Raw genomic sequence first — 55,834 nt, 5'->3', positions numbered from 1 at the left:
CACTTGTCCAGATTCATCACCATCGCCAGCTGCGCCATGACTCGCATCAGTACGTCACCTCCTGCGAGCGACGTCGTACGACCGTCACTTCGTCACGTTGATTTCCGGTCGGACCGAGGTAGTTGAAAGCAAACGACGTCTGTGCGTAACCGCCGGCGAGGTGGGAAGGTTTGATCAACAGTCTGGTCAGCGAATTGTGGATTCCGCCACGCTTTCCCGTCGTTTCGGTAAGTGGCACGTCGATGGTCCGCTCCTGAGCGTGATAGACGTACACCACCCCGTCCGGCATCCGGTGCGAGACGATCGCTCGACACACGACCACACCGTTGCGATTGACCGCTTCAACCCAGTCGTTGTCCGACACCGCGATCTTGTCAGCGTCTCCTGGGCTCATCCACATTGTCGGACCGCCACGCGAGAGCGAGAGCATGAACAGGTTGTCCTGGTACTCGGAATGGATGGACCACTTCGAGTGAGGGGTCAGATACCGGACGCTCAAACCGATTCCACCGTTCCGATCACCGAGCGCAGGCTCGCCGAAGAGGCTTGCCATGTCGAGCGGTGGCCGGTAGATCGGTAGCTGCTCGCCCAACTCCTCGATCCAGTCGTGATCGAGGTAGAAATGCATTCGACCGGTCAGGGTGTGGAAGGGTTTGAGTTCTTCGATGTTGACAGTGAATGGTGCGTATCGGCGACCACCGGTTTCACTACCGGACCATTCCGGACTGGTGATGACCGGAACCGGGCGAGCTTGAGTGTCGGCGAACGTGATTCGCCGTTCCTTGCTACCGGATGCCAGGTGAGTCAGTGGTCGACCAGTTCGCTTTTCCAGCTGGGCGAACCCTTCGACGGCCAATCGTCCGTTGGAGGTGCCGGACAGCGCCAGAATTGTCTCGGCCATCTTCTCGGCAGTGTCGAGCGCCGGTCGACCGGCGGCAACACCTGAATCGAAGACCCCGTGTTTGGCCGCCAACTCTTCAACTTCGCGTGTCGGATGCGTCGTGACGCCCTTGGTGGTGAGTCCGGCCTTTTCGACGAGTGGACCCAACGCAGCCCATTGTTCGGCGACTGCTGGGTAGTCTCGCTCGACGACTACGAGCGGGCCCATGGTCTTTCCCGGGACAGGTGTCTCGCCGCGAGCGCGCCAATCGTGTTCTTTGCCTGCACGATAGGCCATTGCGCCAGGTGTGTCGTGTTGGAGTGTGCCCATCACGACATCTCGGCGCTTCCCGAGGTGCTTGCGCGCCAGGACACTGAATGTCTTGGCGATGGAGCCGAAAGCGTCGAAATCGGAACGTGTTTCCCACGGCGGGTCGATGGCGGGGGTGAAAGCATGAATGAACGGGTGCATGTCCGTGCTCGACAGGTCGGCCTTCTCGTACCAGGTCGCGGCCGGCAGAACCACATCCGACAGCAAAGTGGTGGACGTCATCCGGAAGTCGATCGACATGAGCAGATCGAGTTTGCCCTCGGGGATGTCGTCGCTCCACGTCACTTCGCTCGGGCGCAGGTCTTCCGGTGTCGGCTCCGCCTGCAGATTCGAGTCCGTGCCGAGGAGGTGACGAAGGAAGTACTCGTTGCCTTTGCTCGACGAACCCAGAAGATTTGCCCGCCACACACTCAGAACCCGGGGCCAATTCTTGGGATTGTCTGGATCAGTGACCGCGAAATTGAGCTCTCCCGAAGCTAATTGGCTTGTGACGTGTTCGACGACATCGCGATCGTGAGTGTCTGCTTCGTCGGCGAGATCGAGACTGGAGCGATCGAACTGCGGGTAGAACGGCGTCCATCCCATCGACACGGCTGAGGTCAGCACGTCCATGGTGTGACGATCACGGAAATTGCCGCGGCCGGTGGGGCTGGACAAGGCGTCGGCCTGGTAGCCGTCGTATCGCCATTGGTCGGTGTGGACGTACCAGTAGGAGGTGCCGGCCATCTGGCGAGGCGGTCGGAGCCAATCGGTGCCCATCGCGACGGCTGTCCAGCCGGTGACAGGGCGGCACTTTTCCTGCCCGACGTAGTGCGCCCAACCCCCGCCGTTCCGGCCCATCGATCCGGTGAGTATCAGCAGGCTGAGGACAGCTCGATACGTCGCGTCGCCATGGAACCACTGACAGATCCCGGCACCCATGATGATCATCGAACGGCCACCCGAGTCGACGGCATTGGTGGCGAATTCACGCGCAATTCGAATCACCTGCGACGCACTGACACCCGTGATCGATTCCTGCCAGGCGGGGGTGTACGGCGCGCTCGCGTCGTCGAAGCCGGTGGGCCAGAGGCCGGGCAAACCGTCGCGCCGCACCCCGTACTGCGCGAGCATGAGGTCGAAGACAGTGCACACCAGACGGTCTCCGATGCGGCGCACCGGCACTCCCCGAATCATGCTCTCGCCGTGACCGTCTGGGGTGTCGAAACGAGGAAGATGGATTTCGGCGGTCTCGCCTCCGTCGGCGGCGACGGTCAATGCCGGTACCACGTCACCGAGATCGAGATTCCACTTCCCGACACCTTCGTCGCCGTAACGGAAGCCGAGTGAGCCGTTCGGTACGACCACGGTGTCGGTGACGCTGTCGACGAGAACCGGTTTGAACGCGGCGTTCTCACTCGATTCGCCGAGATCTGCGGCCGTCAGATTCTTTCCCGCGACCAGGCGCCCGTCGCGTTCCTCGACGGTGACGAGGAACGGCAGGTCGGTGAACTGCCGTACGTAGTCGACGAAGAACGGTTCGCTCTTCTCGACGAAGAAGTCGGAGAGGATGACGTGTCCCATCGCCATGGCCATCGCGCCGTCGGTCCCGGCGGCGCACGGCATCCACTCGTCCGCGAACTTGGTGTTGTCGGCGTAGTCAGGGCTGATCGAAACGACTTTGGTTCCGCGGTAGCGAACTTCGGCCATCCAGTGTGCATCGGGTGTGCGAGTCACCGGGACGTTCGATCCCCACATCATCAGATAGGACGCGTCCCACCAGTCCCCGGATTCCGGCACGTCGGTCTGATCGCCGAAAACCTGAGGTGAGGCGACCGGCAAGTCCGCGTACCAGTCGTAGAAGGACGTCATCACGCCACCGAGAAGTTCGATGAACCTCGATCCGGCAGCGAACGAAACCATGGACATCGCCGGAATCGGGGAGAAACCTGCAACGCGATCGGGGCCGTATTCCTTGATGGTGTGCACGTGCGCGGCCGCGATCATTTCGGTGGCTTCCGCCCACGTCACTCGTACCAATCCGCCTTTTCCCCTGGCCTGCTGGTACTTTCGGCGACGCTGCGGATCGGCTTGAATGTCAGCCCAGGCATCCACCGGATCGCCGAGTCGCGTTCGCGCCTCGCGGTACATCTCGACGAGCACGCCGCGTGCGTACGGGTACCGGACGCGGGTGGGGGAGTAGGTGTACCAGGAAAAGGCGGCCCCGCGTGGACACCCTCGCGGTTCGTATTCGGGCCGGTCAGGTCCCACCGTCGGATAATCGGTCTCCTGGGTCTCCCAGGTGATGATGCCGTCCTTGACGTAGATCTTCCACGAACACGAACCGGTGCAATTGACTCCGTGCGTCGACCGCACAACCTTGTCGTGACTCCAGCGATCCCGGTAGAAGATGTCGCCGTCGCGTCCCCCTCGACGATTCACAGTTCTGAGGTCGGCGGAGAACTCGCCAGGAGTGAAGAAGCGGCCGCCGCGAAGGAGAGCGTCTTCGGCCCTGCTGCCGATGTGTTCGACCACTGTGGCACTTCCTTCACATCCCCACGATCACCTCGAGTGATCGAGAATCTGACGAACGAGCATGCGTGTCCATAGAACCGTAAAAACGGACTTGTCGCGACCGTTCGGGAGAAGTCCCAGGCAGGGAGGGATGGCGAAATACGAGTATCGCTTGCGATCTTGACGCGGTACTAGGAGAGGATGCGCGGTAGGGCAGGGTCGGAGTTGTCGATGACGCAGTCCGCTCGGCTCCAGGGTCGTGCGGCCGCGAAGTAGAGCCGTTGGCCACCGACATATCTGTTCATCGACGGATGTTCCGGATCTGCGTTCGTTCCGTCGCGAAGGTGCATTCGCTGCGCGGTGACCTCGAAGGGCACGTCGAGGAAAATCGAGTAGTCCCATCTTTCGGCGAGTTCGTCACGATGCAGGAACAGGCCCTCGACGAGGACTATCGCTCCATCGGCTGCATGCAGGTACGCGGCGCTGTCCCGTCGTAGCAGGTACTCGCGGGTTCCTCCCGGTGTCAGTGGGTCGAGAACATGGCGTTCGAGGGCGTCGTAGTCGTAGCTGTCGAGCCAGAAGCCTTCCGGCGATTGCCGACCTCTGCGATGACGAATCTCCGGCGGATTGAGGAAGTCGTCGACGTGAATTACGATGACGGGGCGTGCATTCTGCTGTGCTGCAAGAGTTTTCGCGAATGTCGTCTTGCCGCTCCCATCGACACCGTCGATCGCGACGAGGGGAGAGCCGCGCAAGGCGGAGATTTCGGCGGCCAGGATTTCGAAGGCCGTCGCGGTGCTCATCGAGGAGTTCTTGCCGCGCCCGTGGCGACATCGAGAGGTCCCGTGTCGTACAGGATTCGGTGGCCGTCCGCGAGAACGCGTCGAGTGCCCTCGTCGAGGGGAACGTCCGCCCAGCTTTCGGTGGCGAAGTTCAGTTCGACGAGGAGCCCGGACCGCAGGCGGAAACGCCGCTCTCGGACCGGCCCCCAGTTCGCGGCGCCGACGAACCGCGCGTTGGGACGGATTTGCATGAACCAATCCCCGTTCACAACCGCGTCTGGATCTTCGGCCAGGATCATCAGATCGACATCACTCGCCATACGCTCCGCGCCGCGCGCGTAGGACCCGACCAGGGCTACAGCTTTGACGTCATCGTGCTCGGCGGCCCATCGTTCGACGTCGACGATCAACGCGTTCACCGCTCGTCTTCGCCCCTTCAATCGTGCTGACATGCCGGGTATCTTTCCTCACCAATGGGCAATCGATCCTATTCCTGCCCATATCCTTGGGGGAGTTCCGTGACCAACCCTGGGGAGAAAATGCATATGTCCACGACGAATGAAGGCAGTCGATGAAGGCAATCATCGTGTGTACCTCTGTCTCCCACGGCAATACGCGGCGGATCGCCGACGTCATTGCAGAGGTTCTCGATGCTCGCGTGGTCGAACCGGGCGAGATCGACTCCGCGGAGCTCGCCGGCTACGACCTCGTGGGCTTCGGGTCCGGAATCTATCTGCGCTCGTACCACGAAGATCTACGCGCGTTCATCGACTCGCTCGCCGTAGAACGACGATCCAAGGCTTTTGTCTTTGCTACCAGTGGTTTTCCCGACAAGGGGATTCATCATTTCTCGCGTCCGCTGGTTCAGCTGCTCGAACAGAAGGGCTTCGATGTGGTCGCCGCCTTCTCGTCCCGTGCGTGGGATACGTATTTTCCGTTCAAGCTGTTCGGCGGAATCCGCAAGGGGCGGCCGAACGCCGACGACCTGGAATCGGCGCGCACGTTCGCCGAAGTGCTACGCGGAAGCGTTCAGGACAGCTTGCCCGGCACTGGATAGCTGCGCAGGCTCATCTCGAGCTCTCCGGCGTCGGCGAGATCGTTGATCGTCTGGCGCAGAGCACCACACGTCCGTTGAGCGTTGGCACGGCCGTTCTCGCGCCCCAGTTCCGGGCACACCTCTTGCGACTCTTCGAGCCATTGGACGCTGGTGTGCGCGTCGCTGTACTTCTCCACCAGGACACGATTTCCGCAGTTGCGGCAACTGACCTGACGCATCAGCGTGCGATCAGATCGGCCGGTGACCAGAAGGCACGCATGCTCGTGATCTTGGCGTCCGCGTCGAAAGTCATGACGTCGATCGGTTCGACCTCGTAGATCTGGTCGCCGACCGGCGTGACGACGCGGAAGTGGAAGGCCGCGCTGGATCCGCTCACCCGCAGGGTCAGCAGTTCCGTCTCTTGCGAACCGCCCTCGAGAGCGCCGTAGAACTCGGTGATCGCTGCCTTGCCGACTCGGGGTTCACTGCCGACCGGGTCTTCGAGTGTCGCGTTCTCGGCGTAGAGGGCGGCGATGTCCGCTGACGATCCGCGAGCCACGGCGTCGAGGTAGGTGGTAACCGTCGCCGTGATCGCGGCCGTGGTGTCTGGTTCGAGAGTGGTCATCGAGTTAGTCCGATCAGTCGAGAAGTTCAGGGTCTGACAACTACTTCGGACGCTATCGGTGCTGTCTCGATTCGGCGCCGGCATCTCCCACGCAGCGGGACAGCCTGAGCACTCAGGCGTCGAAGCGTCCGAACCCACCGCGGTAGAACAGAAGCGGACCGTCGTGGCGCAGCACGTTCAGATCGGTGATGCGTGCGACGACGATGGTGTGATCACCGGCGTCGTGCTCCTGCTCGACCGTTGCTTCGATGCGGGCGAGCGCGCCGCTCAGCGCCGGAGCGCCGTTGCCGGCTGCATCCCATTCGACGCCGAGGAACTTGTCCGTCCCGCCGCGTGCGAACGCCGAACACATGTCCTGCTGATCGTGTGCCAAGACGTTGATGCAGAGAGTTCCGGATTCGCGAAGCTTCGGCCAACTCGTCGACGTCTTCGCCGGGCAGAAGGAGAGCAGCGGGGGATCGAGAGATACCGAGACCAGGGACTGGCAGGTGAAGCCGAGGGGCGACTCTCCATCGTGAGCGGTGATGACGGTGACGCCGGTGCAGAAATTGCTCATCACGTTGCGAAGTGTGCGTCCGTCCAGAACTGGCGGCTCGGCGTTTTCCACGGTCATGTCGTCTCCTTGTTCAAACTCTGCAAACAGCTTCGGAAACAACGATGTGTGGCGGCGCGGCGGTAATCCAGCGGCAGTCCCACTCAATGGCAGCAATGGCTTCTCGGCACGGGTCCGGGCCGACCGAGTGCCAGGTGGAGGGGCCTCACGCAAATTTGATCCCGCTCAGCGGTCCGTTCGGATTCTACGAAACCAGCAAATCACCAGTGATTGTTAGACTTCGGGCATGTCCGAACCTGATGACGTGTCCCGAGGACTTCCCGCTACCAGCTGGGCAGTGCTCGGGATGCTGACGTTCGGGGAGGAACTGACCGGAAACGATTTGAAGAAGTGGGCCGACTGGAGTGTCGGCTTCTTCTACTGGAGCCCGTCCATCAGCCAGGTCTACGCAGAGCTGAAGAAGCTCGAAAGCATCGGATTCGTGGAGTCCCGGGTCGTCTCCGAGCCGGGGGTGCGGGGCAAGCGCCTCTACTCGATCACCCAGTCGGGAACTGACGCCGTCCGGACGTGGTCACGCGAGGCGCCGGTGGAAGTTCCGGTGCTCAAGCACGGCGTGATGTTGCGTCTGTGGATGGGACACCTCAACGAGCCTGAACGACTGAAGGCCCTGGTGGAAGCCCACATCGCCAATGTCGAAGAGCAGATTCGACGCGCGAAACTTCACGCAGATCATGCCGAGAACGAGCCGGCGTGGTCGTTCCCGGTCATGACACTGCGCTGGTCGGAACGGTACTTCCGCGCAGAGATCGAACTTGCTCGCGAACTACTCGAAGACATCGACCGTGCGTCCGCCGAGTTCGCGAACGTTGCCGAGCACGACCGACTGGGATCGCCGTTGCCCTCGACGCCCGGCAGATGGAAGAACGTCGAGGAATACGTGTTGGCACTCGAGCAGGCCGGGCTCACCGGCAACGGCTCGAATATCTGAGTCAGGCCCCGGCTGCGGTCGGCATGTTGCGCAACAGGTGACGACGCTGCAACGTCGGAGTGACACTCAGCGATCCGCCGTCGATGCCTCGCCAAATGGCAGCGGCTGCCATACGGACCGGCGCTGCGCTGACGTGGTCGAGGCGGAGCGCCTTCGACGGCGCGCAGATGGATACCGCGGCAACAGCGCGGCCGATGGGGCCGATCGGTGCCGCAAGACAGCTGAATCCCGGTAGGCCGTTTCCGGATTCGAATGCAACCCCTGACTCGCGGATTCTGGCGAGGTGGGGCAGTGCGTAACCCGAGGACTTCGGCGAACCGAACGCGAGCAGTGCCTGACCGATCGCAGTGGTCTCGGCGCGGCGTCGACCACCCACACGCGTCGGCACCGCGGCGGCGAGGCGTCCACCGATCTTCTCCATGTAGACCACGTCGGGCCCGTCGAGGATGCCGAGGTGGACCACGAAACCGGTGACGCGGTAGAGCTCGTGAAGAAGCGGCATGGCTGCAGCGTGGAGGCGGTCCTGATGAACCGCGAGCGATCCCAGTTCGACGAGGCGCATACCGAGTTCGTAGTCGCGGCCGTCACGACGCAGCCAACGCATCGAGACGAGACGTTCGAGCATGCGGTGGGCAGACGAGCGGGGAAGGCCGGTGCTCCGAACGACCTGAGCGAGCGTCAACCTGCCGGGACCGTCGAAGGCGTCGAGAACCAGCGAGACGCGATCGAGAATTGCTGTCGGGGCCGAATCTCCGCCTAAAGCATCCACAGCCTGCAGTGTCATCGTGTACCTCACTTCTCTTAGAGCTCCACAACCAGTGAACTGGCTATTTCAATTAGAAATAGTGTCATAGAGTTGCGGATTTGTGAAGTGGATCACCGGTCTGTTTTCGGGCGCGTCATGGTGGAAACGACGAAGGGGGCTTGCGCGAGCATTCGCACAAGCCCCCTTCGTCGGTTTACTACCGGGCGGGTACTACATAGCTGCCAGTGGTTCGCTTCCGGACCAGTCGTGGCCCCAGTAGCTGTCAGCGGTGATCTCCTCGGAGGAGTACGAGTCCTGATCCACCTTCGCGCCCTCGGTGCCGAACTCGATGTCCCAGCCGCCGGGTGCGCGGACGTAGAAGGAGATCATCTTGTCGTTGGTGTGACGACCCAGGGTCGACGACACGGAGAATCCGTCCTTCATCACTCGGTCGAGTGCCTGGCCGACGGCGTCGAGGGTGTCGACCTCGACCATGATGTGAATCAGGCCGGGTGCGCCGCCGTGCGGTGCCGGGCACAGGGCCAAGCTGTGGTGACGCTCGTTGACGCCCATGAAACGGATTCGCAGCGGCCCGAATTCAGGCGGTGCCGGCAGACGGAACGCGCCGCGTGGGTAGAAGCCGAGCACCTCGGTGTAGAAGTCGAAGCTCGCGGCACTGTCCATCACCGGGAGCACGACGTGGCCGAGACCCTGTGAGCCGGTGACGAATCGAGCGCCGAAGGGCGTCACCACGGGGCTGTGGTCGAGGATCGCTCCGTGGAAGACCTCGATGGCTGCTCCACCGGGATCGGTGAAGGCGATGACCTCTTCGACCCGTCGAGCATCTGCTTCGGCAAGCGAAAGCTGCTCGACCTCGGTGCCGTTCTTCTCGAGGGCCTCCTGAACGCGGCGCAGTGCGGCGTGATCGGCGACCTCCCAACCGATATTGACGATCTCGTCGCGCTCACCCTCGACGACGACGATGCGAGCAGCACGCTCGTCGAGTCGTAGGTAGAGGGCGTTCTCGTCCGGCCCACTGCCCTTGGCGAATCCGAGAACATCGAAAGCGAAAGTGCGCCAACGTGCCATGTCGTTGGTCGAGATCTTGACGTAGCCAAGTCCCTTGATGTCGGTGTGTGTCATCGTGTTCTGTTCCTGTCGATTTCTCGTGTCGAAGTCTGATCAGATCATCGCCCGCAGCGGACCCTGCGGATCTGCGCCGAGACGGCTCAGTGAGGCGGCGTGGAATACGGTGCCCGGCACGTGAATTGCGTGGTGCTGTCCCGCGTGAGCGTCGCGCCAGAATCGCTGGAGCGGCTTGTCCATCCGTAGTGCGTTGCCACCGCAACGCGGGTAGACCTGATCGATTGCATTGATTGCGCGCCAGGCGGCCTGCACCTGAGTCTGACGTCCCTCGGCGCGCTGCTCGAAGGTCACTTCCTTACCGGCGTCCACCCGATCCCACATGCGGTCGACGTTGGCAAGCAGGGTGTCGCGGGCGGCCCGGATGTCGGCAGTTGCCTGACCGATGGCAAACAAGGTGTACGGGTCGTCCTTGACAGCCGTGCCCTGCGCGTTGATGCGATCGGCCTGGTACTCGTTGGCGTGGAAGAGCATTCCCTCGCAGATCCCGATCGTGGCGGCAGTGATGCCGAGGGGGAACATGTTCGACCACGGCATCAGGTACAGCGTCTCGGTGCGCCCGTACTTGCGTACTGCCGTTCCGTCGATGACCTCGTCGCAGTCCATGACGCGGTAATCCGGGACATAGGCATCCTTGACCACCAGGTCCTTGGAACCGGTGCCGCGAAGTCCCATGACATCCCACGAGTCTTCGATGATCTCGTAGTCGGTGCGCGGAATGATCACATGGAGCATGCGCGGCGGCATCTCCATGTTGCCGTCCTTGTCGCACGCCATCGCGCCGAGGAATGCCCAGTCGCAATGGTCGGTGCCGGAGGAGAACTGCCAGCGGCCGGAGAACTTGTAGCCGCCGTCGGTCGGGATACACATTCCGCCGGGCATGTACGGCGAAGCCATCCAGGTATCGGGATCCGATCCCCAGATCTCCTGCTGCACCTTGGGATCCGCGAACGCAAGCTGCCACGGGTGAACTCCGACGATCCCGTGGACCCAGCCGGCCGAGGGATTGAGCGAAGCCATGCGCATGACGGTCTCGGCGAACTCGCGAGGGTGCGCTTCCATGCCGCCGTGTTCCTTGGGCTGCAGCATGCGGATGGAACCGATTGCCTTCATCTTCTTGGCGGTGTCGTCGGCCACCCGGCCGATCCGCTCGGCCTCGATACCTTCGGCGAAGATGTCGTCGGCCATCGCATTGATCTGTTCGAGCACTTCGTACGTCATGTTGTTCCTTGCATCCAGTCAGGTTGTTTCAGCAGTGTTTTCGACTGCGGATCAGGAGGTTGTCTCGAGCGCCTGGGCGTCACGTGCGGCAACGTTTTCGGCGACTTCCCGCTTCCAGCTCTCCACGGCGCGAGTGGTGTCGATCTCGAATTCGAAGCGCTTCGTCATGTCTTCCGTGACGTTCTCGACGTCGGTGTAGAACTGGTTGTACCAGCGCCGCAACTGGTAAACCGGGCCGTCCTCCTCGGAGAGCAGCGGGTTGTCGATCGGAGCCTTGTTCTTCCAGATCTCCACGTCCTGAAGGAATCCCATCTCGACTCCCTCGGTGAACTGCGCAGCCATCGCGGCAGTGGACTCGTCGTCCATACCGGGAAGTTTCTTGACCATCGCGCCGTACTGCAACACGAACGCATTGTTCGAGATGGGGTAGTGGCAATTGATCAAAACGGTTTCGATGATCTGCCCGTTGGCTTCGCTCTTGATCCAGTCGATCATGTACGACGGACCGAAATACGAAGCATCCGAGCGGAGCACAGCGTTGGGGTCGCCGTAGTTGGTGCCGCTGATGATGTCCTCACGTCCAACCGATTCCATGTACTGGCTCGCGACGTGACCTTCGAAGATGTTCTTGAAGTACTTGGGGAAGGAGTAGTGAACGTAGAAGAAGTGGGCCATGTCCACGACGTTGTCCACGATCTCGCGGCAATGAGAGCCTTCGATGGTGAGCGTGTTCCAGCTCCAGTCGCTCCACTCATCGCTTCCGAAGCCCTCGATGTCGGGAATCGTGACCTCGGCGGGCGGGGGATTTCCCTGGGGATCGTGCCAGACGAACAGCTGACCGTTCTTCTCGAGTGTGGTCCACGCCCGCGTCTTGGCCAGCGGCGGAACGCGTCGTGCGTAGGGGATCGCCGTACATTTTCCGTTACCGCCCCAACGCCAGTCGTGGAACGGGCAGGCGATCGAATCGCCCTTGACGGTTCCATGAGCGAGGTTGCCACCCATGTGGCGGCAGTAGGCGTCGAGAATCTTGATGTCGCCCTTGCTGTCGGCGAAGACGACAAGGCTGGTGCCGAATGCCTCGATCTGGTGGGGCTGACCGTCGCGATAGGTCTTGCTGAGTCCGAGGCAGTGCCATCCACGTGCGAACCGCGCGGGAGGCGCTGCCGCTTCGATTTCTCGAATTTCCTCGCCGGCGCCCGACTGCGTCGGGGCGTCCGTAGTGGTGAGTGGGCCGGTTCCGAGTGCCATGTCTTCCTCCGAGCCGCGTCTTGCGACGCTCCAGTGATGTGATCCGTCTCATACAACGACGAAGCGTCCGCTGGAGATACGGCAGTTCCCGCTGGATGGAACACCCACTCGGTGACCTGCAGGGATTCAGCCGGCGAGTGTCGCCGCGTTGTCGACGGCTAGAGTCGCAGCATTGTCGACGGCGAGAGTCGCCCAGGCCCGGGCAGTGACAACCCCGGTGGGATCGGTGGCGACCAGAGCTACGTCGGTGACGCTCTCGTGGTCCTTCTCGTACGTGGCGAGCACCGTCACGGAGCAGTTCAGGTCTGCTCCCGAGGAGGTCGCGGTGCACCGCCCGCGGAACCGTCGTAGCGATGCGGATCCGTAACGCCGAGCGGCGAAATCAGCAAGGGCAGCAACGGAATCGGCGCCGGCGTCAGTGGACGGGGCTTCCCGCACGAAGACCTCGGCCACCAGATGCCCGGTCTGATCGTGGTATTCGGTGATTCGCTCGAGTGTCGAACCCAGTGGCCTCACGGATCCGGTGAGCCGTGCGCCGGGGTCGGGGCGTCCGAAGAACACCACATCCTGCTCGACGACGGACCCGTCGCGTGCCGAGCGCACGGTGCCGTACAACGAGTCGAAATCGGAGAGGAGCGTGGTGGCGGTACGGGGAGCAGTTGCCGTGAAGTGGGTGGTACCGAGCTTGGTAGTCATGACACTCTCCGTTGGACGCGACCGAGACGCTGTCGTCTCGGTGGGTACATCGACGCTAACCACCGCTCTGGCGGGTGACGACGGGCTTCCCGCTGATCGGGAGCATTCTCGGATTCGATCGAAGAGGTGGAACCTGTTCCAGTTTTGTGCAATTCTGGATATCGTATCCGTGACCGGGAGCACATCTCGATGACTGCACGCGCCGAGCAGAAGGAAGACCAGATGACAGACGAGTTCGCTGACCTGCACCGACCGGTATACGGTCCGGACCTGCTCATCACCGCTCTGGAACGCAATCACGACAAGCCCGCGCTGTACCTCGGCGACGTGATCCTCACCGGCGGTCAGATGCGCGATCAGATCAGCTGCTTCGCCCAGGCGCTCGCGTCACTGGGAATCACTCAGGGCACCAGCACCGCGATGCTCTCGAAGAATCGCCCCGAGGTCCTGATCAGCATGGGCGCAACCATGATCACCGGCTGCCGGGCGAGCGCCTTGAACCCGATGGGATCGCTCGACGACCACAAGTACATCGTCGACGACGCCGAGATCGAGACCCTCATCTTCGATCCCAATGCCTTCGAAGAGCGTGCCGCCGAGTTGAAGGCGTCCTCACCCTCGTTGACCAACGTGCTCTCGATGGGTCCGTCCGAGGTGGGAATCGACATCCTCGCGCTGGCTGCCACGTTCGAGCCCGCGCCGCTGAAGGCCGCGCACGTCGACGCCGAAGACGCCAGCAGCATGGTTTACACCGGTGGAACGACCGGCAAGCCCAAAGGTGTTGTCGGATCCTTCCGTTCGGGTGCAGCGCTCAATCAGATCCAGATGTCGGAGTGGCAATGGCCCGAGGACAACCGCTTCCTCATCTGCACGCCACTCTCGCATGCCGGCGCAGCGTTCTTCATCCCGACCTTGCTGCGCGGCGGTGCGTTGATCGTCCTGCCTGCCTTCGAGCCCGGTGCTGTGCTCGAAGCGATCGAGAAGCACAAGATCACGGCAACCATGTTGGTGCCCACCATGATCTACATGCTCATGGACCACCCCGATCTGCCCAAGCGGGACGTCTCCAGTTTGCAGACGCTGTTCTACGGGGCGTCCGCGATGTCTCCTGCCAGGTTGCAGGAGGGCATCAAGAAGTTCGGTCAGATCTTCTTCCAGTTCTACGGTCAGACCGAGTGCGGCATGACAATTTCGGTGTTGCGCAAGGAAGAACACCTCGCTGACGATCCGGCCCGCCTCGCTACCTGTGGGCGCCCGGTGCCGTGGCTCGACGTCCGGTTGCTCGACGACGACCTCAACGAGGTGCCGCAGGGAGAACTCGGTGAGATCTGCGTGCGCGGCCCGCTGATCATGAAGGGCTACTGGAAGAAGCCGGCCGAAACTGCCGAGGCGTTCCGGGGCGGTTGGCTACACACCGGCGACATCGCGCGAAAGGACAAGGACGGGTTCATGTCCATCGTCGATCGCAAGAAGGACATGATCGTGACCGGTGGTTTCAACGTGTTCCCTCGCGAGATCGAAGACGTGATCTCGGCGCATCCGTCCGTCGCATCGGTGGCGGTAGTCGGTGTGCCGGACGACAAGTGGGGCGAAGCCGTCAAGGCCTGTGTCGTACTTCGAGCAGGACTGACCGTCGACACCGAGGAACTGGTCGAGAAGGTGAAGGCGGCCAAGGGTTCGGTTCACGCGCCCAAGAGCGTCGACTTCGTGGATTCCCTACCGCTGACACCACTGGGCAAGCTGGACAAGAAGGCTCTGCGCGCGCGGTACTGGGAGACCAGCGCCCGCGCAGTCTAGGAACCGGCGTCGACAGCGAAGGGTCAGCGTTTCCAGACGTATCGGCGCTCCGGGCGGCCCACCACTCCGTATTTCAGCGAGGTGGTGGACCGCCCGGTTTCGTAGAGATACTCGAGGTAGCGCCTCGCGCTTGCGCGTGAGATGCCGATCCTCTCGGAAACTTCTGTTGCCGAGGCGGGTTCGATTACCTCTCGCAGTGCTGTCTCGACCAACTGAAGGGTCTCGGGGCTGAGTCCTTTCGGTAGCCCCTTGAGGGACGACGCCCCCGCGGCGCCACCGGCCACTCCGAAAGCCTCGTCCACCGCGTCCTGTTCTGCTTCGCCGGTACTGTCGAGGTTCGCGTAGGTCGATCGGTATCGCTCGAGCCGCTCACGGAGAACCTCGAACGTGAAGGGCTTCATCAGGTAATGCACGACGCCGCTGCGCAGTGCCTTCTTGACCGAGCCCGCCTCGCGCTCACTCGTGATGACGAGAACGTCCAGCTCCGGTGCCAGCTCGCGAAACGGGGCGATCAGATCCAGTCCCGTGGTACCGGGCAGGTGCACGTCGAGTAGAACCAGGTCGGGTTGCAACTCACCGACCGCGGTCAGCGCGGCCTCGGCCGAATGGGCAACGCCGCACACTTCGAAACCGTCTATCCGCGAGACGAATCCGCTGTGCACCTTCGCCACCATGAAGTCGTCGTCGACCACCAGTACCCGGATCATGCGCCCTCTCCGTCGTGTAGGACCGCAGTGAAGACAGTCCACTCGATGTCCTCTGTCTCGATACCCGGTATCTCGATTCCTGCTGTCGAATACGTGCTCACGGTGACGTCGCCACCGCGTCGACGACACGTCAGGCGCACCAATGCCAAGCCGAAACCGTGTCCGTCACTGGACTGTCCCTTGGTGCTCCACCCTTGACCGAAGACCCTGTCGCGATTCTCCGGCGCGATACCAGGGCCGGCGTCATCGACTCGCACTTCGACGGCTGCACCGCGGTCGCGAATCGACAACCGAACCTTGCGGCGCGAGGCTTCCGGCATCTCACCGACGGCGTCGACGGCATTGTCGACGAGGTTTCCGACCACCGTCGCGAGATCTCGTCCGAGCCTGCGGTCCACCGTCTCCAGATGTGTGTCCTCGGTGAGTTCGACCGTGACCAGTCCCTGTGCAGCGGCACCGATCTTGGCGATCACGAGTGCAGCGGTACCGACGTCGGCGATCTTGTCGGTGACGGATGCACTGACCTGCGCGCGCTCCATGGTCAAGCCCTCGACGTAGCCGACCACCTCGTCGTATTCGCCGAGCTGGACGAGGCCGGAGATGGTGTGCAGTTGATTGTCGAACTCGTGGATGTGTGCGCGTAGTGCGTCGGTGCTGGTTCTGGTCACGTCGAGTTCCTCTTCCACGGAGCGCAATTCGGTGCGGTCGCGGAAAGTGGTGACCGACCCGATGGTGCGGCCTTTGGATTCGATCAAGACGGTGTTGAGGACCAGTAGTCGATCACCGACAAGAACCAACTGATCGGATTCGGTTGTGCCGGAGGTCAGTACACTCTGGAGGCGGTCGTCGAGGCCGAGGTCCCGCACAGATCTACCGGCACTCCCGCGTGGGATGTCGAGGAGTTGGTGAGCACTGTCGCTCATCAGCACCACTTTTCCCTGCGCGTCGAATGCGATGACACCTTCCTTGAGGCCACGCAACATCGCCTCTCGTTGGCGAACCAGGTCCAGGATCTCCCCGGCCTCCATGCCGAGGGTCTGCCGTTTGACCCTGCGGGCCAACAGGATCGAACCGACGCCGCCGAGGAGTGAGGCCACCGCGAGGTACACCAGGAGGTTCGGCGCCGACTGCAGCAGTCGCGCCCAGATCGAGGGATACTCGATGCCGACGATCGCGGTTCCGGTAATCGTGCCTTCGCCTCCGAGGATCGGAACGTGCGCTTCCACGGCCTTGCCGGATGGCGTGGCGACCAAGCCTGTCCACGACCGATCCTGGGTCTGACGTGCATCGATGCCGACATCACCGGGGCGCGTCGAAATGACGACAGTGCCGTCGGAGTCGGCAAGCGAGACGTAGGTGACGCCCGAGATGGCGCGCACCGAGTCGACCGAACCCTGTAGTCCGGAGCGCAGGCGGGTCTGAGCCTGGGGGAGTAGTTCGCGTACCGCGGGATTGGCTGCGAGCGATTCCGCTGCGGAGAGTGCGCGACGGCCCTCCTCGCGTTGAAAACTCGCGGACGATTGAGCGAGGGAGAGGGCAGTGACGCACACGAGAACCGCGACGACGATCAGAAGTTGCAGCTCGAGGAGTTGCGACGCCAGAGTGTGCCGGCGCGGGCGCAAGCGCGCACGCAGTGGAGACCTGCGCTCTCGCTCGGCCTGCTCGTTTCCTGAGGACACCAGCCAGACCCTAGCCTTCGGTTCGACGTCGGGAAAGCGGCCGTTCGTGAGCACAATGAGCACAAATCAATTTGCTTTCCCAATGGTGACCCCAGTCACAAAGTGCGTCAGTATGAAACCTGTTCACACAGCGGTACCAGCAGACAACCAGCAGACAAGGGCAGCGACATGAAGGCATCGAAGCGGCTGAGCAGGCATATCGCCCTGCTCGGCGCCTGCGCGATGACTCTCGTGCTCTCGACCGGATGCACTCCGGTCGAGTCCTTCTTCGCCGGTGGCCGAGCGGGTGAGAGTTCCGAAGAACTGCGAGTACTGGTGCCCTCGGTGGCCGGTGGTGGTTACGACCTGACCGCCCGGACCATGGTGCAGGCACTGGCCGACGAGGGAACCGTCGACTCCGACGTCGTTGTACTGCCCGGATCGGGCGGCATCGTCGGACTCAACCGGTTGGCTCTCGAAAGCGGGAATCCCGATCTACTCATGGTCATGGGGCTCGGTGTTCTGGGTTCGCTCGAGATTCTGCCGTCAGAGCACACTCTTGCCGACGTGACGCCGATCGCGAGACTGGTCGAAGAACCGGAAGCCCTATTGGTTCCGGCAGACTCGCCGTACAAAACTCTGACGGATCTGACGCAGGCCTGGGTGGCGGATCCGTCGTCGATCTCGATCGGTGGTGGTTCGAGCGAAGGTGGACCTGACGGGTTGTTCCGCCTTCTGTTCGCACGGGCAGTCGGGATAGATCCGTCGCTGTCTCCCTATCGCATCTTCGACGGCGGCGGAGAACTGCTCCCCGCGCTGCTCACCAGGCAGGTCGACGTCGCTGCAACTGGAATCGGTGAGTACCTGGATCAGATTGCGGCAGGCACGGTTCGGGTTCTTGCGGTCAGCTCGCCGGAGCGCACCCCGGCGGTGGATGCGCCCACCATGGCGGAGTCGGGCGTCGACGTCACGTTCACCAACTGGCGAGGGCTCATGGCGCCGCCGGGTCTGAGCGACGATCAGCGTCAGCGCTTGCAGGATTTGGTGCGGGATCTGGCGGCAAGCCCGCGGTGGAACGAGCTGTCTCGCCGAAATGGTTGGAACAGTGCGGTTCTCACCGAACCAGAGTTCTCCGCCTTCCTCGCCGATCAAGCCCAGTTCGTCGACGCGACGCTCGATCCGCCCGGCGCGAACTGAGCACAACCGAAAGTTTCGTTTCACCTCCACGAAGGTCACCGGCTCGATTTGCCGTGCCGTTTTTCTCGGCAACTCAGCACAAAAGGAGTTCATCATGCTCGTCACACTCGGCTTCCTCATGGTTGCGGTGTTCATGTTCCTGATCCTCACCAAACGCGCGACCCCGGTGGTGGGACTGACCCTGGTTCCGGTGGCCTTCGGACTACTTGCCGGGGCGGGGCTCGGAATCGGCGACATGATCACCGACGGCATCAAGTCGCTTGCACCCACCGCGGCTCTGTTGTTCTTCGCGATCATCTTCTTCGGAATCATGATCGACGTCGGACTGTTCGATCCGCTGGTCAAACTCATCTTGCGGATGGTGCGGGACGATCCGATGCGGCTCGTGGTCGGAACCGCGGTGCTCGCGATGGTGGTGTCCCTGGACGGCGACGGTTCGACGACATTCATCATCGTGACCTCCGCGCTGCTACCGCTCTACCTCAAACTCGGTGTCAGCCCCGTCGTCCTGACGGTGATCGCCGGCCTGTCCAACGCGACGATGAACATCATTCCGTGGGGCGGCCCGACCGTCCGAGCGGCGAGTGCGCTGGGACTCTCACCGTCCGACGTCTTCGTCCCGATGGTGCCGTCGTTGATCGTCGGCCTGATCATGGTGCTCGGATTCGCGATTCACCTCGGGATCATGGAACGCCGCAGGATCGGGACTTTGGTCCTGACTTCTGAGCGCATCCTCGAAAAGGTCGGAAACGGTAGAAGTTCCAGCACCGGTAGCGCCGGCACCGGCGGCTCGAACGACTCCGAAGACGACGGCGGCGATACCGGACGCTTCATCGACGGCCTCGACCCCAAGCGGGACACCTTGCGACCGAAGCTGCTCTGGTTCAACGCCGCGCTGACGACGATCCTTCTCGTGGTGCTCGTGATGGACATCCTGCCCATCCCGGTGCTGTTCATGATCGCGTCGTCGATCGCTCTCGCGGTGAATTTCCCGGCGGTCAAGGATCAGGGCGAAGCGATCGCCCGCCACTCGTCGAGCATCGTCTCGGTCGTCGCGATGGTCCTGGCAGCGGCCGTGCTGACCGGAGTCTTCCAGGGAACCGGCATGGTCGAGGCAATGGCGGAGTGGTTGTTGCAGGTCATCCCCGACGCCATGGGCCCGCACCTTGCCGTCATCACGGGTGTCCTGAGCATTCCGCTCACGTTCTTCATGACCAACGACGCGTTCTACTTCGGGGTGCTCCCGGTACTGTCCGAGACTGCAGCGCAGTACGGCATCGAGCCGGTGGAGATGGCGCGCGCGTCGATTACCGGGCAGGCCGTACACATGCAGAGTCCGCTGGTCCCGGCGATCCTGCTGCTGGTCACGCTCGCGGGTGTGTCCCTGGCGGATCACCACAAGAAGGTCCTGTGGCGAGCCGGACTGATCTCGATCACGATGCTCGTGGTCGGCGTCGGATTGGGGCAGATCCCCTTCTGAGCGCGATCAGTTGTGGAAGGGGCACCGGCCTTGGTCGGTGCCCTTCTTCTTTTTCGTGACGAAGTTGGGCCGGATGTCGAGATCTGGCTCGTCGTACAGGCGGTGGAACGTCGGTGTGAGCGAGCTGGACATGGGCGGGTTCACCCAGGACCAGTCGGTCGGGCACTTGCGCCCGGCCTTGTCCTCGCGCGCGATGTGATCGATGAATTGCTTTGCGACAGTGTGATGGTCGACCATGATGACGCCGGCCTTGCGGTAGCTGTGGATAACTGCGCGGTTCAGTTCGACCAGTGCGCGGTCCTTCCACAGCGTGCGGTCGTGGCTCATGTCGAGCTCCATCATCGCTCCGATGGTGGGCAACATGTTGTAGCGATCGGTGTCGCTGAAGTTGCGTGCGCCGACCTCGGTGCTGACGTACCAACCGCTGAACGGTGTGCAGGGATAGACGATTCCGCCGATGTCGAGATCCATGTCCGAGACCGCGGGAACGGCGTGCCATTTAAGCCCCAGATCAGCGAACCAGCTGTATTCGGGATGTTCGATCTCGACCTCGAGTACGAGGTCCGTCGGAACGTCGAAATACTGCAAGGGCTCGTCGGGAACCGAAATCAGTACGGGGAGAACGTCGAACGCCGTACCGGCGCCCTTCCATCCCATCGCGGTGACCTGAGCGGTCAGATCGACGTGCCAGGGGTCGCCCAGGATGCTGCCGTCCGGCTGACGGTAGCCGGCATAGCGGATCAGTTGCGGGCTGAGGATGCGGTACTCCTGGCCGTCCTCGCGGGGAAGAGGGCCGACCGTCACGACGGACTGCAGAGCGCCACCGTTCGTCGACAGACGCAGGTGCTCCCAGCACGCTTCTGCGAGAGCGGAAGCGGTGACGGCATCGCGGGCGTCGATGAGTTTGAGGGTCCGCCAATGGGCGCGACCGACACACCGGGCGTGGTTTCGCCAGGCGAGTTTGGCGCCGACGAGCAATTCCTCCGCTGTGTGCGTGTAGGTGCCGGTCCGATGGAGTTCACGCAAGGCCTCGCGCCGCCGAGACGTCGGGAGGTGGCCCAGTTCCGGAGAGTCGAAAAATTCGACGCACTCGAGTTCCCGACGTTGAAGCTCGGTCAGCGTCGGGGTAGTGGAGGCGATCTGGGACGTAAGCCCGCTATCGGTGGGCAATTCGTCCTGTCGAACAAAATCCACGGCACGACTCCTGTTTGGCTGGTTGAGATTTCGCTGAACGTTAGCTCGGCGATCGAGAGTGTCGAAGCTCTTGTTTATCTTGCACGCAAGAATAAGAAAGGGACGGTCACACCGCGAAATGGGGTCGCATTGTGACACTTGTCCAGAATGATTTACGAGTCAGACATTTGTGACATAAGCTGCAGACGAAATTCCGCGGCGGGTCTTGCCGCGTCTAGTCGGGACGAGGATGAGCGTGGATTCGCAAGCAATCTCTCTGGTCCGGTCGAGCTTCAAATCCGTCGCTGCGGTGGAAGATGGTCCGGAACGGCTCGCCCGTACCTTCTATTCGATCCTGTTCGCTCGATCGCCCGAAACCCGGGAGTTCTTTCCGGCAGCGATGGATGTGCAGCGGGACCGGCTTGTCGGCGCTATCGCCCACGTCGTCGAGCGCCTCGACGAGTCCGACGCGATACTCGAGTACCTCGCGCAGCTCGGCCGCGATCACCGTAAGTACGGCGTCACCGACGAGCACTACACGGCAGTCGGGAACGCGTTGATCGAAGCACTCGAAACTTTCGGTGGCGCAGAAATGTGGACCGACGAGGTGGACAGCGCGTGGCGCAACGCGCTCGCGATCATCTCGGCCGCGATGATGGATGCCGCCAACGCGGAAGACGGACCGCCCGCCTGGAGTGCCACGGTCGTCGAATGCCGTCCGGTCATCAAGGGCGTCGCCGTCGTGCGGCTCCAGCTCGACCAGACGATGGAGTACCGCGCCGGTCAGTACGTCAGCGTGCAGGTCGCCGCGAGGCCGCGGATGTGGCGCTACCTCTCGCCGGCCACGCCGTACGACGGGACCGGAATCCTCGAGTTCCACGTTCGGCAGGTCACCGGTGGGTGGGTCAGCCCGGTCATGGTGAACCAGACCGCTGTCGGTGACACCTGGGTGGTCGGTTCGCCCATCGGCGCCCTGGGGATTCCGGAGAACTCCAAGGACCTCTTGATGATCGCGTCGGGAACCGGAGTGGCTCCGCTGCGCGCTCAGATACTCGAGCTGATCCGACGCGGCAACACCCGCAAGGTCCAACTGTTCTACTCCGGACAGCATCCGTGCGATCTGTACGACCTTCCATACCTGTGGAAGTTGGCAGAGAAGCACCCGTGGCTCACGATTGTCCCGGTCTCCGAAGAAGACGAGAATCCGTGGTGGCACACCGAAGCGGAACCGCTGCCCCCGATCGGCATGGCCAGGCGCATCGTCGGCAAGGTCGGCAAGGTCGTGACCTCGTTCGGTGACTGGGCGGGCTACGACATTCAGGTCGTCGGCAGCGAATCCATGGTCAACAGCACCAAATTCAGGCTTCGCGCAGTGGGCATCGACGTCGACACCGTTCGCAATGATCCGACGTACTGACCGTCAGTAAGGATCGAACTGAATGACTTCGGCCGGCGTTCCGGCCTCGATCAATCGATCACGCGTCGATCGAACCATTGCTGCTGACCCGCACACCAAGACCTGATGTTCGGTGAACGCACCGTACGACGCGACGACGTCGGCGAGCGTTCCCTCGATGAGATGATCGTCGCCGAATCCGATGTCGACGTTCAACCGGTCGAACCATCCGTCGGGCGGGCCGCCGTCGGAGAGATCTTCGACGACAGGAATGGGCTGCAACCACGGAAACTGGTCGGCGAGTAGCCACAGCATGTCCGCTGCGTAGAGATCGCGAAGCGTTCTGCCACCGAAGAAGAGGTACACCTGCGGCGGGTTCGGGGTCTGAGCCAGATCGAGAATGATCGACCGGAGCGGAGCCAAGCCGGTTCCGCCCGCGACCATGACGACGGTGGGTCCGTTCTCGTCGACGGACAGGTTGCCGCGCGGGTCGAGGATCTGCCAGACGTCACCGGGCTGGGTGTCCTTGACTATCGAACCGCTGACCCAACCGCCGGGAACCGTCTTGACGTGAAACTCCAGCTTCCCGTCGTGTGAGGGAGGCAGGGCGGGGGAGAGCCGACGGAGCAACCGCGAATTCTGCGGGACGCTGACATCGACGTACTGGCCGGGGCGGAAGGGGACGACATCGCCGACCAGGCGGACAACCGCCAGATCCTCACGGAGACGGTGATGTTCGACGACTGTGCTCGACCAGGTTCGCTGGGCCATGAAAGTTCTCCTGTAGTCAGTAGAGCGGGTCGTGCCGGATCTGGTCGAGCGGAGTTCCGCCGGCACGCAAGGCGTAGACGGTCGTCTTGATCATCGACGGTGACCCCGAGATCTGCACCTGACGGTCGGCCCACGAGCCGAACTGCGCGACCACTTTTCCGATCGGTCCGATCAGCCGGCTGTGCATTCCGAAGGGTGGTTCGAGCACCGGTCCGTTGTGCCACCAAGGGTTTTCGGGTTCTTCGGAAACCGGTACGACGGTCAACCACGGGTTGCTGAGCGAGATGTGCCAGAGGGTTTCGAGGTCGTAGAGATCGCACGGGTAGCGGCCGCCGACGAACAGATGCACGCGCGGGTTGTTCGCGCGTTGGGACATTTCCATCACCTGGGCCCGCAGAGGGGCGATGCCGGTGCCGGACCCGATCATGAGAACGTCACGGTCGCTGGTGAAGTCGACCTCGAGACCGCCGAGGGGAGTGGACATGACCCAGCGGTCACCGACGTTGGTTTCGCTGACGATCGCGGGGCTGACCCATCCTCCCGACACCTTGCGGATGTGGAACTCGAGCTGACCGAAAGGGTTGGTCGGAATCGCCGGTGAGTAGTACCGCCACATTTTCGGGCGCTGCGGAATCTGAACGCCGACGTACTGTCCCGCCCCGTACGGAATGGGTGGGTCGGCTTCGAGGCGCACTATCGCCAGATCGTCGAGGACTCGTTCGTGGCTGACCACGGTTGCGCCCCAGAGCGCCGGGGTCGTATCGGATTCGGCGCCGTCGGCCATCGTGCTCACGACGAGGTCGGTGAACTGCGACCAGGCCTCGTCCAGTTCCGGCGTCCACTTGTAGCGGCTGTGCGCGCTCGTGCCGTACATCGACCGAACCGCGCGCTTCAGAGCGACGCCTGCGGCCTCGTAGTGCTCACGCTCGACACCGTAGCGACGGTGGTCGCGGCCGAGTTGCGTGAGGAACTTTCGGATCCGGCGGTGCTGAGGCAGATTCTTCACGACGAACTCGACGGCTCTGAAGAAACGGTGGCCCTGCGATTCCATCCCGGCGGGGAACAATGAGCGGTACAGAGGATGTTCCGCAAAGAGACCGGTGTAGAACACTGCCGAGAAGTGCGCGCGGCTCTCTTCGTCGTCGGTCAGAGAATCGAGGCTGGATTGCAGACGGGCGATCACTGTCGGATCCAATCCATCCCCCTTTCGCACCAGCTGCAACTCTCGCCACAATTCTAGTACGGCCGAAAATGTGACCTACGAAACCAACTCGGTCTGGCGAAAACAAACTTGAGCGGAATAGACTCAAGTTTGTCCGCGTTGAGCATAGTGACACAGTCGCAATACCAACCGGTCGCGGCTCTTCCCGTTCGACTTCGCCAGAAAGGTGACAAGTGGACTCGTTCACACCAACAACCAAGACCCAGGCTGCGATGACGGCTGCACTGCAGTCGGCGTCGTCGGCGGGTAATCCCGATATCCGGCCCGCCCATCTGCTGGTCGCATTGCTCGACCAGACCGACGGCATCGCTGCCCCATTACTCAAAGCCGTAGGCGTCGACCCCACGGTCGTACACCGTGAAGCTCAGGCAATCGTCGACCGCCTGCCCAAGACAACCGGCGCAAGCTCCACTCCGCAACTCGGACGCGAGGCACTCGCGGCACTGACCGCTGCTCAGCACCTCGCCACCGAGATGGACGACGAATACGTCTCCACCGAGCACGTCCTCTACGGACTGGCCGGCGGCGACTCCGACGTCGCCCAGTTGCTCGTGCGCCACGGCGCCACCCAGGACGCACTGCGTGAAGCCTTCACCACCGTCCGCGGCAGCGCTCGCGTCACCAGCCCGGAGCCGGAAGGCACCTACCAAGCGCTGGAGAAGTACTCCACCGACCTCACCGAAGCCGCGCGAAGCGGCAAGCTCGATCCGGTGATCGGTCGCGACACCGAGATTCGTCGTGTCGTGCAGGTGCTCTCGCGTCGTACAAAGAACAACCCGGTCCTCATCGGTGAGCCCGGCGTCGGTAAGACCGCGATCGTGGAGGGCCTGGCCCAACGCATCGTCGCGGGTGACGTCCCGGAATCGCTGCGAGGCAAGACCGTCGTGTCCCTGGACCTCGGGTCCATGGTCGCCGGTGCCAAGTTCCGCGGTGAATTCGAGGAACGTCTCAAGGCAGTTCTGGACGACATCAAGAACAGCGCCGGACAGGTCATCACCTTCATCGACGAGTTGCACACCATCGTCGGCGCCGGAGCCACCGGTGAATCCGCGATGGACGCAGGCAACATGATCAAGCCGATGCTCGCCCGCGGTGAGCTGCGGTTGGTCGGTGCCACCACACTCGAGGAGTACCGCAAGTACATCGAGAAGGACGCAGCACTCGAGCGTCGTTTCCAGCAGGTGCTCGTCGGTGAGCCCTCGGTCGAGGACACCATCGGCATCCTGCGCGGCCTCAAGGAGCGCTACGAAGTGCACCACGGCGTGCGCATCACCGACTCCGCGTTGGTGGCTGCTGCCGCGCTGTCGGACCGCTACATCACGTCGCGGTTCCTGCCGGACAAGGCCATCGACCTCGTGGACGAAGCCGCATCGCGACTGCGTATGGAGATCGACTCGCGGCCCGTCGAGATCGACGAGGTGGAACGCACGGTTCGCCGACTCGAAATCGAAGAAGTGGCACTCGAGAAGGAAACCGACGACGCGTCCAAGGCACGGCTCGAGAAGCTGCGTCAGGAACTCGCCGACGACCGCGAAAAGCTCAATCAGCTCAGCACCCGCTGGCAGAACGAAAAGCAGGCCATCGACTCGGTGCGCGTGCTGAAGGAACAGCTCGAAAACCTGCGAGGAGAGTCCGAACGCGCTGAGCGTGACGGCGATCTGGGCAAGGCAGCCGAGTTGCGCTACGGCCGCATCCCGGCGCTGGAGAAGGAACTGGAAGAGGCAGCAGCCGCTTCCGGAGCCGCCTCCGACGGTGACGTGATGCTCAAGGAAGAGGTCGGGCCAGACGACGTCGCAGACGTGGTCGCAGCCTGGACCGGAATCCCCGCCGGCCGGATGATGGAAGGCGAGACCGAGAAGCTGCTCCGCATGGAGTCCGAACTCGGCAAGCGGGTCGTCGGCCAGACCGACGCCGTCGTCGCCGTCTCGGATGCGGTTCGCCGCGCCCGAGCAGGTGTCGCCGACCCCAATCGGCCCACTGGTTCCTTCCTGTTCCTCGGCCCGACCGGCGTCGGTAAGACGGAGCTCGCCAAAGCCTTGGCGGACTTCCTCTTCGACGACGAGCGCGCGATGATCCGCATCGACATGAGCGAATACGGTGAGAAGCACTCGGTGGCCCGACTCGTCGGCGCCCCTCCGGGATACGTCGGCTACGAAGCCGGCGGCCAGCTCACCGAAGCTGTCCGGCGACGCCCGTACTCGGTGGTCCTCTTCGACGAGGTCGAGAAGGCACACCCCGACGTGTTCGACGTCCTGCTCGCAGTGCTCGACGAAGGCCGACTCACCGACGGTCAAGGCCGCACGGTGGACTTCCGCAACACCATCCTGATCCTGACCTCCAACCTGGGATCCGGTGGAACACGTGAGCAGGTCATGGATGCGGTACGCCACGCGTTCAAGCCGGAGTTCATCAACCGTCTCGACGACGTGGTCATCTTCGACTCGCTCTCCGAAGAGCAGCTGGAGCACATCGTGGACATCCAGCTCGAGCAGTTGCAGAAGCGTCTGGCTGCGCGTCGTCTCACCCTCGAGGTGAACGGTGCGGCTCGGATGTGGCTCGCAGTGCGCGGCTACGACCCGCTGTACGGCGCTCGGCCTCTACGTCGACTCGTTCAGCAGTCGATCGGCGACCAGCTCGCCAAGCTGCTCCTGGCAGGCAAGGTCCAGGACGGCGACACCGTGCACGTCGGTGTCAGCGAGGACGCGGATCAGTTGGTTCTCTCCTGATTCGGTAAGCGGAATGCCCCGTCGATCCACTTGGATCGGCGGGGCATTCGCATTTTGTTCTACCCTGGATGGCTGGATGCTCGAACCGGGGATGAGTGCACCCGCGCCTCTCCGAACGACTTCGACGCTCTTTCGTCCCAACCGAAGGTGAGCCAGGCATGACCGATCAGAACGATCCGCGTAACTCGGGTGGGCCGCGCCGTGAGGATCCCGAGGCCACCGAGGTGTGGGGGCGTACGCCCGACCAGCCGACGGAGCAGTACGGGACGGTGTCCGGCCAGAATCCGAACCAGCCGACGGAGTATTTCGGTCAGCAGCCGGGGGCACAGCAGTATCCCTACGGTGGCCCGGATCAGAACACGGAGTACTTGGGGCAGCAGGGGCAGCAGCCGAATCCCACTCAGGCGTTCCCTGCCTACAACCCGCAGTTCGATCCGCAGGCGCCGCCGCCCGGAGCGACGCAGGCCTATCCGCCGTACACGGCCCAGCAGTACGGGACCACGGATCAGTACGGAAATACGCAGCAGTACGGAAATACACAGCAGTATCCGGTTGCCGGTGGTGGCGGTGGTGTCCCGCCGGAACAGCCGTTCATCGAGGACGGGTCGTCGGGAGGCGGCAAGAAGCGCAAGCTCGCGACATGGGTGGCCGCCGGCGTGGTCGGGATCCTGGTCGCCGTGATCGCGATCGTCGCGTTCTCGGCGTTCGGTTCGAACGACAAGGGCACCCAGACCGCTTTCGTTCCCCCGACCACCACGACGCAGGCGCCGACCACCACACCGCCGAAGGCGAGCACCACGGCACCGACTCCGACGACGGATTCCCCGCTCAGCCAGCTTCCGGGCGGGCTCGGCGAAGTCATCGGTGACGCCGGGGGAGCCGTCGGCACCGTCAAGTCGAATGACGGCGGCACATTGGTCATCGATTCGATCGGCGGCTCGCAGGTGACGATCCTGACCACTGCGGACACCACGCTCATCGCGCTCAACCGCGCCACCATCGCCGATCTGCAACCGGGAGACAACATCGTCGTCGACGGAACGCCGGTGGAGAACGGGACGATGACCGCCAACACGATTCTGAGTACGTCGCTGCCGAAGTTCGGCAACTGAGTCGTTCACGACACATCGGGCGAGTCCACCAGGGTGTCGCGGGAGGTTGAAGCCGCGAGTCGCTACCCTGGAGGGTGATGACTGGAATGTGGTTCGGACTGGCAGCAATTGCACTCGCAGGCGCGGGTGCGCTTCTGTACGTCGACAGGACGAGGCGAGATCAATCAGGGCGAGTGCGTCAGATCTGGGCGAAGGCTCAGGGCTACACGTACACGGCTACCGACGATCAGCTGGCAGGCGAATGGCATCGCGCGGTCATGGCCAAGCAGGACTACCTCACAGCCACCGACGTCGTCCGAGGCCGTCGCCGCGGAGAGCAGTTCGTGCTGTTCGACCTGGAAGAGACCGCGACCATCGTGGCCGTTCGCCGCGAGATCGGGTCCGACGTCGACATCGATCTCCGGTTGAAGTCGACAGCTCCGCCCAAAGACGGTGACCTGAACCTGCTGGGTGCGATCGGTTCCCGGGTGGTTTTCGCAACGGACCTCGAGATTGCTCGTCGCGTCTGCGATCAGCGCATGGTGGCGTTCACCGAATCCGTTCCGCCGTCGATCAGCATGCTGTGGAGCGAAGGGCCGTGGACGCTCGGCTCGCTGCCGGTGACCAGCAACGGCCGGGATTGGGACGCAGCAATCGAGTCGGTTGCGCGGCTGTCCGGCATCTTGCACGTACTGCCCCCCGTCACCGATCCCAACGAACTCGAGGTCGATCACGATCCGAGCCGTCCGCGGCCGGGGGCCGAGAAGTCTCGCCCCGCTCAGGATCCGGTAGAGCAGCCCCGTTCGCGTCAGGAGCAGCCGCCTCGTGAAGCTGCACCTCGTGAATTTTCGCCGCGCGAGTCCGCGCCGCGTGAATCTGGATCGCGTGAATCTGGACCGCGTGAATCTGCGCCACGTCAGGACCAATCGCTGCGCAAGCCCGAGGCGGCCGACAAGCCGGCTCAGCGTCCGGCGTCGCAGCGCTCGGGCACAATTCGCCCCGTCGACTGACCTTCAGGTTCCCGTCCCGTCCCGATAACCACTAGCGTGGCCGGTATGTCGACTTCCCACTCGGATCGCCCTGTGCGTCCCGTTGCCCTGGTGACCGGACCTACCTCTGGTCTCGGCGCTGGTTTCGCCAAGAAATACGCCTCCCTTGGATACGACCTGGTTCTCGTCGCGCGTGACGAGGTCAGATTGCATGACCTCGCGTCCGAGCTGAAGACGATGTTCGGCACCGAGTCGGAGATTTTGGTTGCCGATCTCGCATCCGAGGCCGGACGCGACACGGTCGCGCTTCGATTGGAGAAGGGCGTCGAGGTGTTGGTGAACAACGCCGGATTCGGTACGTCCGGCGAGTTCTGGACCGCAGATCCGGCGCTGCTGCAGTCGCAACTCGACGTCAACGTCACCGCCGTGATGCGGCTGACCCGCGCGGCGCTGCCCAGCATGATCGCGTCGGCGCACGGAACGATCGTCAACGTCGCGAGCGTCGCGGGGCTGTTGTCCGGGCGCGGTTCGACGTACTCGGCAAGCAAGGCGTACGTGATCTCGTTCACGGAGGGACTGTCCGGCGGGTTGGCCGGAACGGGAGTGCGCGTGCAGGCGCTGTGCCCGGGCTTCATCCGCACCGAGTTCCACGAGCGTGCGGGTATCGAGATGTCCACGATCCCCAAGCCGATGTGGCTGAGCGTCGACCAGGTGGTTGCGGCGTCGATGAAGGATCTCGGTGACGACAAGGTCATCAGCATTCCGGGAGTCCAGTACAAGGTCCTCACTACGGCTGGGCGTCTGGTTCCCAAGGGTCTGGTTCGTCGGCTGACGAACATCGTCGGCCGAGGCCGCGGGCGAACCTAGCCCAGAGGCAGAAGCCGAACACAAGGCAGTGGTCGGTAGGCTGAGCACTCATGAGCGATCGTGAGGATTTGGCTGCGCTGGTGCGCGAATTGGCTGTTGTACACGGAAAGGTGACGTTGTCCTCGGGCAAGGAAGCCGATTACTACGTCGACCTTCGCCGCGCGACACTTCACCACAAGGCGGCGCCGCTGATCGGCTCGCTGCTGCGTGAACTGGTCGCGGACTGGGATTTCGACGCCGTCGGCGGTTTGACGATGGGCGCCGATCCGGTTGCGATGGCGGTGATGCACGCTCCCGGACGCCCGATCGACGCGTTCGTCGTTCGCAAAGCTGCCAAGGCACACGGGATGCAGCGTCAGATCGAGGGCCCGGACATCGTGGGCAAGCGTGTCCTGGTTGTCGAGGACACGACCACGACAGGCAATTCGCCGCTGACAGCAGTGAAGGCCCTGCGCGAGGCGGGGGCCACCGTGGTCGGAGTCGCGACGGTCGTCGATCGCGCGACGGGTGCGGATGCGGTGATCGGTGCGGAGGGCGTCGAGTACCGCTCGCTGTTGGGCCTGGAAGATCTGAACCTGAGCTGACGCCCCGTGAGTGGTTAAGGGGTCCCTGCACTCCTTAACCACTCACAGGGGTCAGTCGCCGACGGTGACGGCGAGCGCTTCGTCGACGCTGTGCGGCGCGGGATCGTGGTCGTCGACGTGCGCGAGGACCTTGCGTCCGCTCGACAGGACGAACACGGCGGCGAGGGTGAGCACCGCGCCGACCCAGAACGGCATGTGGACGTTGGACTCGCCGAGCTTGCCGGCAACCCACGGGGCTGCGGCGCCGCCGACGAATCGAACGAAGCTGTAGGCAGCCGAGGCGGTCGACCGTTCCACGGGAGCCGAGATCATGACGGTTTCGGTGATGAGTGTGTTGTTCACGCCGAGGAACAAACCGGCGAGGACGACGCCGACGATCAGGACGATCTTGTTCTCGGTGAAGAGCGCCATCATGCCGAGGTCGAGTGCGAACAGTGTCAGCGCCAGCATCATCATCGGTAGGGTGCCGAAGCGTCGTTGCAGGCGAGGGGCGAGGAAAACCGACGAGATCGCCAGCATCAGGCCCCAGCCGAAGAAGATGAATCCGATCGGGTACGCCCCCATGTCGAGGGGGAACGGTGTGTACGCGAGCAGCGTGAAGAATCCGTAGTTGTAGAGCAGCGCGGTGATGGCAACGGTGAGTAGCCCGCGGTGCCGCAGAGCCTGGAACGGCGCAGCGATGGATGTGTGGTGTTCGGGCTTGGGTGCGCTCGGAAGCATCACGACGATGAGAATGAAGGCAACCGCCATCAGAGCTGCGACGCCGAAGAACGGTGCGCGCCAGCTGATGTCACCGAGAACGCCGCCGACCAACGGTCCGACCGCGATACCGATGCCCAGTGCAGCTTCGTACAGGATGATCGCACGTGCGACGCCGCCGCTGGCCGCGCCGACGATGGCCGCCAGTGCCGTTGCGATGAACAGTGCATTGCCGAGTCCCCAGCCCGCACGGAATCCGACGATCTGCCCGATGGTGCTGGAAGCGCCTGCCAGAGAAGCGAACACGATGATGATGGCAAGGCCTGCAAGGAGTGTCTTCTTGGCGCCGATGCGGCTGGACACCACACCGGTGATGAGCATGGCCACGCCGGTGACGAGCATGTAGCTGGTGAACAGGAGCGAAACCTGCGACGGTGTGGCGTCGAGTTGTTCGCCGATCGGCTTGAGGATCGGATCGACCAAACCGATGCCCATGAAGGCGATGACGCTGGCAAAAGCTACCGCCCACACCGCTTTCGGTTGCTTCAGGAGGCTCGGCGGAGCCTCGTTCTGGTGCGTTGATGTCGCGGTCGTGTTGCTCACGGCCACCTCCTTTTTCAGTGGTGGGTAGTTCAGCTGGGGTCGGAAGTCTTGATGATGGACCGTAATTCGGCCAATCCGTCAGCCAGCTTCTTGATCTGCTCGGGCTCGAGTTCGACGAAGTGAGGTACCAGGGCGTCGGCGATCTCGTTTCGGCCGTCGTTCAATATCTTTCGACCCTTCTCGGTCATGGCGACGCGCACTGCGCGGGCGTCCTCCGGGTCGGCCCGGCGTTCGACGTAACCGTGTTCGCCGAGTTTGCGTAGCAATGCGGTGGCGGAGGGCTGCGAGCATCTGTCGAGCCGGGCGAAATCGCTGATGCGCATTTCGCCGTACTCCTCGAGAAGTGAGAGTGCGCGCAGCCAGGCGCGTGGGTACTGCTCGGACGCGAACGAACCTGCCAGCTTCGCGAAGCGGTGTGTATTGCTCACGAGGTCGACGAGTAGTTCGTGCAGTTGCTGCTGGTCATCGGACACGAGAAATATTATTACATAGGGTAACTATGTAAATCAACGGGTGTGCGGAAGGTGGTTCGTCACAGTCGAGGTGACCAGTGCCGCGATGTCGAGGTCGGGGCAGACGAGCGTGAGGCTTCGGTTTGTCGCCAGCACTGCGATGCCGTGGGTTCCCGTCCAGATGTTCAGTGCAGAAGTGGTGGGATCGGAGGCGTCGGCCTCGTCGGTCAGGGATTGCAGGGCGGCGAAGAGTGGGAGTGAAGACTCCCGGAGGTTGCTGCCTGCGCCCTCGAGGAGGTCGTGGCGGAACATCAACTCGAACATTGCGGGTCGCTCCTGGGCGAATGACACGTATTCGATTGCTGCCGAGATCAATCGGCTACGAGCGGGTTGTTTGCCGGCGAGGATGGGATCGAGTCTGTCGGTGAGATCGCGCAGGCCGTGTGAGGCGATTGCGGCAAGCAGGCTGTTGTGGGTCGGAAAGTATCTCCGCGGGGCGCCGTGCGACACGCCCGCGCGCCGCGCGATCTCCCGTAGCGTCAGTTCCGTGGCGCCGTCGACATCGAGAATCTCGACGCCGGTGGCGACAAGTGTTTCGCGAAGGCTGCTGACAGTCATGGAAGACAGTGTCTACTATCTTGAACGTAGACACTGTCTACTAGACGGAAAAGGTGATGCCCTGTGCTCTACTGGCTGTTCAAATACGTCCTGATCGGCCCGGTCCTCTGGCTGTTCGGGCGGCCGACGATCGAGGGCCAGCACCACATCCCCAAGAAGGGGCCGGTGATTCTCGCCGGCAACCATCGGGCAGTCGTCGACTCGTTCTTCCTGGTTCTCATGGTGCGCCGACGCATCACCTTTGTCGCGAAGAGTGAATATTTCACCGGGACCGGTGTGAAGGGCGCGATGCAGCGCTGGTTCTTCGGTGGGGCGGGTCAGGTGCCGATCGATCGTAGCGGCGCCGACGCCTCCCGTGCGGCGTTGGACACGGCCATCGGAATTCTCGACAAGGGCGGGGTCTGGGGGATCTATCCCGAGGGAACGCGATCACCCGACGGGTGCCTGTACAAGGGAAAGACCGGAGCGATTCGCGTTGCCCTGGAAACCGGGGCACCGGTCATTCCCGTCGTCGTGCACGGCGGCGACGCCGTCAACCCGCCGGGGACGCGGATGTGGCGCTTCAGCAAGGTCCGGATCACGGTAGGGGAGCCGATCGACTTCTCGCGGTACCGCGAACTTCGGGGCTACCAGGCCGTCGTGCGCGCGGCGACGGACGAATTGATGACGGTTCTCTGTGAGCAATCGGGGCAGGAATACGTCGATGTCTACGGCGCGGACGTCAAATCCGGCGATGCCGCCTGAGTGACCCAGTACGGTCGCTGTTGGACGTGTAACCAACAGGAGGATTGTGATGGCGGGCAAGTGGGGCATCGAGCACGCAGTTTTTGCGGCGGCGACGGCAGCGACCGTGGTCGGGGCAGTAGTCGGTAACGAGCGGGTTCAGCAGATCGCGAAGCCCCTGATTGCACCCGCCCTCGCTGCCCGAGTGCTGCGCAAGCGTTCGGAGACGGAAACTGCCGATACCGCACTGCTTCTGGCCGGCCTCGCCGCTGCAACTGTCGGCGACGTGTTCATGATCGACCCGGACAACGATGCTCGTCTGATCAAGGGCGCGTCCTCGTTTGCGGTGATGCAGGCCAGTTACTCGGCGCTGCTGCTGCGCCGTGGCGCTCGCCCGACCCGCGCTGCCCTGAGGCCCCGCATCAGCGGTTGGTCGACGGCGTCCGGTCTGTTGCGTGCCAAGGCGCCGAGCGTGTCGACGCCGCTCACCGGATACGGATTGATGTTGGGAACCACCTCGACGTTGTCGGCGGACCCCGCTCTGGCACCGCAATCGAAGGCCGTGCTCGACGTGGTCGTCCCGAACAAGGATCGACGCTCGTGGCTCGGATTGGGCGGAGTGCTCTTCACCGCGTCCGACGGGCTGATCGTGGTGCGTCGACTGTTCATCCGCGGCACCGCCGGCCGCGCTGCTGCCGAGGGTGTGATCCTGGCGTCGTACGCGGGAGCGCAACTGATGCTGGTGGAGGGCATGTTGGCGCTGGGACGCAAGAAGAGCGTCTAGTTTTTCACGGGCACAGCATGATTCGGTCCCGGTTCTTCGGGTCCACCATGACGGTGACCGTGGATCCCGGAGTGATCTTGTCTTTGAACTCGGGCCGGATCTCGTACTCGATCCGGCCCGAGTACGAATCGGAACCTGGAACCGTGAGGTGGAGTGCGAGCTTGGCCAACTCGCCGTCGACGGTTCGGCGCAGGGGTGTGACCTTGTCGATTCGTGCCCATCCTTCGAGGCCGTGCTTCTCGAGTTTGCGCTCGGCACGGGTCGGGCGGTTGGCCCAGGCCATTCCGAATCCGAGAACCGAGCCGAAAGCGGCGAGCAGCCCGCCGATCTGATAGGGCAGCGTGCCGGGTGGGGTGTGCTCGACCAGCCATCCGAGCCACACCGCGAGCACGATCAGATACCCCACCGCGATGAAACACACGGTGTGTACGACGCGACGGTGATTCATCAGATTTCCTCCACATCCAGGATAGCCTGACCGGATGAGCGAACCGAACGTCTTCATCACCGGTGCTGCGGCTGGAATCGGGCGGGAGACGTCGCTGTTGTTCGCGCGCAACGGATACCGCGTCGGCGCATTCGACATCGACGACGTCGGCCTTGCCTCTGTGAAGGCCGAGATCGACGGCTTCGGCGGCAGCGTCTTGACGGGTGTCCTGGACGTCACCGATCCGGCCGGATGGGCGCGGTGTCTGGCCGATTTTGCCGGGGAGTCAGGGCGTCTGGACATCCTGATCAACAACGCGGGCGTGCTCTCCTCGGGACGGTTCGAGGATATTTCTCTTGCGGCGCATCGCCGAATGGTCGACATCAACGTCACCGGCACGCTCAACGGCACGCACACGGCTTTCCCGTACCTCCGTGATACCGCCGGGGCGCAGGTAGTCAATCTGTGCTCCGCGTCGGCGATCTACGGCCAACCCGAACTCGCGACGTACGGCGCAACCAAGTTCGCGATTCGCGGCCTGACCGAGGCGCTCGATTTGGAATGGGCACAGCACGACATCCGCGTACTAGCGCTCTGGCCGTTGTTCGTCCAGACCGCGATGGTCACCGGAATGGACACCGGTGCCACCAGATCTCTGGGTATCAAGCTGACTGCCACCGACGTCGCGCAGGAGCTGTGGACGGCCACACGCGGCGCCGGTCGCGTACACAAGGTTCACTACCCGGTCGGAACTCAGGCGAAGCTCTTCCTCAGTGCGTCGCGGTTCTCGCCCGCGTGGCTCTCACGGCTGATGAACAAGCGCGTCACCAGCACTTAGTCGGCCGCACGATAGAGTGCACTGTCGGCTGTTGCTGGGCCAAGATGACGTGTGTGGAGGTAGTCGGGTGGTTCGTGTTCGGGTGGGGTTCGTGTTGTTGGGCGTCGGATCGGTGCTCGTGCTCGCAGGGTGCGGCGGGGAGGCGGATTCGGCACCGACCGTAGCGGCGCAGCCCAGTTCGACCACCACGACCGCGACACCGACGACAACAACCACCGTCGCGCCCGTCGTCACCACGACCACCGAACCACCGACCACGACGCTGCCGCCGACGACGACGCTCACGGACGTGCAGTTCGAGCGCAACGAGTCGTACTACTTCACCACTCCCGACGGTAACTTCCAGTGCGGCATCATCAAGTTGCCCACCAGAATCGAAGCCGGGTGCGAGGGAACGACCACCCCGGTCCCGCCGCGGCCGGAAAGCTGCATGGTCAACTGGGGCAACGGCATTCGCGTCACCGACGAGGGTGAGGGTGCTTTCATGTGTTCGGGCGGTGAGGTGTACACCTCCGGCGGCCCCGACGCCGATCCGGTGTTGGCCGCCGGTCAACCGCTGAGCAAACTGGGTTTCACCTGCACGACCACCGCGACAGACGTCTCGTGTGTCAACGATCAGACCACGCACGGCTTCGCCGTGGCTGCAGATTCCAACGAGGTGTTCTGATGACCGAAGTCGCAGCCGACGACGTCTCCGGCGGGGCCGGTGAACCGGGACCCACCGAGTGGGGCGAGAATCCCAACGGTGTCGGACCGTGGGCCGAGGAACACGACACGGAACCGCCGACCGACGAGCGCTACGACCCGGTACTGCTGGCCGAGGGTGATCGTCGAAACGTCTTGGACGAGTACCGGTACTGGACGCGGGAAGCGATAGTCGAGGACATCGACTCGCGCCGTCACACGATGCATGTCGCCATCGAGAACTTCGCGCACGACGCCAACATCGGCACGGTAGTCCGCACGGCCAACGCGTTTGCCGCAGCCGCCGTCCACATCGTGGGGCGTCGGCGCTGGAATCGGCGGGGCGCCATGGTGACCGATCGATACCAGCACATCGTTCACCACGCCGACATCGGCGAACTCGTCGAGTACGCCCGTGAGAATTCACTCACGATCGTGGCCGTCGACAACACTCCGGGGTCGGTGCCGCTGGAAACGGCAAGCCTGCCGCGAGAGTGCATCCTGCTGTTCGGCCAAGAAGGCCCCGGAGTGACCGATCATGCGAAAGAGGTTGCGTCCATGACGGTCTCGATCGCGCAATTCGGGTCGACCCGCAGCATCAACGCCGGAGTCGCGGCCGGTATCGCGATGCACGCGTGGGTCCGTGAGCATGCCGATCTCGCCGATTCCCGCTGATCTCGCTCTCGTATTCCGGCTAGCGCGTAGCGGCTCGACCAGACAGGATAGGTAGTTATGCAGGAAGTGTGGGCAGAGCGGGCCGATGCGGCTGAGGGCGCGATAGTCAGTCGTCACCTTCGGCGCCTGTGGGGGATGCCCCGGACAGCACTCGGCGTGGTTGCCTGGCCTGCAGTTCGGCGCGAGCGGATGTTCAAGCCCTGGCACTACTGGTGGCAGGCGCACCTGCTCGATACTGCAATCGACGCACTCGAACGTGACCCGACGCCCAAGCGTCGTCGCCGGGTGGCCAAGGTTGCCCGCAGTGTGCGGGTCCGCAACGTCTCGGCGTGGACCAACAACTACTACGACGACATGGCGTGGCTGGGCCTCTCGCTCGAACGTGCTCAACGCATGTTCTCGGTCGATCACCGGACCGCGGTCCAGGCGCTCGAATCGCAACTTTTCGATTCGTGGTCCCCGGCCGACGGCGGCGGCATTCCGTGGTGCAAAGGTTCCGACTTCTACAACACCCCGGCAAACGGACCCGCCGGAATCATGCTGGCGCGCACCGGAAAACTCTGGCGTGCGCAAGCAACGGCCGACTGGATCGACGAGACGCTGCGGGATCCGGACTCCGGACTGATCTTCGACGGTATCCGCCGCGACGGCACCCTCGAGCGCGCGATCTACTCGTACTGTCAAGGCGTCACGCTGGGGTTGGAAACCGAGTTGTCGACGCGATTGGGCGAGCCGCGTCACCGCGAGCGAGTCCACAAACTCGTCGACGCCGTGTACGACGGCATGACCGAGTACGGAGTCATCACGGGCGGCGGCGGAGGCGACGGCGGATTGTTCAACGCAATCCTGGCCCGCTACCTCGCGTTCGTGGTGGTGAACCTGTCCTGGGAGACGCACGAGGACCTGCGAGCGCGCGAACTCGCAGCGCAGATCGTTCTGTCCTCCGCCGAAGCCGCCTGGAACAACAGGCTGCAGATCGAAGGTCTGCCGCTGTTCGGGCACGACTGGACCAAGGATGCTCAGTTGCCGAGTCTGTCCGGCGACATCGCCACCTTCGCAGCTGGAACGGTGCGCTCGTCGAGCGTCCCCGAGCGAGACCTCTCGGTGCAGGTGGGTGGGTGGATGCTCATGGAAGCGGCATTTGTCGTCTCGGCGGCTGGATACCCGCGTAAGCGCTAGGCTTTTCCGTCATGGAATCCCGGCACGTGATCGACACCGACGGCGTTCGTCTTCACATCGACGTCGGTGGGTCGGGGTCGGACGTTCTGGTTCTCTCCGGCGGCCCGGGATGCGTTCACTATCTTGCTCACGACGAGCTGTTCCCTGAAGGAATGCGCGCGTGGTGCCCTGAGCCGCGCGGAGTCGGCCGGTCCGGTGGCGGCGCTCATTCGATGACGCAGGCGGTTACGGACCTCGAACTGGTCCGGCGCACCTTCGAGATCGACAGCTGGGTCGTGCTGGGGCACTCGTGGGGATCCGACTTGGCAGTGCGGTACGCACTCGACTGTCCGGAATCGGTGTCCGGGGTCGTCGGAATCGCGGGGCACGGCCTCCACAAGGACCGGACCTGGTCGAAGCAGTACGAAGCGGGGATCGAGCCGGACCCGCAGATACCTTGGGAACCTGTTGTCTGGCAATCGCTTCAAGAATCGTTCGTCGAATGGATTCATGAACCACAGCTGTTTCGGCAGTTGGCCGACTCACCCGTGCCCATGACATTTCTCGCGGCAGCCGACGACATTCGCCCGTCGTGGCCGTTGCAGCAACTGGCCGCGCTGGTGCCGAACGGTAGTTTCGAGGTCGTCGACGGTGTCGCGCACAACTTCTGGCAGTCTCACCCGGGCCTGTGGAGGACGATCGTCACCGAGGCTTGTGCGACGCACTCTCGACTCTCCTGATCTCCACCAGGATCCGCTCCGCAACGGTCTGATATCCCAGGCTCCGATTGACGGTCAGCATCGGGTGATTTTCCGTGTTCACCGTCGTGTAAATCTTTTGCAGCAAAGGAAATTCAGCTGCCAACACAGCCGCTTGTTGCTCCTTGACCCACTGAGCGAGGCCATGCCCGCGATGTTGGGGAAGTACCACGGTGTCGTGCTGCGAAGCGTGGGTGCAGTCGTGCTCGTCCACTGTCACTACTGTCGCTGCGGCCACCTCGCCGACGCCGTCGACCGCGCAGCACACCAGGAGTACCTGAGAGCCACCCGTCATCTTCTGTTCCCAGGATCTGACCTCGTCGGCTCCCCAATTACGTTCGGGCATCTGCAGTTCGGCTCCCGGTGCGTCGAGAAGTCGATTCAATGCCTCCGCGAAGGAGTGGACAAGCTCGTCGGGGGTTCGGTTGCGCCAACTGACGATTCGATAGCCGGGGCGATCGCTTTCTGCGGTGGGAGGGCTGAGGTGCTGCACCTGGTTGGCCAGTCGAAGCAGCACACGATGGCCGTCGAACTTGTGCAGGAAGTGTTCGGCCGCACTTCCCACGAGCGCGGTGACCCTGATTCTCCGCACGCCGAACCTGGTGATGTCGACCTCGACGAGTTCGGAAAGCGCTCGTCCTACTCCTCGTCGCTGCGCATGGGGCGTCACGTACATCCGAAACTCTGCGAGGTCGGCTTCGGCTGAATTTCGTCGTGCCTGGGCGATACCGAGAACCTCGTCGGTGTCGTCGTCGCGTGCGATCCAACGCCACACATCGATCGAATCGCCTTCGGCCTCGATCATGTCCGCCAGGACCGCCGCTGTCGGCGCAGTTCCGGAGAGCCGGCGTTGACCTTCGGAGAACACCTCACACCATTGCCGAAGAACAGGTGCCGAGTCCTCGGACGGTACGAACTCGGCTACGACTACGCGGCTCACCCTTGTGACGATACCGAGCTGCCCACCCTGAGTTGGAATCACGCGAACCCTAACCCTGTCGGACGGCGGCGGCAGTTGCCAGCATTCAGGCATGTCTGATTCTCCGCGCCAACTGAGCCTCAACGCGTTCATCCACCCCGCCGGCCATCACGAAGCGGCGTGGCGTCATCCGTGGACAACCCCGGAACGACTGTTCGACGTCACCTATTTCCAGGAGATCGCGCGCACCGCTGAGGCAGCGAAGTTCGACGGAATCTTCTTCGCCGACGGTCCCGCGTTGCGCAGCGACGTCGAGCACGGTCCAGCGGGGACGTTGGAGCCGATCACCTTGTTGACAGCCATCGCAGTGGCGACCGAGCGGATCGGTTTGATCGCGACGGCGTCGACGACGTACTACGAGCCGTACAACCTGGCTCGGCTGTTCGCCTCGCTCGACCACATCTCCAACGGACGCGCGGGGTGGAACATCGTCACCACCGGCACCGACCTGGCAGCAGCCAACTTCGGACTGGCCAAGCATCCGGACCACGGTGACCGGTACTCGCGTGCACGGGAATTCGTCGACGCGGTGGTGCGCTTGTGGGACAGCTGGGAGGACGACGCGATCAGGCTGGACCGGGAGAACGGAATTTACGCGGACAGAAGCAAGATTCACGAGATCAATTACGTCGGCCGGCATCTTCGGGTGCGGGGACCGTTCAACGCACCGCGAACGCCGCAGGGATACCCGGTGCTGGTGCAGGCCGGTGCCTCCAACGACGGTCGCGCGTTTGCCGGTCAGTACGCGGAGGCGATTTTCACAGCGCACCAGAGACTTTCCGATGCTCAGGCGTTCTACACCGACATCAAGTCGAGGGCCGCTCAGTTCGGGCGCAACCCCGATCACGTCAAGATCCTGCCCGGAATCAGCCCGTTCATCGGTGACACCGAAGAGCAGGCCAAGGCACTCGAGCGCGAGTTCAACGAGTTGACTTCGCCGGAGTACGGGCTCGCGCAGCTCGGTGCACTCACCGGAACCGATGTTCGGAATCTGGAACTGGATGCTCCGGTTCCTGTCGAATTGTTCGCGGCGGCAGGTGATGTCACCGACAACAAGCAAAGCAGATTGCAGGTGATTGCCGGCATTGTCGAGCGTGAGCGTCCGACGGTTCGGGGTCTGCTTCATCGTTTGGCGGGTGCGCGCGGACATCGGGTATTTGCCGGAACCGCCGAGCAGGTGGCCGACACGATCGAGGAGTGGTTCACCAGCGGTGCTGCTGACGGATTCAACGTCATGCCGCCGTACTACCCGGGTGGGCTCGAGATCTTCACCGAGCGTGTGGTTCCGATCCTGCAGGATCGCGGTTTGTTCCGGACTGAATACTCGGGTACGACGCTTCGCGATCATTTCGGTTTGCCGAGGCCCGAGAGCCAGTTCTCCGGGAGTGCGTCCGCAGTGCAGTAGGCCCGCTTCCCGTTGTCGATAATGACAATGGTTATCATTAAGGAATGAAGCAGCTACCGGTAACCGTGCTGTCCGGATTTCTGGGCGCAGGCAAGACCACACTCCTCAACCACATCCTCGCCAATCGCGACGGTCGGCGGGTCGCCGTCATCGTCAACGACATGAGCGAGATCAACATCGACGCGGCACTGGTCGCAGGCCAGGGCCACCTCGATCGCACCGAGGAGAAGTTGGTCGAGCTGACCAACGGATGCATCTGCTGCACGCTGCGTGAGGATCTGATCGACGCCGTCGGCGCTCTGGCCCGAGAGGGGCGATTCGATCAGTTGGTGATCGAATCCACCGGCATCTCCGAACCGATGCCGGTGGCAGCCACCTTCGACTGGGAATTCGAGGACGGCTTCAGCCTCGGCTCGCTCGCGAAGCTCGACACGATGGTGACCGTGGTGGACGCGTCGACCTTCCTCGGCGAGCTGGCAAAAGGCGAGCGACTGGACGAGCGCAACCTCGAAGCCGGGGAGGGGGACGGACGCAGCATCTCCGATCTCCTGGTCGATCAGGTGGAGTTCGCCGACGTCATCTTGCTGAACAAGACCGACCTGGTGAGCCAGCGGGCGGCGGGAACCGTCGAGGCAACGCTTCGCAGGCTCAACCCCACCGCGCAACTGATCCGCACCGACCACGGCAAAGTCACCCTCGATCGCGTCCTCGAAACCGGCCTCTACAACCCGGAACTCGCTGCGCAAGTACCCGGTTGGGACGAGGAACTGGCCGGTGGGCACACTCCGGAAACCGAGGAATACGGAATACGCAGCGTCACGTATCGCGCCTCGCGCCCCTTTCATCCTGCGCGACTCGAGGCTGCGCTCGGTCAGTTCGCGGGCCTCTTGCGAAGCAAAGGCTTCTGCTGGATCGCGAGTCGGCCCGAGTTCGCCGCGATCTGGTCGCAGGCAGGCCCCAACCTCGTCATCGAACCGGCTCAACTGTGGGCGTCGGCAGCGGAGGTACCGGGGCAGGAGATCGTGTTCATCGGAGTGAAACTCGACCCGGCAGCGCCGTCACGAATCCTCGATCCAGCCCTGCTGACCGATGACGAACTACGCGAAGGGCCGCGGGCCTGGACGCGCTACGAGGACCCGCTGCCGGCGTGGGACCAGAGCCACGGGCACTGAGCCGTGCGCTTCTAGTCGAGGACTTCTTCGACCTCGACGTCTTCGGCGGGGCGGGCCATCTCCTTGCGGTACTGCCAGATACCCAACGCGGTACCGATGACCAAGCTGACCATCATCACGATCAGCACGGCGGGTAGCAACCACGGTACGCGATCGAGGAACGAGCCACCGTAGAAACCGAGCAGCAAGAGCACCGGCGCCCAGATGATCGCGCCGATGGTGCTCGCGATGGTGTAGCGCGTGTGGTTCATTTTGGCTGCGCCGGCGACCATCGGGCACAGGGTGCGCACCCACGGAACCCAGCGGGCGATCAGGACCGCCCAGAACCCGTGTTTTTCCAACAAGATGTTGACGCGGTGCAAATTCTTCTCGGTGAAGTACTTGCCGCCCTTGCGGGCTTTGATGTGATTGCCGGTTCGGTGGCCGATGACGTACCCGACTTGGTTACCCGCAATGGCGGCAATCATCGCGCCCACCGACAGTGCCCACACGTGGCCTGCACCGGATTCGTGACCGGCAAGCACGATTCCGGCTGTGATCAGTAGCGAATCACCGGGCAGAAACAATCCGAGGATGATCGCGCACTCGATGAAGACGAACGTGACGACGATGATCCAGACCAACAGAGGCCCGGCAGTCTCGAGTGGGGAGAAACTGCCGGATGCGAGCGTCATCGTGGTCAGTTCTTCGCCTCGTTCTGCAATCAGGGGGTGGGGTCTTCGGGGACTGTCACCGTCGAATTGTCCGTAGTGGAAGTATTCGCCGTTTCACCACGTCTCGACGCCAGAATTCGCTTTCCGATTTCGAAGACGATCGGCAGAACCGACACCAGGACGATCAAGATGAAGATGTAGTCGACATTGTCGCGGATGAATTCGATCTGCCCCAGGAGGTAGCCGAGCAAAGTCACGCCGGCACCCCACAGGATGCCGCCGACGATGTTGTAGGTCAGGAACAGTGAGTACTTCATCTTCGAAGCACCGGCGACCACCGGTGCAAAAGTACGCACGATCGGCACGAACCGAGCCAGGATAATGGTGATCGGGCCGTGCTTTTCGAAGAAGGCGTGCGACTCGTCGATGTACTTCTTCTTGAAGAACCGCGCGTCGTCCGTCTTGAACAGGGCAGTTCCGCCCTTGGCGCCTATGTAGAACCCGACTTGGTCGCCCAGAATCGCGGCGATCGGAATGGTCACCAAGAGCACCCACAGAGGTGCGAACGGTTCGATCTCGGTGGACTTGGAAGCCGCGATCAGCCCCGCGGTGAAGAGGAGCGAATCGCCGGGCAAGAGCGGAAACAGCAGGCCGGATTCGATGAAGACCACCAGAAGCAATCCCACCAGAACCCACGTTCCGAAGGAATTCAAGAGGTTCACGGGATCGAGGAAGCCGGGCAGCAAGGCCAGGTTCGTCACGGATTCAGTTGCTGCCTGCACATTCACGGGGGCCAGAGTACCGGCCGAATCTGAGTGTTTCCCACCACCGCAGGTCATCGCGTCGGCGGCGGTGACTGATACCGGGCTTGTGTGGTGGCCGAGACCGCAAAGAGACGTGACGAGTCGGACTTGCCATACTGCTAGGACCACACGAAGCGCTTTCACATCGCCGAGCGCTCCGAACGACACGTATATGGAGGACTCCCGCCGTGCCTATCGCAACTCCCGAGGTCTATGCCGAGATGCTTGGTCGGGCCAAGGAGCATTCCTTTGCCTTCCCCGCCATCAACTGTGTCGGCTCCGAATCCATCAACGCAGCCATCAAGGGCTTCGCGGACGCCGGCAGTGACGGCATCATCCAGTTCTCGACGGGCGGCGCCGAGTTCGGTTCCGGTTTGGGCGTCAAGGACATGGTCACCGGCGCTGTTGCGCTCGCCGAGTTCGCACACGTGATCGCCGCAAAGTACGACGTCACCATCGCGCTGCACACCGACCACTGCCCGAAGGACAAGCTGGACACCTACGTGCGTCCGCTGCTCGCGATCTCGCAGGAGCGCGTCGACGCCGGTCGTAACCCGCTGTTCCAGTCGCACATGTGGGACGGCTCGGCTATCCCGATCGACGAGAACCTGGCCATCGCCAAGGAACTGCTCGCCCTCTCGAAGGCTGCACGCATCATCCTCGAGGTCGAGATCGGCGTCGTCGGCGGCGAAGAAGACGGCGTCGAGGCCGAGATCAACGACAAGCTCTACACCTCGAGCGAGGACTTCGAGAAGACGGTCGACGCTCTGGGCATCGGTGACCAGGGCAAGTACCTGCTCGCTGCCACCTTCGGCAACGTCCACGGCGTCTACAAGCCGGGCAACGTCAAGCTCAAGCCCGAGGTTCTCGAAGAGGGCCAGAAGGTCGCCGCTGCCAAGCTCGGCCTGGCTTCCGGTTCGCAGCCCTTCGACTTCGTCTTCCACGGTGGATCGGGATCGCTGAAGTCGGAGATCGAGGACTCGCTGAACTTCGGCGTCGTCAAGATGAACGTCGACACCGACACCCAGTACGCGTTCTCCCGTCCGATCGCAGGACACTTCTTCACCAACTACGACGGCGTCCTCAAGGTCGACGGCGAGGTCGGAAACAAGAAGGCATACGACCCGCGCAGCTACCTCAAGAAGGCCGAAGCAGGCATGACGGCTCGCGTCGTCGAGGCGTGCAACGACCTGAAGTCGGCCGGACGCTCGGTCTCGGCAGGCTGATCGGCTTCACAACTGAGCTACACAGAACAAAATGCGCGCCGGCGAAATTCTCGCCGGCGCGCATTGTCTGTTCAGGTACTTATTGTCTGTTCAGGTACTTATTGTCTGTTCAGGTACTTACTTGCTGGGATCGCAGACCTTCCACGTGCCGTCCTGGCGCTCGAGGTCGAACGTGCGCCACGACTGTTCGCCGGTGCTTGGCAAACTTGCCTGGACCTGAGCGATCGCGGTGTCGTCGGTGATGCGCACCGCATCGACGGCTCCGACCTGCGGGATCGTCTTCTGAGCGACGGCATTGTCGTGGACCTGAGCGAACGCCGCGTCCGGAATAGTGCGGTAGTACTCGCCCAGCGCGCCACACGTCGACGTCCGCAGCGTTGCCAGATCGCCGGTCTGAAGAGCGTCGACGTACGTCGAGATGGCGGTCTGAACCTGGGCTTCAGGTGAGCTTTCGCCGCTACCGCTGTTGGACGAGACGAAGACTGCGATGCCGATTGCCGCGAGGACGGCGACGCCGGCCGCTGCTGCCGCGATGTACCAGCCCTTGCCGCTGCGCTTGGTTTTTTCCGGCGCGGCAGGCTCGATACGGGTCGGCATCGGCTGGGCCGGAGGTGGGGTCGCTGCGACACCAACACGTTGAGGCGCGGCGCGCTGCGGCGGTTGAGGCGCGGCGCGCTGCGGCGCCGGTGGTGGGGTCGGAGCTTGCCGGGGCGGTGGTGTCGGCTGCGAGGCTTTCGGAATCGCGACGGTGGCGGGCTCCGGTTTCGGCTGGGGTGTCGGGGCTGCTGTGGGTGCCGGAGTTGCCGTGGGAGCCTGAGTTGCCTTGGGGATCGCGACCGTTGGCGCACTAGCGGCCTTGGCGTCGCCGTCTGCCTTCGAATCCTTGCCGGCCTTCGAGTTCTTGTCTGCCTTCTGGATCGCCACAGTCGCAGGTTCGGTCGGGGCCGACTTCTCGGGCGCACCCTTCGGGGCTGCGCTCTTTGTCGAGTTGTCGTCTTTCGAGTCCGGCACGGGTAACCCTTCGGTCTTATGCAGCAATGACCATGTCAGGGTAACGACCGGTATGTAGCCTGCATAACTCCGACCGTCGGCGAGGCGGTCCTGTGGCAGAAAGGCGTAGCGGGCACAATGAGCGCATGACCCAATTCGGTGACCTGCTCGGACCCAAGCCCACCCTGCTTCCCGGCGACGACGAAGCGGAATCGGCACTGCTCAACCACGCTGACCCGGCCCAGGTCGCGGCCGACCATCCCACTGCCTCCATCGCGTGGGCCTACCTCGCCGAGGCTGCCCTGGACAAGGGCGAAACCATCACGGCCTACGCCTACGCGCGTACCGGTTACCACCGCGGACTCGACCAACTGCGTCGAAACGGTTGGAAGGGTTTCGGTCCCGTGCCGTACAGCCATGAACCGAACCGTGGCTTCCTGCGTTGCGTCGCCGTCCTGGCCAAGGCCGCGAAGACGATCGGTGAAGCCGACGAGTACGCGCGTTGCCTCGATCTGCTCGAAGACTGCGATCCCAACGCCGCCGAAGCGCTTGGCCTCGGTTAGCAGTTTCCGTCCGAGCCGGGCCGGTATCAAGGACCGGGCTCGCAAATCGGTGCGTCGGCTTCAGACGTCGGCGCTACCGATCATTCAATGTGCCTTGGCGGCCGGATTGGCGTGGTGGGTTGCCACCACGGTGATCGGGCACCATGCGCCGTTCTTCGCGCCGATTGCCGCCGTGGTTTCGCTCGGTCTGTCGTTGGGCGCCCGACTCCGACGCTCGTTCGAGTTGGTTGCGGGAGTCACGGTCGGAATCGGAATCGGTGACCTGATCATCTCCGGCATCGGGAGCGGGCCCTGGCAGATCAGTTTGGTCGTCGTGCTGGCGATGTCCGTCGCGGTGCTTCTGAACAGCGGACCGATTTTCTCCATGCAGGCGGGAAACTCGGCGGTGCTGGTGGCGACGCTGATCCCGCCGGGCGGCAGTGGCGGACCCGATCGCATGATCGATGCCCTGGTCGGTGGCCTGGTGGGCATCGCTGTGGTCGCGATCATCCCCACCCACCCGGTACGACGCGCACGCAAGGATGCTGCATCGATTCTCGGAACCGCTTCCGAGGTACTGCAATTGGTGGCAGACGGGCTTGTTGCGAACGACCCTGACCCGATCGTGAAGGCGCTGCAGAAGGCGCGCGCAACTCAAGGTGCCATCGACGGATTGCGCAGCAACCTTCTCGGCGGGCGCGAGATCAGCCGAATCTCCCCGCTGTACTGGAACAGTCGACCGCGCCTCGAAAGGCTCATGGCGACAGCCGATCCCATCGACAACGCGATGCGCAACATTCGAGTGCTCGCGCGTCGTTCGTTGACGTTGGTCAGGGACGACGAGATCCTCGATCCGCGTCTGGTGGCGCAGGTCGAGCGCTTGTCGAAAGCCGTCGAAGTTCTGAAGGAGATGATCCTGGCGGAGCCGGGGGAGCAGCCTGATCAGGCCGAAGCAGCGCGCGTCCTGCGCTCGGTCGCAAAGGAGCTGAAACCGGCGATAGTCGAGAACGCAGGACTGTCCTCGACCGTGGTGTTCGCCCAGATCCGTTCGCTGGTCGTCGACCTCTTGCAGGTAGCAGGCATGAAGCGCATCTCGTCGATCGCCACTCTGCCGCCCACTGTGCCTCATCCCGCGTACGAGCCGGATCACTGACCTCTGCCGGTTCCCGCTCACTGAGCAACTCATTGTATGTATGCGAATGTATGCATATGCTCTGAGAAGGACTTGGGAGGGAACAGGACAAATGGGAGCAGGGCACGGTCATTCACATGGCCACTCGGCAGCAGATTCGGTCGGCGTAGGACCGTCACCGCAACGCATCAGGAAAATGGCGATCGCGCTTGCGATTCTCGTTGCATTCCTCGTGCTCGAAGCCACGGTCGGCATCCTGATCAACTCGTTGGCTCTGCTCGCCGACGCCGGTCACATGCTCACCGACGTGGTGGGTATGGCCATGGGACTGACAGCGTTGTTGCTCGCGAAGAAGGGCAGCACCACCGCGGCCAGGACTTTCGGTTGGCACCGCGCCGAGGTGTTGACCGCCATGGCCAACGCGGTGATGCTGCTGGCCGTTGCGGCCTGGGTCTTCTACGAGGCAATCGGCCGGATCGGAAACGAACCCGAGATTCCCGGCGGCGCCCTGATCATCACTGCTGCCGCCGGTCTGGCCGCGAACATCGTCGTGATGCTGATGCTGCGCGGCGATTCCAAGGACAGTCTCGCGGTGCGTGGCGCGTACCTCGAAGTGCTTGCCGACGCGGTCGGTAGCGTCGGCGTTCTGATCGCCGGCGGCCTTGTCCTGGTGTTCAACTGGACGTGGGCGGACGTCGTCGTCGGTGTTCTCATCTCGCTGTGGGTGGTGCCGCGTGCGATCAAACTGGCTGCAGCATCGCTTCGCATTCTGACGCAGGCGTCGCCCGCCGACGTCGACGTCGAAGCTGTCGAGGCCGACCTGGCCGCACTGCCGAGCGTGATGGGTGTCCACGACCTGCACGTCTGGACGCTCACCACCGGGATGGATGTCGCGACGGTCCACCTGACCAGTGACGCGAATTCGTCGAATGTTCTGGAATCCGCGCGCACCGTCCTCGAAAGTCACGGTCTTTCCCACGCCACTGTCCAGGTGGAATCGTGTGCCAACGGCGAGCATTGCGAGAAGAACGTCACTTGGTGAAGCGGGTGATCTCCTTGCCCGGCTTCCAGAGGTCGACGTACATGTGTTCCCCGTCGACGGTCGTGTGCACCACCTCGTCGATATCGAGGACAAAGAGGTGCAGGGGTTTCGGAACCTCGTAGGTGTAGCTTTCCAGAACGGCTTCGAACTCGTCGCCGGTCACCTCGCGTGCAATTCCGGCGATCTTCGCATCGCCGCCTTCCATCGTGTGCTCGCCGGGATTGCTGTGGAGGGCGTAGCGCCCGTCACGGACGAGGTCCTTCGCCTTGAGAGCGCCGAACATCGAACCGAGCACCAACCGTCCGTCGAGGATTTCGACTTCGGTGCCGCTGACCCGCGGTGAACCGTCCTTGCGCAGCGTTGCGAGGACGTGATGCTTGTGGGCTGTGAACCGCGCTTGAACCGCGTCGGCAAGGGTGGGAACTTCTTCGGAGAATTGCTTCCAGGTGACCATGACGGTCATTGTGCACCCCTATTCCTGACAACTTCTGTCAGTGATTCTCGGTAATGTTCGCACCATGAGATCTGCGCGACTGCTCCAACTCATGTTGCGTTTGCAGGGCAGCCCTGGCGTCGTCGCAGTTCAATTGGCCGACGAGTTCGGTGTATCGGTGCGGACGATCTACCGCGACGTGGCCTCGTTGTCGGCTGCCGGTGTGCCGATCTGGACCGAGAGCGGTCCCGGCGGCGGCATCCATCTGCTCGACGGTTGGCAGTCCAAGCTGTCCGGCATGACGGACGACGAGACATCGGCACTCATGCTGTTGGGCGTACCGTCCATCGCTGCGGACCTCGGGCGATCCGACGCCGTCGGTTCGGCAGGGGCCAAACTACTCCGCACCCTGCCCGGTCCGCTGCGCGAGAGTGCGCGCTTGTGGCAGGACCGAATCCTGGTGGACGTCCCGGGCTGGTTCGGCGGCGTCGACGACATCTCTGCGCTTCCGCTCATAACATCCGCTGTGCTGGTCTCGCGTCGACTGCGCTTCGTCTACCGCGATCGGGAGCGGACGGTCGAACCGCTGGGGCTGGTCATCAAAGCCGGCGTTTGGTACCTGGTGGCGGGGATGAACGGTCGAACGCTGTCGTTTCGAGTCGGCCGCATCAAAAATACGGTGGTAGAAGATGATTCGTTCACCCGGCCGGTGGATTTCGATCTGCCGTCGTGGTGGGCTGCGTCGATGGCCGAGTTCGACCGGTCGCTGCTTCGTTTCGACTGCCAGGTGCGGTTGTCGCCAGAGGGCAGGCGCCGGCTCCCCGATGTGGTGGGCGAGCTTGCGGCTGCTGTCGAAGTGGGACCCGAGGACGACGACGGATGGGTGGGCGCCGGGCTGAAACTCGAGAGCGAAGCCGTCGCGCTCTCACAGTTGATCGGGCTGGGAGCCGACGTCGAGGTGCTCGAACCCTCGTCGTTGCGTGAAGGGATGCGAACTGTGGCGGAGCAGATGGTGCTCCGCCACAGGTAGGCGATCAGGCCGTCGCAGAACGCTTTGCGAACAGGCGGGTGATACCCAGTTGAGCTGCGACGATGATGGCGCCAACCACCAGACCCAGCGCTGCCGAGGCAAGGGTGTTGACGATCCACGCCAGTACGCCACCGACTCCGGCGATGTCACTGACTGCTTCTTCCCCGTGATGAACGGCGTCGTACAGCGGGTGGAAGCCCAGTTCGTCGATGCCGACCAACAGGATGTGGCCACCGACCCACAGCATCGCGGCAGTACCCACCACCGAGAGCACCGACATCACGTGAGGCATACCGCGAACCAGTCCACGGCCGACCTTGTGGGTGAAGCCCGACGACGTCTCGGCGATTCTCAAGCCGATGTCGTCCATCTTCACGATCAGTCCGACGACGCCGTAGACGACCACGGTGATGACAACCGCCACGACGGCAAGGATCACCAACCGGCTCCAGAAGCCTTCGCCTGCGATGGTGTTGAGTGCGATCACCATGATCTCGGCGGACAGGATCAGGTCGGTGCGGACGGCACCCGAAACCACGGCCTCTTCGTCGCGAGGGTGCTCGTCGGCCGTTTCGTGGTGATCACCGTGGCCGAATATCGCACCCCAGATCTTGTGCACTGCTTCATAGCTGAGGTAGCAGCCACCGACCATCAACAGTGGCGTCAGGAGCCAGGGAAGGAACTGACTGAGCAGCAGAGCGATCGGGAGGATGATCAGCAGCTTGTTGCGCAGCGATCCGATGGCGATGCGCTTGATGATCGGTAGTTCGCGCTCGGCCGCGAGTCCACGGACGTACTGCGGTGTGACGGCTGCGTCGTCGATCACGACACCTGCAGCTTTGGCCGTCGCCTTACCGGTTGCGGCAGCAACGTCGTCGATCGAGGCCGCGGCCATGCGAGCCAGGGCCGCGACGTCGTCGAGCAGAGCGAACAGTCCGCCGGCCATCACAGACCTCCCGTGGAATCAGTGAGAAAAGGTGGCCGGACCGAACCGGTGACGCAGTTACTTGATCGCACGAGGTCTCTATCCATGATCGTCGTAGGTGAGGTCAGGTCACCTGGAACGATACCGGGGGCATCCGTCACGGACGACCTCGCTCGGCCGGTTGCCCTTCGTCACGAAAGGTCTTCCCGACCCGGTGCTCGCGTGTAAGACTGCACAGAAGATCGATCGAAACGGGGCACTATGCGTGAACCAGACACTGCACAGGTCGCCAAGACTTTCGACGCAATGGCGGCGCACTACGACCGACAGATCGGGCGCTTCGAACGCTTTGTGCTCGGTGACGCCCGGAAATGGGCTGTGGACCAGGCGCATGGCCGCGTGGTCGAGATCGCCGTGGGAACCGGACTGAACCTGCCGCTCTACGGGGACGACGTCGATTACGTCATCGGCGTGGACATCTCGACTGCGATGCTCGATCAGGCCAGGCTCAAGGTCTCCGAGGGAGTGAAGACCGAAGTCGACCTACGACTCGGAGACGTGCAAGCACTCGATGTTCCCGACGAGTGCGTGGACACATTGGTCTCCACCTACGCCTTTTGTACGATCCCCGATCCGGACCGAGTTGCGAGCGAAGCGTTTCGAGTCCTGGTGCCTGGCGGTCGATTCGTTCTCGCCGAGCACGGACCGAGCAAGAACATTGTGGCTCGTACATTGATGAAGGTTGTCGAACCGCTTTTTGTTCGGTTCGGTGCCGATCATCTCACCCGTGAACCGATTGGATACCTCGAAAACGCCGGTTTCCTGATCGACGAGGTGCAGCGCACCGGACGGGGTGGAATCGTGTTCCGGGTCGTTGCGCGCAAGCCGGACCCCGAATGGACGGCACTCGGTCACTGATGTCGGAATGCCGTCCATCGGGGAGAGTGCTCAGCCCAAGCGTTCCAGGATGGTCGCGTTGGCCAACCCACCTGCCTCACACATGGTCTGGAGTCCGTAGCGCGCGCCGCGCTGTTCCATGGCGTTGACCAGGGTGGTCATGATCCGCGTTCCACTGCCGCCTAGTGGGTGGCCGAGCGCGATGGCACCGCCGTGGACGTTCACCTTGGACAGGTCGACGCCGGTGTCTGCTGCCCACGAGAGGACCACTGGGGCAAAGGCTTCGTTGACCTCGAACAGATCGATGTCCGAGATCGTCAAACCCGCACGGGCCAGGACCTTCTGCGTAGCGGGGATGACCGCGGTGAGCATGTACAGCGGATCGTCGCCCGCGACCGCGAAACTGTGCAACCGTGCCTTCGGGGTGAGTCCGAGTTTCGCGGCGATCTCACTGGTCGTGATCATCACCGCCGAACTGCCGTCCGAAAGGGGGCTGCTGTTGCCTGCGGTGATGGACCAGTCGATCTGTGGGAATCGCTTTGCGTAATAGTCGGATTCGAAGGCGGTCCGTAGGCCGGCAAGGGTCTCGACGGTGGTGCCGGGGCGGATGGCCTCGTCGACCGACAGCTGCGGGAGAGTTGCGAGTTCCTTGGTGAAGTACCCACTTTCGGTTGCCAGCGCGGCTTTCCGATGACTCGACGCCGAGAACTCGTCGAGTTGGGTGCGGCTCAGTCTCCACTTGGCGGCGATCAATTCGGCGCTGATGCCCTGCGGTACCAGACCGTGCGGATAGCGCTCTTCGAAACCCACGCCGAGCGATTCGCGCCCGATGCTGCTCGAGCCCATCGGCACTCGGCTCATGGACTCGACTCCGGCCGCGACAACGATGTCGTATGCACCGGCAATAACGCCCTGAGCGGCAAAATGAACTGCTTGTTGGCTACTTCCACACTGGCGGTCGACGGTGGTGCCCGGCACCGACTCGGGGTAGCCGGCGGCGAGAAGGGCAGTGCGAGTGACATTCTGGCTCTGTTCACCGACTTGGCTCACCGCACCACCGATGACGTCGTCGATCAGTGCTGCATCGATTCCAGTGCGTTCGACTACCGCTGCGAGGCTGTGGGCGAGGAGGTCGACGGCGTTGATGCCGTGCAGGGCGCCGTTCGCCTTTCCCTTGCCGATCGGAGTGCGAACGGCTTCGACGATAACTGCGTCTCTCATGACAAATTCCTTTCAGGGACGGCGGATTCAGCAGGGACAACTGGGGTGGGTGTGGTCACAGGTGTCATTCCCAGCGATGCCAGAGCAGACGCGAGCGCGACGGCGAAGATCACCCACCAGGCCTGGCGGAAGGTGTCGTAGTCGACAGCAGAACCGAGAACCGCGATCAGAACGCTCACGCCGAGAACGGTTCCGATCTGTCGGCTCATGCTGACGATTGCACTACCGGTGGCCGATCGAGCCGGTGCCAGATCCGCCGTGGCCTGCGACAGAATGGTCGGCAGGGCAAGACCGACACCGATCCCGGCGATGATCCAGCCTGGTAGAAGTCCGGTCGCGTAGTTGGGCGTCGTATCGACCGAGACGAGGACCAATACCGTTCCGACGGCCCACAGAAGGCTGCCGAGTGCGGCGACGCGGCCGGCCGAGTACTTGCGCGAAAGCGATCCACCGGCGATGGCGAACAGCGGAACCAGAAGCGGACCCGGTGAGACGGCGAAGCCGGTACGCAATGCCGAGTATCCCCAAACTTCTTGCAGCCAGAGGATGTTCGAGAGCAGGCCGGCGGCGAACGCTGCGCTGAACAGAATGGCGGTGACGTTGGACCAGGCAAATGAGCGGATCTTCAGAAGATCCGGAGCAATCAACGGAGTTCGGTGACGAGAGTTGCTCCACCAGAACGAGAGTAGTGTCACGGCGGCCACCGCGAAGGCGATCAGAACGCGACTGTCGGTCCACCCCCAGTCAGGTCCTTGCACGAGTGCCAGTGCAAGGGAGCCGACTCCGACTGTGAGCAGGGCAGCGCCGACGACGTCGATCCCGGCATCTGGGTCCTTGTGGGTCGTGTCCGGTACGAGTCGGACTGCCAAGTAGAGCAACACGATCCCCACCGGAACGTTGATCAGGAAGACCCAGCGCCACGACGCCTCGACGAGAATGCCGCCCACGACGGGGCCGAATGCCGCGGCAGCCGCACCGGCCGCCGCCCAGATGCGCACGCCGGATTGACGTTTCGCAGCCGGGAGGGCACTGATCAGGAGGCCGAGGCTGGCCGGGGTGAGCGCCGCGGCGCCGACCGCCTGGACGATGCGGAAAGCCACCAGCGCCCACAGTGACGGACTGAAGGCGCAGGCGGCGCTGGCGAGGGTGAACAGTGCGAGACCGGCGATGAAGGCGCGTTTGTGTCCGATCCTGTCCGCCCAGCGTCCGAGGGGGATCAACAGCGCGGCGTAGACGATCGCGTAGCTGTTGAGGATCCAACTGAACTCACCCAGCGAGTGACCCGGGTAGCTCTTGGCGATGTCGCCGAAGGCCACGTTGACCACAAAGAGGTCGAGGCTGGCGACGAACGGCGCCCCCGACAGTATCGCGAGAAGGGGTCCGGTCCGCACCGGCTGGCTATGAAGTTCCATAGTCAGCAATCTAGACTCTGGCTATGGTTATGGCAAGCCAGGGGGTATTGTGAAACTCATGGACGCTGTACGACTGACCGGGGTACTCGAAGATCGCGACGCCTGGCGGGCCACGCACTGTTCGATCGGGCGGGCCATGGAAGTGGTCGGCACTCGCTCCGCCATGCTGATTTTGCGAGAGGCCTACTACGGCACAACTCGTTTCGACGACTTCGCGTCGCGGGTCGGCATTACCGAGGCGGTGGCGTCGGCGAGGCTGAAGGAGCTCACGGAGGCGGGCCTCTTCGAGCGTGTGCCGTACAAGGAGCCTGGAAAGCGGACGCGGCACGAGTACGTGCTCACCGAGAAGGGTCGTGACTTGCTGCCGGCGGTTCTTGCGCTGATGCAGTGGGGTGACAAGTACCTGCACGGCGGAAAGGGTGGACCGCTGGCGGTGGCGGACGACGCTACCGGTGAGCCCGTTCGCGTCGAGGTCCGCAGTGAATCGGGGCGTGAAGTGCCGCTCGGCGAGTTGCGAGTCTCTGTCAACGAATCGCGTGGCCGGCAGCGCGAATAGCGATGCATTTCAACAGCTCTCGAGCTGTGGGCCTTCTTGAAGTTGTCCGTTATGTCTCTGGTTATCGAAAGTATGTTCGATTAAGATTTCGGCATGGACAGTCGGGATGCGTGGCAGCTGGATGGTGAGGACCTCAAGGGTGAGGTTCTGGATCTGGTGCGTGTCCGGCACGAGTTGCAGTCGCGGATGGTGCTGTTGATCGTGGAGATGTTTTCCCGGGAGGTTCTCGGCGGGAAGGGTTTTCGGGCGATCGCGCAGTGGTTGCACGGGTCGACGAATCTGGAGATCGGTGAGTGCAGTCTGTTGGTGGGGTTGGCGCGGTTGTTGATGCTCGAACCCGTGGTGGGCGATGCGTTTCACCGGGGTGATGTTGATGCGTTGAAGGCACGTCAGGTGGCGTCGTTTTGTCAGCATCCGCCGAAGAACATGACCCTGGCGGACGTGGACAAGGCCCGCGGGATTTTGCTTGATCTGGCGTCAAAGAATATTGCCGATCGTGATGCGGTGCGGGCGGCGATTCGGCGGATCGAGAAGCAGTACGGAAACCGTGAGGACGGTGTTCCGGTCGGGGAAGACTCTGAGCGCAATGAGTTCTACGC

Annotated in this window: 57 protein-coding genes (1 of these 57 cut by a window edge); 28 read left to right on the top strand and 29 right to left on the bottom strand. The window is 63.1% G+C overall.

All coding sequences use genetic code 11. The annotated features are described in order from the left end of the window. From narH to DBV08_RS09875, 4 genes are all read right to left on the bottom strand, one after another. Positions 1-47: the beginning of a nitrate reductase subunit beta gene (gene narH / locus DBV08_RS09890; protein WP_019749405.1), read on the bottom strand. Its footprint begins 1,612 nt before the window's first position; 47 of the gene's 1,659 nt are visible here — the first part of the coding sequence; its start codon is at positions 45-47; its stop codon lies off the left edge, out of view. Next, a complete protein-coding gene (locus DBV08_RS09885; protein ID WP_124567329.1) occupies positions 47-3,724 on the bottom strand; it encodes a nitrate reductase subunit alpha in 3,678 nt (1,225 codons plus the stop codon). Before DBV08_RS09885 ends, narH begins: the two co-directional genes overlap by 1 nt. Before the next feature lie 170 nt (positions 3,725-3,894). Continuing rightward, positions 3,895-4,506, bottom strand: a complete 612-nt coding sequence (locus DBV08_RS09880) for a uridine kinase (RefSeq protein WP_124567328.1) — start codon at positions 4,504-4,506, stop codon at positions 3,895-3,897. Continuing rightward, a complete protein-coding gene (locus DBV08_RS09875) occupies positions 4,503-4,937 on the bottom strand; it encodes a nucleotidyltransferase domain-containing protein (RefSeq protein ID WP_095972460.1) in 435 nt (144 codons plus the stop codon). Before DBV08_RS09875 ends, DBV08_RS09880 begins: the two co-directional genes overlap by 4 nt. A gap of 119 nt (positions 4,938-5,056) precedes the next feature. On the opposite strand from DBV08_RS09875, the gene DBV08_RS09870 reads away from it, so the two are divergent. Next, positions 5,057-5,542 carry a flavodoxin family protein gene (locus DBV08_RS09870; RefSeq protein ID WP_124567327.1) on the top strand — a complete coding sequence of 162 codons (486 nt, stop codon included), beginning with the start codon at positions 5,057-5,059 and terminating at the stop codon, positions 5,540-5,542. Here the strand turns inward: DBV08_RS09870 and DBV08_RS09865 are convergent. The 3 genes from DBV08_RS09865 to DBV08_RS09855 all read right to left on the bottom strand — a co-directional run bounded on the left by DBV08_RS09865 (position 5,515) and on the right by DBV08_RS09855 (position 6,759). Further along, a complete protein-coding gene (locus DBV08_RS09865; protein ID WP_019749411.1) occupies positions 5,515-5,760 on the bottom strand; it encodes a hypothetical protein in 246 nt (81 codons plus the stop codon). The two genes, DBV08_RS09870 and DBV08_RS09865, sit on opposite strands and share 28 nt — an antisense overlap. After that, positions 5,760-6,146 carry a nuclear transport factor 2 family protein gene (locus tag DBV08_RS09860; protein ID WP_095972459.1) on the bottom strand — a complete coding sequence of 129 codons (387 nt, stop codon included), beginning with the start codon at positions 6,144-6,146 and terminating at the stop codon, positions 5,760-5,762. Before DBV08_RS09860 ends, DBV08_RS09865 begins: the two co-directional genes overlap by 1 nt. Positions 6,147-6,258: 112 nt before the next feature. Beyond that, a complete protein-coding gene (locus DBV08_RS09855; RefSeq protein ID WP_124567326.1) occupies positions 6,259-6,759 on the bottom strand; it encodes a flavin reductase family protein in 501 nt (166 codons plus the stop codon). Positions 6,760-6,985: 226 nt separating this feature from the next. Here DBV08_RS09855 and DBV08_RS09850 point away from each other — a divergent pair, with 226 nt between their 5' ends. Further along, entirely contained in the window at positions 6,986-7,687 is a 702-nt protein-coding gene (locus DBV08_RS09850) for a PadR family transcriptional regulator (protein WP_019749414.1), read from the top strand. Position 7,688: 1 nt separating this feature from the next. On the opposite strand, the gene DBV08_RS09845 is transcribed toward DBV08_RS09850, so the two are convergent. The 5 genes from DBV08_RS09845 to DBV08_RS09825 form a co-directional block, all read right to left on the bottom strand. After that, entirely contained in the window at positions 7,689-8,471 is a 783-nt protein-coding gene (locus tag DBV08_RS09845) for an IclR family transcriptional regulator (RefSeq protein WP_206029392.1), read from the bottom strand. A 192-nt stretch (positions 8,472-8,663) separates the two neighbouring features. Next, complete coding sequence (gene bphC, locus DBV08_RS09840; protein ID WP_019749416.1) at positions 8,664-9,575, bottom strand: biphenyl-2,3-diol 1,2-dioxygenase; 912 nt, start codon at positions 9,573-9,575, stop codon at positions 8,664-8,666. A gap of 39 nt (positions 9,576-9,614) precedes the next feature. Then, positions 9,615-10,796 carry an acyl-CoA dehydrogenase family protein gene (locus DBV08_RS09835; protein WP_019749417.1) on the bottom strand — a complete coding sequence of 394 codons (1,182 nt, stop codon included), beginning with the start codon at positions 10,794-10,796 and terminating at the stop codon, positions 9,615-9,617. A gap of 51 nt (positions 10,797-10,847) precedes the next feature. Continuing rightward, complete coding sequence (locus DBV08_RS09830) at positions 10,848-12,044, bottom strand: Rieske 2Fe-2S domain-containing protein (protein WP_019749418.1); 1,197 nt, start codon at positions 12,042-12,044, stop codon at positions 10,848-10,850. Between the two features lie 126 nt (positions 12,045-12,170). After that, positions 12,171-12,740 carry a hypothetical protein gene (locus tag DBV08_RS09825; protein WP_124567325.1) on the bottom strand — a complete coding sequence of 190 codons (570 nt, stop codon included), beginning with the start codon at positions 12,738-12,740 and terminating at the stop codon, positions 12,171-12,173. Positions 12,741-12,962: 222 nt separating this feature from the next. On the opposite strand from DBV08_RS09825, the gene DBV08_RS09820 reads away from it, so the two are divergent. Next, on the top strand, positions 12,963-14,537 hold the full coding sequence (locus DBV08_RS09820; RefSeq protein WP_050656320.1) for an AMP-binding protein: 1,575 nt from the start codon (positions 12,963-12,965) through the stop codon (positions 14,535-14,537). 23 nt (positions 14,538-14,560) lie between these two features. On the opposite strand, the gene DBV08_RS09815 is transcribed toward DBV08_RS09820, so the two are convergent. Then, positions 14,561-15,244, bottom strand: coding sequence for a response regulator (locus DBV08_RS09815; RefSeq protein ID WP_124567324.1), 684 nt, complete (start codon positions 15,242-15,244; stop codon positions 14,561-14,563). After that, positions 15,241-16,923, bottom strand: a complete 1,683-nt coding sequence (locus tag DBV08_RS09810; protein WP_260395463.1) for an ATP-binding protein — start codon at positions 16,921-16,923, stop codon at positions 15,241-15,243. Before DBV08_RS09810 ends, DBV08_RS09815 begins: the two co-directional genes overlap by 4 nt. A gap of 168 nt (positions 16,924-17,091) precedes the next feature. Between DBV08_RS09810 and DBV08_RS09805 the strand changes: the two genes are divergently transcribed. Both DBV08_RS09805 and DBV08_RS09800 read left to right on the top strand, forming a co-directional pair. Beyond that, on the top strand, positions 17,092-18,099 hold the full coding sequence (locus DBV08_RS09805; RefSeq protein WP_124567322.1) for a tripartite tricarboxylate transporter substrate binding protein: 1,008 nt from the start codon (positions 17,092-17,094) through the stop codon (positions 18,097-18,099). Next, a complete protein-coding gene (locus tag DBV08_RS09800) occupies positions 17,996-19,579 on the top strand; it encodes a CitMHS family transporter (protein ID WP_260395462.1) in 1,584 nt (527 codons plus the stop codon). The genes DBV08_RS09805 and DBV08_RS09800 overlap by 104 nt, the downstream gene beginning before the upstream one ends. A gap of 6 nt (positions 19,580-19,585) precedes the next feature. On the opposite strand, the gene DBV08_RS09795 is transcribed toward DBV08_RS09800, so the two are convergent. After that, complete coding sequence (locus DBV08_RS09795) at positions 19,586-20,773, bottom strand: nitric oxide synthase oxygenase (RefSeq protein WP_124567320.1); 1,188 nt, start codon at positions 20,771-20,773, stop codon at positions 19,586-19,588. Positions 20,774-21,008: 235 nt separating this feature from the next. Between DBV08_RS09795 and DBV08_RS09790 the strand changes: the two genes are divergently transcribed. Continuing rightward, complete coding sequence (locus DBV08_RS09790; RefSeq protein WP_029538575.1) at positions 21,009-22,169, top strand: globin domain-containing protein; 1,161 nt, start codon at positions 21,009-21,011, stop codon at positions 22,167-22,169. 3 nt (positions 22,170-22,172) lie between these two features. Here the strand turns inward: DBV08_RS09790 and DBV08_RS09785 are convergent, their stop codons facing one another. Continuing rightward, a complete protein-coding gene (locus DBV08_RS09785; protein ID WP_124567319.1) occupies positions 22,173-22,919 on the bottom strand; it encodes an FAD-binding oxidoreductase in 747 nt (248 codons plus the stop codon). Between the two features lie 16 nt (positions 22,920-22,935). Next, positions 22,936-24,132 carry an FAD-binding oxidoreductase gene (locus DBV08_RS09780; RefSeq protein ID WP_200314233.1) on the bottom strand — a complete coding sequence of 399 codons (1,197 nt, stop codon included), beginning with the start codon at positions 24,130-24,132 and terminating at the stop codon, positions 22,936-22,938. Positions 24,133-24,314: 182 nt separating this feature from the next. Between DBV08_RS09780 and clpB the strand changes: the two genes are divergently transcribed. The 5 genes from clpB (at position 24,315) to pyrE (ending at position 30,398) form a co-directional block, all read left to right on the top strand. Continuing rightward, positions 24,315-26,867, top strand: coding sequence for an ATP-dependent chaperone ClpB (clpB, locus tag DBV08_RS09775; protein ID WP_095972451.1), 2,553 nt, complete (start codon positions 24,315-24,317; stop codon positions 26,865-26,867). Between the two features lie 158 nt (positions 26,868-27,025). Beyond that, on the top strand, positions 27,026-27,979 hold the full coding sequence (locus tag DBV08_RS09770; protein WP_095972450.1) for a hypothetical protein: 954 nt from the start codon (positions 27,026-27,028) through the stop codon (positions 27,977-27,979). Between the two features lie 86 nt (positions 27,980-28,065). Beyond that, the gene (locus tag DBV08_RS09765; protein ID WP_124567423.1) at positions 28,066-28,968 is read left to right on the top strand and encodes a hypothetical protein; all 903 of its coding nucleotides are present in this window, start codon (positions 28,066-28,068) and stop codon (positions 28,966-28,968) included. Positions 28,969-29,013: 45 nt separating this feature from the next. After that, the gene (locus DBV08_RS09760) at positions 29,014-29,814 is read left to right on the top strand and encodes an SDR family oxidoreductase (protein ID WP_095972449.1); all 801 of its coding nucleotides are present in this window, start codon (positions 29,014-29,016) and stop codon (positions 29,812-29,814) included. 50 nt (positions 29,815-29,864) lie between these two features. Then, the gene (pyrE, locus tag DBV08_RS09755; protein ID WP_003944385.1) at positions 29,865-30,398 is read left to right on the top strand and encodes an orotate phosphoribosyltransferase; all 534 of its coding nucleotides are present in this window, start codon (positions 29,865-29,867) and stop codon (positions 30,396-30,398) included. A gap of 51 nt (positions 30,399-30,449) precedes the next feature. On the opposite strand, the gene DBV08_RS09750 is transcribed toward pyrE, so the two are convergent. The 3 genes from DBV08_RS09750 to DBV08_RS09740 are packed head-to-tail and all read right to left on the bottom strand — an operon-like array spanning position 30,450 to position 32,770. Next, positions 30,450-31,706, bottom strand: coding sequence for an MFS transporter (locus tag DBV08_RS09750; RefSeq protein WP_003944384.1), 1,257 nt, complete (start codon positions 31,704-31,706; stop codon positions 30,450-30,452). 23 nt (positions 31,707-31,729) lie between these two features. Then, positions 31,730-32,173, bottom strand: coding sequence for a MarR family winged helix-turn-helix transcriptional regulator (locus DBV08_RS09745; RefSeq protein WP_095972448.1), 444 nt, complete (start codon positions 32,171-32,173; stop codon positions 31,730-31,732). Between the two features lie 33 nt (positions 32,174-32,206). Beyond that, a complete protein-coding gene (locus DBV08_RS09740; RefSeq protein ID WP_124567318.1) occupies positions 32,207-32,770 on the bottom strand; it encodes a TetR/AcrR family transcriptional regulator in 564 nt (187 codons plus the stop codon). Between the two features lie 63 nt (positions 32,771-32,833). Between DBV08_RS09740 and DBV08_RS09735 the strand changes: the two genes are divergently transcribed. Continuing rightward, positions 32,834-33,514 (top strand): 1-acyl-sn-glycerol-3-phosphate acyltransferase, encoded by a 681-nt coding sequence (locus DBV08_RS09735; RefSeq protein WP_095972446.1) that lies wholly within the window; start codon positions 32,834-32,836, stop codon positions 33,512-33,514. Between the two features lie 49 nt (positions 33,515-33,563). Further along, complete coding sequence (locus DBV08_RS09730) at positions 33,564-34,277, top strand: lysoplasmalogenase (RefSeq protein ID WP_007726757.1); 714 nt, start codon at positions 33,564-33,566, stop codon at positions 34,275-34,277. A 4-nt stretch (positions 34,278-34,281) separates the two neighbouring features. Here DBV08_RS09730 and DBV08_RS09725 read toward each other — a convergent pair whose 3' ends face one another. Next, positions 34,282-34,725, bottom strand: a complete 444-nt coding sequence (locus DBV08_RS09725; protein ID WP_050656270.1) for a hypothetical protein — start codon at positions 34,723-34,725, stop codon at positions 34,282-34,284. A gap of 34 nt (positions 34,726-34,759) precedes the next feature. Between DBV08_RS09725 and DBV08_RS09720 the strand changes: the two genes are divergently transcribed. From DBV08_RS09720 to DBV08_RS09700, 5 genes are all read left to right on the top strand, one after another. Then, positions 34,760-35,542, top strand: coding sequence for an SDR family oxidoreductase (locus DBV08_RS09720; RefSeq protein ID WP_124567317.1), 783 nt, complete (start codon positions 34,760-34,762; stop codon positions 35,540-35,542). A gap of 67 nt (positions 35,543-35,609) precedes the next feature. Continuing rightward, on the top strand, positions 35,610-36,209 hold the full coding sequence (locus DBV08_RS09715) for a DUF6636 domain-containing protein (protein WP_124567316.1): 600 nt from the start codon (positions 35,610-35,612) through the stop codon (positions 36,207-36,209). Then, positions 36,209-36,901, top strand: coding sequence for a TrmH family RNA methyltransferase (locus tag DBV08_RS09710; RefSeq protein WP_007726764.1), 693 nt, complete (start codon positions 36,209-36,211; stop codon positions 36,899-36,901). Before DBV08_RS09715 ends, DBV08_RS09710 begins: the two co-directional genes overlap by 1 nt. A 57-nt stretch (positions 36,902-36,958) precedes the next feature. Next, a complete protein-coding gene (locus DBV08_RS09705; RefSeq protein WP_003944321.1) occupies positions 36,959-38,080 on the top strand; it encodes a glycoside hydrolase family 76 protein in 1,122 nt (373 codons plus the stop codon). A gap of 11 nt (positions 38,081-38,091) precedes the next feature. Further along, positions 38,092-38,799 carry an alpha/beta fold hydrolase gene (locus DBV08_RS09700; protein WP_124567315.1) on the top strand — a complete coding sequence of 236 codons (708 nt, stop codon included), beginning with the start codon at positions 38,092-38,094 and terminating at the stop codon, positions 38,797-38,799. Here the strand turns inward: DBV08_RS09700 and DBV08_RS09695 are convergent. Continuing rightward, the gene (locus DBV08_RS09695; protein ID WP_260395457.1) at positions 38,762-39,757 is read right to left on the bottom strand and encodes a GNAT family N-acetyltransferase; all 996 of its coding nucleotides are present in this window, start codon (positions 39,755-39,757) and stop codon (positions 38,762-38,764) included. The two genes, DBV08_RS09700 and DBV08_RS09695, sit on opposite strands and share 38 nt — an antisense overlap. Before the next feature lie 91 nt (positions 39,758-39,848). Between DBV08_RS09695 and DBV08_RS09690 the strand changes: the two genes are divergently transcribed. Continuing rightward, on the top strand, positions 39,849-41,201 hold the full coding sequence (locus DBV08_RS09690) for an LLM class flavin-dependent oxidoreductase (protein WP_124567313.1): 1,353 nt from the start codon (positions 39,849-39,851) through the stop codon (positions 41,199-41,201). 44 nt (positions 41,202-41,245) lie between these two features. After that, entirely contained in the window at positions 41,246-42,373 is a 1,128-nt protein-coding gene (locus DBV08_RS09685) for a GTP-binding protein (protein WP_124567312.1), read from the top strand. Positions 42,374-42,384: 11 nt separating this feature from the next. Here DBV08_RS09685 and DBV08_RS09680 read toward each other — a convergent pair whose 3' ends face one another. Together DBV08_RS09680 and DBV08_RS09675 are read right to left on the bottom strand one after the other, a co-directional pair. Continuing rightward, positions 42,385-43,047, bottom strand: coding sequence for a DedA family protein (locus DBV08_RS09680; RefSeq protein ID WP_003944306.1), 663 nt, complete (start codon positions 43,045-43,047; stop codon positions 42,385-42,387). A 29-nt stretch (positions 43,048-43,076) separates the two neighbouring features. After that, positions 43,077-43,814 carry a VTT domain-containing protein gene (locus tag DBV08_RS09675; RefSeq protein WP_003944390.1) on the bottom strand — a complete coding sequence of 246 codons (738 nt, stop codon included), beginning with the start codon at positions 43,812-43,814 and terminating at the stop codon, positions 43,077-43,079. 203 nt (positions 43,815-44,017) lie between these two features. On the opposite strand from DBV08_RS09675, the gene fbaA reads away from it, so the two are divergent. Next, on the top strand, positions 44,018-45,055 hold the full coding sequence (fbaA, locus tag DBV08_RS09670) for a class II fructose-bisphosphate aldolase (protein ID WP_095972438.1): 1,038 nt from the start codon (positions 44,018-44,020) through the stop codon (positions 45,053-45,055). A 117-nt stretch (positions 45,056-45,172) separates the two neighbouring features. On the opposite strand, the gene DBV08_RS33135 is transcribed toward fbaA, so the two are convergent. Further along, positions 45,173-46,066, bottom strand: a complete 894-nt coding sequence (locus tag DBV08_RS33135; protein ID WP_124567311.1) for a nuclear transport factor 2 family protein — start codon at positions 46,064-46,066, stop codon at positions 45,173-45,175. Positions 46,067-46,191: 125 nt separating this feature from the next. Between DBV08_RS33135 and DBV08_RS09660 the strand changes: the two genes are divergently transcribed. The 3 genes from DBV08_RS09660 (at position 46,192) to DBV08_RS09650 (ending at position 48,761) form a co-directional block, all read left to right on the top strand. Further along, positions 46,192-46,608: a DUF3151 domain-containing protein gene (locus tag DBV08_RS09660; RefSeq protein ID WP_003944361.1), complete on the top strand. Its 417-nt coding sequence runs from the start codon at positions 46,192-46,194 to the stop codon at positions 46,606-46,608. Next, positions 46,595-47,740, top strand: coding sequence for an aromatic acid exporter family protein (locus DBV08_RS09655; protein WP_124567310.1), 1,146 nt, complete (start codon positions 46,595-46,597; stop codon positions 47,738-47,740). Before DBV08_RS09660 ends, DBV08_RS09655 begins: the two co-directional genes overlap by 14 nt. Positions 47,741-47,831: 91 nt before the next feature. Continuing rightward, on the top strand, positions 47,832-48,761 hold the full coding sequence (locus DBV08_RS09650; protein ID WP_124567309.1) for a cation diffusion facilitator family transporter: 930 nt from the start codon (positions 47,832-47,834) through the stop codon (positions 48,759-48,761). Here the strand turns inward: DBV08_RS09650 and DBV08_RS09645 are convergent. After that, positions 48,751-49,215: a pyridoxamine 5'-phosphate oxidase family protein gene (locus DBV08_RS09645; protein WP_172436671.1), complete on the bottom strand. Its 465-nt coding sequence runs from the start codon at positions 49,213-49,215 to the stop codon at positions 48,751-48,753. The two genes, DBV08_RS09650 and DBV08_RS09645, sit on opposite strands and share 11 nt — an antisense overlap. A 64-nt stretch (positions 49,216-49,279) precedes the next feature. Here DBV08_RS09645 and DBV08_RS09640 point away from each other — a divergent pair, with 64 nt between their 5' ends. After that, a complete protein-coding gene (locus DBV08_RS09640; protein ID WP_124567308.1) occupies positions 49,280-50,224 on the top strand; it encodes a YafY family protein in 945 nt (314 codons plus the stop codon). A 4-nt stretch (positions 50,225-50,228) separates the two neighbouring features. Here DBV08_RS09640 and DBV08_RS09635 read toward each other — a convergent pair whose 3' ends face one another. Next, on the bottom strand, positions 50,229-51,170 hold the full coding sequence (locus tag DBV08_RS09635; RefSeq protein ID WP_124567307.1) for a DUF808 domain-containing protein: 942 nt from the start codon (positions 51,168-51,170) through the stop codon (positions 50,229-50,231). 240 nt (positions 51,171-51,410) lie between these two features. Between DBV08_RS09635 and DBV08_RS09630 the strand changes: the two genes are divergently transcribed. Beyond that, on the top strand, positions 51,411-52,067 hold the full coding sequence (locus DBV08_RS09630; RefSeq protein WP_124567306.1) for a class I SAM-dependent methyltransferase: 657 nt from the start codon (positions 51,411-51,413) through the stop codon (positions 52,065-52,067). A gap of 30 nt (positions 52,068-52,097) precedes the next feature. On the opposite strand, the gene DBV08_RS09625 is transcribed toward DBV08_RS09630, so the two are convergent. After that, positions 52,098-53,267 (bottom strand): thiolase family protein, encoded by a 1,170-nt coding sequence (locus DBV08_RS09625; protein WP_124567305.1) that lies wholly within the window; start codon positions 53,265-53,267, stop codon positions 52,098-52,100. Further along, complete coding sequence (locus DBV08_RS09620) at positions 53,264-54,679, bottom strand: MFS transporter (protein ID WP_124567304.1); 1,416 nt, start codon at positions 54,677-54,679, stop codon at positions 53,264-53,266. The genes DBV08_RS09625 and DBV08_RS09620 overlap by 4 nt, the downstream gene beginning before the upstream one ends. 58 nt (positions 54,680-54,737) lie before the next feature. Here DBV08_RS09620 and DBV08_RS09615 point away from each other — a divergent pair, with 58 nt between their 5' ends. Beyond that, a complete protein-coding gene (locus tag DBV08_RS09615; RefSeq protein ID WP_095972428.1) occupies positions 54,738-55,235 on the top strand; it encodes a helix-turn-helix domain-containing protein in 498 nt (165 codons plus the stop codon). Between the two features lie 93 nt (positions 55,236-55,328). Next, on the top strand, positions 55,329-55,834 hold a 506-nt coding region (locus tag DBV08_RS09610; RefSeq protein WP_124567303.1), incomplete at its 3' end, for a DUF222 domain-containing protein.

The organism is Rhodococcus sp. KBW08 (genome assembly GCF_003852455.1).
Classification (GTDB): domain Bacteria; phylum Actinomycetota; class Actinomycetes; order Mycobacteriales; family Mycobacteriaceae; genus Rhodococcus_F; species Rhodococcus_F baikonurensis.
The sequence above is the reverse complement of the archived record's forward strand: the minus strand, read 5'-3'. Positions and strand labels throughout refer to the sequence as shown.

Excerpts from the sequence above, each read along its gene's own strand:
- DBV08_RS09880 (WP_124567328.1), bottom strand. The coding sequence starts at position 4,506 with ATGAGCACCGCGACGGCCTTCGAAATCCTGGCCGCCGAAATCTCCGCC.
- DBV08_RS09875 (WP_095972460.1), bottom strand. The coding sequence starts at position 4,937 with ATGTCAGCACGATTGAAGGGGCGAAGACGAGCGGTGAACGCGTTGATC.
- DBV08_RS09870 (WP_124567327.1), top strand. The coding sequence starts at position 5,057 with ATGAAGGCAATCATCGTGTGTACCTCTGTCTCCCACGGCAATACGCGG.
- DBV08_RS09865 (WP_019749411.1), bottom strand. The coding sequence starts at position 5,760 with ATGCGTCAGGTCAGTTGCCGCAACTGCGGAAATCGTGTCCTGGTGGAG.
- DBV08_RS09860 (WP_095972459.1), bottom strand. The coding sequence starts at position 6,146 with ATGACCACTCTCGAACCAGACACCACGGCCGCGATCACGGCGACGGTT.
- DBV08_RS09855 (WP_124567326.1), bottom strand. The coding sequence starts at position 6,759 with ATGACCGTGGAAAACGCCGAGCCGCCAGTTCTGGACGGACGCACACTT.
- DBV08_RS09850 (WP_019749414.1), top strand. The coding sequence starts at position 6,986 with ATGTCCGAACCTGATGACGTGTCCCGAGGACTTCCCGCTACCAGCTGG.
- DBV08_RS09845 (WP_206029392.1), bottom strand. The coding sequence starts at position 8,471 with ATGACACTGCAGGCTGTGGATGCTTTAGGCGGAGATTCGGCCCCGACA.
- bphC (WP_019749416.1), bottom strand. The coding sequence starts at position 9,575 with ATGACACACACCGACATCAAGGGACTTGGCTACGTCAAGATCTCGACC.
- DBV08_RS09835 (WP_019749417.1), bottom strand. The coding sequence starts at position 10,796 with ATGACGTACGAAGTGCTCGAACAGATCAATGCGATGGCCGACGACATC.
- DBV08_RS09830 (WP_019749418.1), bottom strand. The coding sequence starts at position 12,044 with ATGGCACTCGGAACCGGCCCACTCACCACTACGGACGCCCCGACGCAG.
- DBV08_RS09825 (WP_124567325.1), bottom strand. The coding sequence starts at position 12,740 with ATGACTACCAAGCTCGGTACCACCCACTTCACGGCAACTGCTCCCCGT.
- DBV08_RS09820 (WP_050656320.1), top strand. The coding sequence starts at position 12,963 with ATGACAGACGAGTTCGCTGACCTGCACCGACCGGTATACGGTCCGGAC.
- DBV08_RS09815 (WP_124567324.1), bottom strand. The coding sequence starts at position 15,244 with ATGATCCGGGTACTGGTGGTCGACGACGACTTCATGGTGGCGAAGGTG.
- DBV08_RS09805 (WP_124567322.1), top strand. The coding sequence starts at position 17,092 with ATGAAGGCATCGAAGCGGCTGAGCAGGCATATCGCCCTGCTCGGCGCC.
- DBV08_RS09800 (WP_260395462.1), top strand. The coding sequence starts at position 17,996 with ATGGTTGGAACAGTGCGGTTCTCACCGAACCAGAGTTCTCCGCCTTCC.
- DBV08_RS09785 (WP_124567319.1), bottom strand. The coding sequence starts at position 22,919 with ATGGCCCAGCGAACCTGGTCGAGCACAGTCGTCGAACATCACCGTCTC.
- DBV08_RS09770 (WP_095972450.1), top strand. The coding sequence starts at position 27,026 with ATGACCGATCAGAACGATCCGCGTAACTCGGGTGGGCCGCGCCGTGAG.
- DBV08_RS09765 (WP_124567423.1), top strand. The coding sequence starts at position 28,066 with ATGTGGTTCGGACTGGCAGCAATTGCACTCGCAGGCGCGGGTGCGCTT.
- DBV08_RS09760 (WP_095972449.1), top strand. The coding sequence starts at position 29,014 with ATGTCGACTTCCCACTCGGATCGCCCTGTGCGTCCCGTTGCCCTGGTG.
- pyrE (WP_003944385.1), top strand. The coding sequence starts at position 29,865 with ATGAGCGATCGTGAGGATTTGGCTGCGCTGGTGCGCGAATTGGCTGTT.
- DBV08_RS09740 (WP_124567318.1), bottom strand. The coding sequence starts at position 32,770 with ATGACTGTCAGCAGCCTTCGCGAAACACTTGTCGCCACCGGCGTCGAG.
- DBV08_RS09730 (WP_007726757.1), top strand. The coding sequence starts at position 33,564 with ATGGCGGGCAAGTGGGGCATCGAGCACGCAGTTTTTGCGGCGGCGACG.
- DBV08_RS09725 (WP_050656270.1), bottom strand. The coding sequence starts at position 34,725 with ATGAATCACCGTCGCGTCGTACACACCGTGTGTTTCATCGCGGTGGGG.
- DBV08_RS09720 (WP_124567317.1), top strand. The coding sequence starts at position 34,760 with ATGAGCGAACCGAACGTCTTCATCACCGGTGCTGCGGCTGGAATCGGG.
- DBV08_RS09710 (WP_007726764.1), top strand. The coding sequence starts at position 36,209 with ATGACCGAAGTCGCAGCCGACGACGTCTCCGGCGGGGCCGGTGAACCG.
- DBV08_RS09705 (WP_003944321.1), top strand. The coding sequence starts at position 36,959 with ATGCAGGAAGTGTGGGCAGAGCGGGCCGATGCGGCTGAGGGCGCGATA.
- DBV08_RS09700 (WP_124567315.1), top strand. The coding sequence starts at position 38,092 with ATGGAATCCCGGCACGTGATCGACACCGACGGCGTTCGTCTTCACATC.
- DBV08_RS09690 (WP_124567313.1), top strand. The coding sequence starts at position 39,849 with ATGTCTGATTCTCCGCGCCAACTGAGCCTCAACGCGTTCATCCACCCC.
- DBV08_RS09685 (WP_124567312.1), top strand. The coding sequence starts at position 41,246 with ATGAAGCAGCTACCGGTAACCGTGCTGTCCGGATTTCTGGGCGCAGGC.
- DBV08_RS09680 (WP_003944306.1), bottom strand. The coding sequence starts at position 43,047 with ATGACGCTCGCATCCGGCAGTTTCTCCCCACTCGAGACTGCCGGGCCT.
- DBV08_RS09660 (WP_003944361.1), top strand. The coding sequence starts at position 46,192 with ATGACCCAATTCGGTGACCTGCTCGGACCCAAGCCCACCCTGCTTCCC.
- DBV08_RS09650 (WP_124567309.1), top strand. The coding sequence starts at position 47,832 with ATGGGAGCAGGGCACGGTCATTCACATGGCCACTCGGCAGCAGATTCG.
- DBV08_RS09645 (WP_172436671.1), bottom strand. The coding sequence starts at position 49,215 with ATGGTCACCTGGAAGCAATTCTCCGAAGAAGTTCCCACCCTTGCCGAC.
- DBV08_RS09640 (WP_124567308.1), top strand. The coding sequence starts at position 49,280 with ATGAGATCTGCGCGACTGCTCCAACTCATGTTGCGTTTGCAGGGCAGC.
- DBV08_RS09635 (WP_124567307.1), bottom strand. The coding sequence starts at position 51,170 with ATGGCCGGCGGACTGTTCGCTCTGCTCGACGACGTCGCGGCCCTGGCT.
- DBV08_RS09630 (WP_124567306.1), top strand. The coding sequence starts at position 51,411 with ATGCGTGAACCAGACACTGCACAGGTCGCCAAGACTTTCGACGCAATG.
- DBV08_RS09625 (WP_124567305.1), bottom strand. The coding sequence starts at position 53,267 with ATGAGAGACGCAGTTATCGTCGAAGCCGTTCGCACTCCGATCGGCAAG.
- DBV08_RS09620 (WP_124567304.1), bottom strand. The coding sequence starts at position 54,679 with ATGGAACTTCATAGCCAGCCGGTGCGGACCGGACCCCTTCTCGCGATA.
- DBV08_RS09615 (WP_095972428.1), top strand. The coding sequence starts at position 54,738 with ATGGACGCTGTACGACTGACCGGGGTACTCGAAGATCGCGACGCCTGG.